At 60.0% G+C, this 57,671-nt stretch carries 42 protein-coding genes and 1 pseudogene (2 of these 43 cut by a window edge); 26 read left to right on the top strand and 17 right to left on the bottom strand.

Going from position 1 to position 57,671, the window contains the following annotated elements; all coding sequences use genetic code 11:
* Together ACP7E0_RS14705 and hglS are read right to left on the bottom strand one after the other, a co-directional pair.
* Positions 1-1,165 carry the 5' portion of an FAD-binding oxidoreductase gene (locus tag ACP7E0_RS14705; RefSeq protein ID WP_426125769.1) on the bottom strand. Its footprint begins 257 nt before the window's first position, so 1,165 of the gene's 1,422 nt are visible here — the first part of the coding sequence; the start codon lies at positions 1,163-1,165; its stop codon lies beyond the left edge, outside the window.
* Between the two features lie 10 nt (positions 1,166-1,175).
* Positions 1,176-2,576 carry a 2-oxoadipate dioxygenase/decarboxylase HglS gene (gene hglS / locus ACP7E0_RS14700; protein ID WP_426125768.1) on the bottom strand — a complete coding sequence of 467 codons (1,401 nt, stop codon included), beginning with the start codon at positions 2,574-2,576 and terminating at the stop codon, positions 1,176-1,178.
* A gap of 115 nt (positions 2,577-2,691) precedes the next feature.
* Here hglS and ACP7E0_RS14695 point away from each other — a divergent pair, with 115 nt between their 5' ends.
* From ACP7E0_RS14695 to ACP7E0_RS14685, 3 genes are all read left to right on the top strand, one after another.
* A complete protein-coding gene (locus ACP7E0_RS14695) occupies positions 2,692-3,585 on the top strand; it encodes a LysR family transcriptional regulator (RefSeq protein WP_426125767.1) in 894 nt (297 codons plus the stop codon).
* Between the two features lie 464 nt (positions 3,586-4,049).
* Positions 4,050-12,554 carry a GH36-type glycosyl hydrolase domain-containing protein gene (locus tag ACP7E0_RS14690; protein WP_426125766.1) on the top strand — a complete coding sequence of 2,835 codons (8,505 nt, stop codon included), beginning with the start codon at positions 4,050-4,052 and terminating at the stop codon, positions 12,552-12,554.
* A 130-nt stretch (positions 12,555-12,684) separates the two neighbouring features.
* The gene (locus ACP7E0_RS14685) at positions 12,685-13,848 is read left to right on the top strand and encodes an OpgC family protein (RefSeq protein ID WP_426125765.1); all 1,164 of its coding nucleotides are present in this window, start codon (positions 12,685-12,687) and stop codon (positions 13,846-13,848) included.
* Between the two features lie 48 nt (positions 13,849-13,896).
* Here the strand turns inward: ACP7E0_RS14685 and ACP7E0_RS14680 are convergent, their stop codons facing one another.
* Entirely contained in the window at positions 13,897-15,654 is a 1,758-nt protein-coding gene (locus ACP7E0_RS14680) for a glucan ABC transporter ATP-binding protein/ permease (protein ID WP_426125764.1), read from the bottom strand.
* Positions 15,655-16,111: 457 nt separating this feature from the next.
* Here ACP7E0_RS14680 and ACP7E0_RS14675 point away from each other — a divergent pair, with 457 nt between their 5' ends.
* From ACP7E0_RS14675 to ACP7E0_RS14665, 3 genes are all read left to right on the top strand, one after another.
* Positions 16,112-16,852, top strand: coding sequence for a LuxR family transcriptional regulator (locus ACP7E0_RS14675; RefSeq protein WP_426125763.1), 741 nt, complete (start codon positions 16,112-16,114; stop codon positions 16,850-16,852).
* Positions 16,853-16,966: 114 nt separating this feature from the next.
* Positions 16,967-20,425, top strand: coding sequence for a pyruvate carboxylase (gene pyc / locus ACP7E0_RS14670; RefSeq protein ID WP_426125762.1), 3,459 nt, complete (start codon positions 16,967-16,969; stop codon positions 20,423-20,425).
* 184 nt (positions 20,426-20,609) lie between these two features.
* Positions 20,610-21,179: an NADPH-dependent FMN reductase gene (locus ACP7E0_RS14665; RefSeq protein ID WP_426125760.1), complete on the top strand. Its 570-nt coding sequence runs from the start codon at positions 20,610-20,612 to the stop codon at positions 21,177-21,179.
* Positions 21,180-21,221: 42 nt separating this feature from the next.
* Here ACP7E0_RS14665 and ACP7E0_RS14660 read toward each other — a convergent pair whose 3' ends face one another.
* The 3 genes from ACP7E0_RS14660 to ACP7E0_RS14650 form a co-directional block, all read right to left on the bottom strand.
* Positions 21,222-21,983, bottom strand: a complete 762-nt coding sequence (locus ACP7E0_RS14660; protein WP_426125759.1) for an amino acid ABC transporter ATP-binding protein — start codon at positions 21,981-21,983, stop codon at positions 21,222-21,224.
* Positions 21,980-22,660, bottom strand: coding sequence for an amino acid ABC transporter permease (locus ACP7E0_RS14655; protein ID WP_426125758.1), 681 nt, complete (start codon positions 22,658-22,660; stop codon positions 21,980-21,982). Before ACP7E0_RS14655 ends, ACP7E0_RS14660 begins: the two co-directional genes overlap by 4 nt.
* A 109-nt stretch (positions 22,661-22,769) precedes the next feature.
* On the bottom strand, positions 22,770-23,546 hold the full coding sequence (locus ACP7E0_RS14650; protein ID WP_426125757.1) for an amino acid ABC transporter substrate-binding protein: 777 nt from the start codon (positions 23,544-23,546) through the stop codon (positions 22,770-22,772).
* A 304-nt stretch (positions 23,547-23,850) separates the two neighbouring features.
* Here ACP7E0_RS14650 and ACP7E0_RS14645 point away from each other — a divergent pair, with 304 nt between their 5' ends.
* From ACP7E0_RS14645 to ispG, 4 genes are all read left to right on the top strand, one after another.
* Entirely contained in the window at positions 23,851-24,633 is a 783-nt protein-coding gene (locus ACP7E0_RS14645) for a DeoR/GlpR family DNA-binding transcription regulator (protein WP_426125756.1), read from the top strand.
* Entirely contained in the window at positions 24,630-25,013 is a 384-nt protein-coding gene (locus ACP7E0_RS14640; RefSeq protein WP_426125755.1) for a VOC family protein, read from the top strand. Before ACP7E0_RS14645 ends, ACP7E0_RS14640 begins: the two co-directional genes overlap by 4 nt.
* Before the next feature lie 30 nt (positions 25,014-25,043).
* Entirely contained in the window at positions 25,044-26,237 is a 1,194-nt protein-coding gene (locus tag ACP7E0_RS14635; protein WP_426125754.1) for an MFS transporter, read from the top strand.
* A 271-nt stretch (positions 26,238-26,508) separates the two neighbouring features.
* Positions 26,509-27,762 (top strand): flavodoxin-dependent (E)-4-hydroxy-3-methylbut-2-enyl-diphosphate synthase, encoded by a 1,254-nt coding sequence (gene ispG, locus ACP7E0_RS14630; RefSeq protein ID WP_426125753.1) that lies wholly within the window; start codon positions 26,509-26,511, stop codon positions 27,760-27,762.
* A 1-nt stretch (position 27,763) separates the two neighbouring features.
* On the opposite strand, the pseudogene ACP7E0_RS14625 reads toward ispG, so the two are convergent.
* Positions 27,764-28,401: pseudogene (locus ACP7E0_RS14625) on the bottom strand (LysE family translocator).
* Between the two features lie 42 nt (positions 28,402-28,443).
* Between ACP7E0_RS14625 and ACP7E0_RS14620 the strand changes: the two are divergent.
* A complete protein-coding gene (locus ACP7E0_RS14620) occupies positions 28,444-28,653 on the top strand; it encodes a hypothetical protein (protein ID WP_426125752.1) in 210 nt (69 codons plus the stop codon).
* 25 nt (positions 28,654-28,678) lie between these two features.
* On the opposite strand, the gene ACP7E0_RS14615 is transcribed toward ACP7E0_RS14620, so the two are convergent.
* Positions 28,679-29,587 (bottom strand): polyprenyl synthetase family protein, encoded by a 909-nt coding sequence (locus ACP7E0_RS14615; protein ID WP_426125864.1) that lies wholly within the window; start codon positions 29,585-29,587, stop codon positions 28,679-28,681.
* 159 nt (positions 29,588-29,746) lie between these two features.
* Here ACP7E0_RS14615 and mtgA point away from each other — a divergent pair, with 159 nt between their 5' ends.
* From mtgA to ACP7E0_RS14590, 5 genes are all read left to right on the top strand, one after another.
* Positions 29,747-30,493: a monofunctional biosynthetic peptidoglycan transglycosylase gene (gene mtgA, locus ACP7E0_RS14610; RefSeq protein WP_426125863.1), complete on the top strand. Its 747-nt coding sequence runs from the start codon at positions 29,747-29,749 to the stop codon at positions 30,491-30,493.
* 106 nt (positions 30,494-30,599) lie between these two features.
* Positions 30,600-31,361 carry a DUF1868 domain-containing protein gene (locus ACP7E0_RS14605; protein WP_426125751.1) on the top strand — a complete coding sequence of 254 codons (762 nt, stop codon included), beginning with the start codon at positions 30,600-30,602 and terminating at the stop codon, positions 31,359-31,361.
* Entirely contained in the window at positions 31,333-31,980 is a 648-nt protein-coding gene (locus tag ACP7E0_RS14600) for a glutathione S-transferase family protein (RefSeq protein WP_426125750.1), read from the top strand. Before ACP7E0_RS14605 ends, ACP7E0_RS14600 begins: the two co-directional genes overlap by 29 nt.
* A 159-nt stretch (positions 31,981-32,139) precedes the next feature.
* On the top strand, positions 32,140-32,325 hold the full coding sequence (rpmF, locus tag ACP7E0_RS14595; RefSeq protein WP_037097119.1) for a 50S ribosomal protein L32: 186 nt from the start codon (positions 32,140-32,142) through the stop codon (positions 32,323-32,325).
* A gap of 229 nt (positions 32,326-32,554) precedes the next feature.
* Complete coding sequence (locus ACP7E0_RS14590) at positions 32,555-32,962, top strand: hypothetical protein (protein ID WP_113241725.1); 408 nt, start codon at positions 32,555-32,557, stop codon at positions 32,960-32,962.
* Between the two features lie 57 nt (positions 32,963-33,019).
* Here ACP7E0_RS14590 and phaR read toward each other — a convergent pair whose 3' ends face one another.
* A complete protein-coding gene (gene phaR, locus ACP7E0_RS14585) occupies positions 33,020-33,601 on the bottom strand; it encodes a polyhydroxyalkanoate synthesis repressor PhaR (protein ID WP_113312996.1) in 582 nt (193 codons plus the stop codon).
* Between the two features lie 203 nt (positions 33,602-33,804).
* Here phaR and ACP7E0_RS14580 point away from each other — a divergent pair, with 203 nt between their 5' ends.
* The 6 genes from ACP7E0_RS14580 to ACP7E0_RS14555 all read left to right on the top strand — a co-directional run bounded on the left by ACP7E0_RS14580 (position 33,805) and on the right by ACP7E0_RS14555 (position 41,825).
* Entirely contained in the window at positions 33,805-34,986 is a 1,182-nt protein-coding gene (locus ACP7E0_RS14580) for an acetyl-CoA C-acetyltransferase (RefSeq protein ID WP_426125748.1), read from the top strand.
* 121 nt (positions 34,987-35,107) lie between these two features.
* The gene (locus ACP7E0_RS14575; protein ID WP_426125747.1) at positions 35,108-35,833 is read left to right on the top strand and encodes a beta-ketoacyl-ACP reductase; all 726 of its coding nucleotides are present in this window, start codon (positions 35,108-35,110) and stop codon (positions 35,831-35,833) included.
* A 919-nt stretch (positions 35,834-36,752) separates the two neighbouring features.
* Positions 36,753-39,866 carry a helicase-related protein gene (locus ACP7E0_RS14570; RefSeq protein ID WP_426125862.1) on the top strand — a complete coding sequence of 1,038 codons (3,114 nt, stop codon included), beginning with the start codon at positions 36,753-36,755 and terminating at the stop codon, positions 39,864-39,866.
* Positions 39,867-39,882: 16 nt separating this feature from the next.
* Positions 39,883-40,296: an RNA-binding S4 domain-containing protein gene (locus tag ACP7E0_RS14565; protein ID WP_426125746.1), complete on the top strand. Its 414-nt coding sequence runs from the start codon at positions 39,883-39,885 to the stop codon at positions 40,294-40,296.
* Positions 40,297-40,513: 217 nt separating this feature from the next.
* On the top strand, positions 40,514-40,852 hold the full coding sequence (fdxA, locus tag ACP7E0_RS14560; RefSeq protein WP_113241731.1) for a ferredoxin FdxA: 339 nt from the start codon (positions 40,514-40,516) through the stop codon (positions 40,850-40,852).
* A 403-nt stretch (positions 40,853-41,255) separates the two neighbouring features.
* Positions 41,256-41,825, top strand: a complete 570-nt coding sequence (locus ACP7E0_RS14555; protein WP_113312991.1) for a CarD family transcriptional regulator — start codon at positions 41,256-41,258, stop codon at positions 41,823-41,825.
* Between the two features lie 151 nt (positions 41,826-41,976).
* Here ACP7E0_RS14555 and ACP7E0_RS14550 read toward each other — a convergent pair whose 3' ends face one another.
* The 5 genes from ACP7E0_RS14550 to ACP7E0_RS14530 all read right to left on the bottom strand — a co-directional run bounded on the left by ACP7E0_RS14550 (position 41,977) and on the right by ACP7E0_RS14530 (position 48,588).
* Positions 41,977-43,863, bottom strand: coding sequence for an MFS transporter (locus ACP7E0_RS14550; RefSeq protein WP_426125745.1), 1,887 nt, complete (start codon positions 43,861-43,863; stop codon positions 41,977-41,979).
* A gap of 161 nt (positions 43,864-44,024) precedes the next feature.
* Complete coding sequence (locus ACP7E0_RS14545; protein ID WP_426125744.1) at positions 44,025-45,320, bottom strand: ABC transporter permease; 1,296 nt, start codon at positions 45,318-45,320, stop codon at positions 44,025-44,027.
* Positions 45,317-46,009 (bottom strand): ABC transporter ATP-binding protein, encoded by a 693-nt coding sequence (locus ACP7E0_RS14540; RefSeq protein WP_426125743.1) that lies wholly within the window; start codon positions 46,007-46,009, stop codon positions 45,317-45,319. The genes ACP7E0_RS14545 and ACP7E0_RS14540 overlap by 4 nt, the downstream gene beginning before the upstream one ends.
* A 4-nt stretch (positions 46,010-46,013) precedes the next feature.
* On the bottom strand, positions 46,014-46,478 hold the full coding sequence (locus ACP7E0_RS14535) for a hypothetical protein (protein ID WP_426125742.1): 465 nt from the start codon (positions 46,476-46,478) through the stop codon (positions 46,014-46,016).
* Between the two features lie 352 nt (positions 46,479-46,830).
* The gene (locus tag ACP7E0_RS14530) at positions 46,831-48,588 is read right to left on the bottom strand and encodes an alkaline phosphatase (protein WP_426125741.1); all 1,758 of its coding nucleotides are present in this window, start codon (positions 48,586-48,588) and stop codon (positions 46,831-46,833) included.
* A gap of 415 nt (positions 48,589-49,003) precedes the next feature.
* On the opposite strand from ACP7E0_RS14530, the gene ACP7E0_RS14525 reads away from it, so the two are divergent.
* Both ACP7E0_RS14525 and ACP7E0_RS14520 read left to right on the top strand, forming a co-directional pair.
* Positions 49,004-50,038, top strand: coding sequence for an aspartate-semialdehyde dehydrogenase (locus ACP7E0_RS14525; protein WP_113247375.1), 1,035 nt, complete (start codon positions 49,004-49,006; stop codon positions 50,036-50,038).
* 274 nt (positions 50,039-50,312) lie between these two features.
* The gene (locus tag ACP7E0_RS14520; RefSeq protein ID WP_426125740.1) at positions 50,313-51,134 is read left to right on the top strand and encodes a lytic murein transglycosylase; all 822 of its coding nucleotides are present in this window, start codon (positions 50,313-50,315) and stop codon (positions 51,132-51,134) included.
* A gap of 87 nt (positions 51,135-51,221) precedes the next feature.
* Here ACP7E0_RS14520 and ACP7E0_RS14515 read toward each other — a convergent pair whose 3' ends face one another.
* Entirely contained in the window at positions 51,222-52,271 is a 1,050-nt protein-coding gene (locus ACP7E0_RS14515) for a saccharopine dehydrogenase family protein (RefSeq protein ID WP_426125739.1), read from the bottom strand.
* Between the two features lie 105 nt (positions 52,272-52,376).
* On the opposite strand from ACP7E0_RS14515, the gene ACP7E0_RS14510 reads away from it, so the two are divergent.
* Positions 52,377-52,985, top strand: coding sequence for a TetR/AcrR family transcriptional regulator (locus ACP7E0_RS14510; RefSeq protein ID WP_426125738.1), 609 nt, complete (start codon positions 52,377-52,379; stop codon positions 52,983-52,985).
* A gap of 36 nt (positions 52,986-53,021) precedes the next feature.
* Here the strand turns inward: ACP7E0_RS14510 and ACP7E0_RS14505 are convergent, their stop codons facing one another.
* Both ACP7E0_RS14505 and pdxY read right to left on the bottom strand, forming a co-directional pair.
* Positions 53,022-53,663, bottom strand: coding sequence for a carbonic anhydrase (locus ACP7E0_RS14505; RefSeq protein ID WP_426125737.1), 642 nt, complete (start codon positions 53,661-53,663; stop codon positions 53,022-53,024).
* A gap of 214 nt (positions 53,664-53,877) precedes the next feature.
* Complete coding sequence (gene pdxY, locus ACP7E0_RS14500; protein ID WP_426125736.1) at positions 53,878-54,753, bottom strand: pyridoxal kinase PdxY; 876 nt, start codon at positions 54,751-54,753, stop codon at positions 53,878-53,880.
* 285 nt (positions 54,754-55,038) lie between these two features.
* Between pdxY and ACP7E0_RS14495 the strand changes: the two genes are divergently transcribed.
* Positions 55,039-57,671, top strand: the 5' portion of a protein-coding gene (locus ACP7E0_RS14495) for an NAD-glutamate dehydrogenase (protein ID WP_426125735.1). The gene runs 2,155 nt beyond the window's last position; 2,633 of the gene's 4,788 nt are visible here — the first part of the coding sequence; the start codon lies at positions 55,039-55,041; its stop codon lies off the right edge, out of view.

Below are 57,671 nucleotides of genomic sequence, written 5' to 3'. Positions count from 1 at the left end.
CATCGCCGATATGGCCGAAATCGCAGATCGTCACCTCCGGAAAGGCTTGCGGCATATCGGCCTTCATGCGGTCGCAGAAGGCCATGATATCACCTCTGCGGAAGGAAAGATCGAAGGCGATCAGTTTTCCCGAGTGCTTGACGCCTTCCGATAGGGCATGACGCAGCGACCACATTTCATGGGCAGGACCGACGAAGGCATCGGCAAGCGGCGCTTCTTCCGTTTCCCAGATATCGGTAAGCACCGTTTCCAGCACCGCATCGAGCGACTGCTCACCCTCGCGCGATTCCCAGGTGCGGGAAATCTCGGCGAGGATCACATAGTCAGGCACGTTGCCGCCCTGAAACGGGTTTTTCAGCGATGGCACATGATCGAGCGCCGCAGTAACCGAATTCTTCGAGATACCTTCAAAGGCCGAGAGATAGGCGCCGAGCCGGTCTTCCATAGCCCGCAATAGCGGCATGACATGGGCGCCAGTGGTGGGCACCAGATAGGCGGTCGCCACCTGCTTTGGCATTGGTTCGATATTCAAGACGCATTCGGTGATAATGCCGAAGGCGCCGGATGTGCCGATGAAGACTTGCTTCCAGTCGATGCCGGTATTGTTCTTGCGGAGTTCAGACGTCAGGTCGAGGATCGTGCCCTCCTCGTCGGCCAGAACCACCTTGATGCCCAGCGTGTTGCGGCGCACGTCGCCATATTTCAGGAAGCGCGAACCGCCGGTATTGGTCGCCAGCATGCCGCCGAGCCGCGGATCGGCGCCAAGGTCGATCGGGAAGAACAGGCCGTGTTTTTCGAGCTTCTGGTTGATGTCGGAGAGCCGGAAACCGGCATCGGCGCGCAGCGATCGGTTGTCGAGATCGAGATCAAAGCGCTTTGTCATCCGGTCGAGGCTGAGGACCGCCTGCGAGCCTGTCGTATCCGGGGTCGAGCCAGAAACAAGACCGGTGTTTCCGGATTGCGGAATGACAACGATGCCGTTCTTCACGCAATAGGAAACCGCCGCCGACACCTCTTCGGTGGTCTGCGGACGCAGGACGATGGCGGCGCGGCCCTGGTCATAGCGCGCGCCGGTCTGGTAGGCCGCCACATCACTGCCGCCGGTGACAATGCCCTTGTCACCGAGGAGTGCGGTCAATGCTGCGACGTGGTTCTGGTCGATCATCGTTTCAGCTTTACTCCGCTGCCTGCGCAGACGAAAGCATCTGTCTGATATCGGCGATCGAAGCCTGTTCTATACCGGCATAGTGATCGAACTCGTTCAGCACCCTGGCACCGAGATCAAGCTCGAACCGCTGCTGGTTGGGGCTTGCAACGAATTCCTGGGCAGCGTCGTCGCCGAGATTGGACTGGAAGATGCCGGCGGCGCTGACGGGCAGGAAGTCCTCGTAGACGATCGGGTCGAACTGAACGAGGCCGTCAGCGATCAGGCTGTCGAGGCTCCGGGATGCCTCGGCCTTTGCCTTGCGGCCCCTGGCGGTCAGTGAATAGGCGAAATAACCAAGACCTTCGGCGCGAATGCCGGCCCATGTATCGGGGAAGGGGATGAAGGCATCCGAAAGCGCCTTTTCGTATTCCGCCGCATTCGAGCCGTCGGCCGCCGGGCGGACGATCTTGCGCGACGCGTTTAGCAGGTCGTCGTAGAGCGTCCGGCCCTTCGGGGTCAGGGCAATGCCGCGCTGTTCGATCTCGCCGAAACGGGCGGTATGCGAGCCCTCATGCCAGCTGCCATCGGCAGCCTGGAAGGAAACCGGTTCTTCCAGCGCCTTGAACGAGGTCTGGCGCAGAAGGATGGCGCATTTGCGGGTCGGCGGGCCTTCGATCGTCGCCTTCGGGGCGATCGCGTAATCGGGCATGCGGGCCTGGACGGCATCGATATCCAGCGTGCGCGGCGTCAGATGGTTGATATGCGGGCCCTTGAACGAGACGACATCAGCGATCAGCCGGTGAGCGTCATGCAGCCGGTGGTACATGTCGGGGCTGACATTGGCCTTGTCGTGCCAACGGAAGGTTTCCAAGGCCTCGGCTACGAAACGCTCGGCATCGGCCTTATCAAGGCCGCCCTGCTTTTCCGCCTTCTCCGTCAGCGCGATGGCGCCGTCGGTGAAAATCTGGCGCCGAGACAAAATCTGTTCGGCTTCATTGCGCAAAGCTGCATCGGCGATCAGATCAAGCCGCAGCAGCGATGTGAAGACGCGAAAAGGGTTTTTCTTCAAGGCGGCATCGCCGACCGGGCGGAAGGCCGTCGAATGGACCGGCACGCCGGCGGTCGACAGATCGTAATAGCCGACCGGCAGCATGCCCATGACGGCAAAGACGCGGCGCATCATCGACAGCTCGGCAGGCGTGCCGAGCCGGATTGCGCCGTGGCGCTCTTCGGAGATGCGTTCCAGCGAATCCGTGTCCTCGAGACGGGCCTGTAAATCCGGGTCGGCAGTCAGCGTTTCGGCGTTCACCTTGCCCACCAGTTCCATCAATGTGCCATAGGCCGGCACCTCTGTGCGGTACATGGCCGACATCGCCGCGGAAAAGGCCGAGCGGATAAGGTCGGTGGATACGAAACTATTCTCTTTCACGGCAACGCGCCTCGCAGTATGGAAGGGATAATGGTGATCATTCTCTTTTCGTATCATATATGGTGCGAAGGGGCATTGATTGCGACGGTTATGACTATGATCATGCGAGGCTGGAATGAAGTTGAGCAGAAGACTGGTCCCGGACGTCACCACGCTGCAAGCATTCGAGTGTGCTGCGCGTCACGGCAGTTTTACGCAGGCCGCCGCAGAGCTGAACCTGACCCAGAGCGCCGTCAGCCGCCAGATCAAGGACCTCGAAAGCCAGATCGGCGTGCTCCTGTTCGAGCGCATCCGCCAGCGGGTCATTCTCTCCGATGCCGGCCAGAAATTCCTGCCCGAGGTGCGCCGGCTGCTGACCCAGTCAGAAGAACTGATGGTGCGCGCCATGGCCTCTGCCCGCTCCGAATCCACCCTCTCCGTCGCATCGCTGCCAACCTTCGGCAGCCGCTGGCTGACACCGCGCCTGCCGGACTTTCTCAACCAGCATCCCGGCACGGTGATCAATATCGCCTCGCGATCGCAACCATTCGACTTCGAAGAACAAAACTTCGATCTCGCCATTCACTACGGCCAGCCGGTCTGGGCGCATGCCACCTGCAGCTATCTTTGCAGCGAGATCATCGTGCCGGTGGCAAGCCCGGCCCTTCTGGCCCTCAATCCGATGCAGGAGCCGGGCGAACTCGAACACAAGCCGCTGCTGCATCTCGCCACCCGGCCGAAGATGTGGGCGCAGTGGTTCGAGAGCAATGGCGGCGAGATGAAATCGGCCTATCGCGGCAATCGGTTCGATCAGTTTTCCATGGTCATCGAAGCGGCAGTCGTCGGTCTCGGTTTTGCGCTATTGCCGCGATACCTGATCGAGCAGGAGCTTGCGGCCGACCGGCTGCGCGTCGTGTTCGACCGGCCGATGCAGACGGAAAACAGCTATTATCTGGTGGTGCCGGAGGGCAAGCTGGAAAATCCGATCAGTCAGGCTTTCCGCGCATGGATCGTCAGCCAAGTTGGTTGAATGCCACGCCTTCGCTGCGCCGCAATATAAAAGGTGGAACCTTTTCGTGCTCCGCGCGTTGCCGACTGGATAAGCAATGCCGAAAAGATAAGCGTCAGGGGTTTCACATCATTTGCTGGGAAGGAGGACCGCGACAACGGCCGTTCTTTGGCGTTGCGGCATGGAATTCGTCTCCAGAATAGGCCCCACTGCTTGCAACGCATTGGCACTACGGCTAAAAAATGCCCAGTTCTTGCATCACGCAGCCCCTGACAACGAAGCGACCGCCGCCTTCACGACCTTAAAGGCCCTTCCGGGCCGCGCCAAAGTCAACGGTTTCCCGCCTGCGTGAGACCTTATGGCTGATGGCAGAACACGGATGAGTGTTTAGGGTCGTGGCGGCGCAAAGCCAAACATCAGGGCTACCGCCCATCCGGCATGACGGCCGGACCCTTCAACACCGCCTGGACCCAGAACCCGTACCCATGAACTTTCAAAATACGCCTTCCACGCCTCCGCGCGAAGCTGAGATCAAGCCGATCGATTACAACGATTCGATCCGCTCGACCTATTTCACTATCGATGAGCTTCGTGGATGCGGTGCCGCGCTCGCCCGTGACGGCGTTTCGAGCCTTCCGGGGTTTTTCCCCTTCGAGTTCCGTCCCCGCCATCGCGAAAATGAAGACGAGATTTTTCGCGTCTACAAGGTCACGGCCACCGACGTCGAAGCCGGTGCCTCGATCACGCCTGCTGCCGAATGGCTGCTCGACAATCATTATCTGGTGGAGGAATCGATCCAGGAAGTGCGGCGCGATTTTCCGCGCAAGTTCTATCGTCAGCTGCCCACCCTAGCGGTTGCCGGCACGACGATCCCGCGCACCATGGCGCTGGCCTGGCTCTATATCGCCCATACCCACAGCACGGTTTCGCGTGAAAGCCTGACGGCCATGGTCGCCGGCTTCCAGGAGCACGAGACCTTCAAGATCGGCGAATTGTGGGCGCTGCCGTCGATCGTCCGGTTCGTGCTGATCGAAAATCTGCGGCGCATCGCCATCCGGGTCGACCGGTCGCGCAACATGCGCAACAAAGCAAATGACGTCGCCGACCAGATCGTCCGTCTCGGGTCGCCTGAGAAATTCAAATCGGTGCTGGCGGAAGCCGAGCCGCTCTGTGCTGATAATACCTTCGCCGCCCAACTGCTCTACCGGCTGCGGGACGGTTCGCAGACCTCCGGCTTCGTCATCACCTGGCTGGAAGAACAGCTGGAAAAGCGCGGCAGCGATGTCGAGGAAGCTCTGGTCGCCGAGCAGAACCGGCTATCGTCGGGCAATGCGACGATGAGCAACATCATCCGCAGCCTGCGCGAAATCGATGACAATGACTGGGCAGTCTGGTTCGAAAGCGTCAGCAAGCTGGACGGCGCTTTACGCGAGGGGTCGGATTATTCCGCCCTGGATTTCGGATCGCGCAACAAGTACCGCAACACCATCGAACGGCTTGCCCGCCGTTCCGGCAGTTCCGAGCTTGAAGTCACGCAGATCGCGCTTGGAATGGTCAAGGCCGACGCTAGCACCATCGATATGCCGCATGAGCCGAATGTCGGCGGCTTCCTCGTCGGCAAGCAGCGTCGCCTGCTGGAAGAAAAGATCGGCTATCGTCCGTCGATCCTCCAGACCATCATTCGCCTTGGCCGGAAGCTAGACTGGTTTGCGATTGCCGGCCCGAACATCTTCCTGACCATCCTTGCGATGATTGCCGTCTACGTTTTCGTCAGCCCGATGGCAATTCCGACGGGCGCCAAGCTGATTATGCTGTTGCTGTTCGCCCTTCCGGCTTCCGAAGGTGCGGCCGGCCTCTTCAACACGCTGGTCACGCTCTTCGTCACGCCATCACGGCTGGTCGGATACGAGTTCCTTGAGGGTATTCCGGAGGATGCGCGAACTCTCGTCGTTGTTCCCTGCCTGATTTCCAAGCGGGATCATGTCGATGAACTGGTGCGCAATCTTGAAGTTCACTATCTCGCCAATCCGAAGGGCGAAATCTATTTCGCACTGGTCAGCGACTGGGTCGATAGCCTGGAGGAGGAAACCGCGGCCGATCTCGAAGTGCTGGAATATGCCAAGGCCGAGATCGAAACGCTGAGCGCCCGCTATGCCCATGATGGCCGCACCCGCTTCTATCTGCTGCATCGCCGCCGCCTTTACAACGAGGCCGAAGGTGCGTGGATGGGATGGGAGCGCAAGCGCGGCAAGCTGCATGAGCTGAACCTGCTTCTGCGCGGCGACAGTGATACCAGTTTCCTCTCCGGTGCCAACACCGTGCCGGAAAATGTCCAATACGTCATGACGCTTGATTCCGACACGCGCCTGATGCGCGATGCGGTGACCAAGCTGGTCGGCAAGCTCTACCACCCCATCAATCGTCCGGTCGTCGATCCGGTAACGCAGAAGGTCACGGCCGGCTACGGCATCCTGCAGCCGCGCGTCACTCCGTCCTTGACCACCGGTAGCGATGCTTCGGCATTCCAGCGCATCTTCTCGATCAACCGCGGTATCGACCCCTACGTCTTCACCGTATCCGACGTCTATCAGGACATCGCAGGCGAAGGCACGTTTACTGGCAAGGGCCTTTATCATGTCGATGCCTTCGAGGCTGCCCTGAAGGGCAAGATCGAGGAAAATGCGGTTCTCAGCCACGATCTGCTCGAAGGCTCGCTGGCGCATTGCGCGCTGGTCAGCGATGTCGAGCTGGTCGAGGATTTCCCGATCCGCTACGAAGTCGAGATGTCGCGCCAGCATCGCTGGGCACGCGGCGACTGGCAGCTTCTGCCGTATATGTTCAATCTGTCCAACGGCGTCAGCATGCTTGGCCGCTGGAAGATGTACGACAACCTGCGCCGTTCGCTCATCCCCTGCGCCTGGCTGATCGCCTCGGTCATGGGCTGGTACTACATGGAACCGACACAGGCGCTAGTCTGGCAGTTCGTGCTGATCTTCAGCCTGTTCGTCGCTCCCACCCTGTCGCTGATTTCAGGCATCATGCCGCGCCGCAACGACATCGTCGCGCGCGCCCATCTGCACGCCGTTCTCTCTGAAATTCAGGCCGCCAATGCGCAGGTCGCATTGCGTATCGTCTTCATCGCCCATTCGGCTGCGATGATGATGGACGCGATCGTGCGGTCGATCTACCGGACCTTCGTCAGCGGCAAGCTGATGCTGGAATGGCGCACGGCCGCACAGGTCCAAAGTTCGGCCGGCGGCAGCATCCTCGATTACTATCGGTCGATGTGGATAGCACCGGTCCTGTCGGTCCTTTCGCTGTTGCTGGCGGCAGTTTCCGATACCGGTCTTCCCTTCATCGGCATTCCGTTTGCCTTGCTCTGGGCCCTGTCGCCGGCCATCGCCTGGTTTGTCAGCCAATCGGCCGAGACCGAAGACCAACTGGTCGTACCGGACGAGGTCGTGGAAGAACTGCGCAAGATCGCGCGCCGCACCTGGCTCTATTTCGAGCAGTTCGTCACCGCCGAGCAGCATTTCCTGCCGCCGGACAACTTCCAGGAAATCCCGCATCCGATCCTCGCCGAGCGCACCTCGCCGACGAATATCGGCGTCTATCTGCTCTCCGTCATGTCTGCCCGTGATTTCGGCTGGATCGGTTTCGAGGAAACCATTCGCCGGCTAGAAGAAACGGTCGCCACGGTCGACCGCATGCCGAAATACCGCGGCCATCTGTTCAACTGGTACAAGACCGACACGCTGGAAACGATGGAGCCGAAATACGTCTCCGCCGTCGATAGCGGCAATCTCGCCGGCCATCTGATCGCAGTATCCTCGATGTGCCGTGACTGGGCGGAAGCCCCGTCCGCGCATGTGCAGGGTAATCTCGACGGTATCGGTGATGTCGCCTCGATCCTGTCCGAAGTGCTCGCCGATCTGCCGGATGACCGCAAGACCGTGCGGCCGCTGCGCCGCCTGATGGAAGAGCGGATTGCCGGCTTCCAAAATGCCCTTGCTGCCGTCAAGCGCGAGCATGAATTCGCCTCCATCCGGGTGATCAACCTGGCCGTTCTGGCACGCGACATTCACAAGCTTACCGTCAATCTCGACCATGAGGTGAAGAGCGCCCAGAGCGGCGAAGTGACGAAATGGGCGACCATGCTCGTCAACACCTGCGAAGCCCATATTGCCGACGGCGTGTTCGATCTCGGCGCCATCGAAGTGCTGCGTCAGCGCCTGATCGTCGTGCGCGACCGGGCCCGCGATATTGCGTTTACGATGGATTTCAGTTTCCTGTTCCGTCCGGAGCGGCGCCTGCTGTCGATCGGTTATCGCGTCAACGCCAACGAACTCGACGAAGCCTGCTACGACCTTCTGGCATCCGAAGCCCGGCTCACCAGCCTGTTTGCCATCGCCAAGGGCGATCTGCCGACGGAGCACTGGTATAAGCTTGGCCGCCCGATCGTGCCGATCGGCGCGCGCGGGGCGCTGATTTCGTGGTCGGGCTCGATGTTCGAATACCTGATGCCGCCGCTGGTCATGCAGGAGCGTCAGGGCGGCATTCTCAACCAGACCAACAACCTGATCGTTCAGGAACAGATGAACCACGGCCGCCGCCTCGGCACGCCGTGGGGCATTTCCGAAGCGGCCTTCAATGCCCGCGACCATGAACTGACCTATCAGTACACCAACTTCGGCGTGCCGACGCTGGGGCTGAAGCGTGGTCTCGGCCAGAACGCCGTCATCGCCCCTTATGCCTCGATCCTTGCCAGCATGTACGATCCGAAGGCTGCCATCGCCAATCTGGAGCGTCTGCGCGGCCTTGGCGCTCTCGGCGTCTATGGTTTCCACGATGCCGTCGATTTTACGCCGACCCGCGTGCCGGAAGGCAAGACCTGTGCCGTCGTGCGCAACTACTATGCTCACCATCACGGCATGTCGATCGCGGCCGTCGCCAACGTCGTCTTCAATGGACGTCTGCGCGAGTGGTTCCACGCCGACCCGGTCATCGAAGCCGCCGAACTGCTGCTGCAGGAAAAGGCACCGCGCGACATCCCGATCATCAACACCAAGAAGGAACCGGAATCGCTCGGCAAGAGCCAGGAAGATCTGCTGCGCCCCGAGGTCCGGGTCATCACCAATCCGCTGGCCAAGGACCGCGAGACGGTGTTCCTGTCGAACGGCCACTATGCGGTGATGCTGACGGCGACTGGGTCCGGCTATTCCCGCTGGAACGGCCAGACCGTTGCCCGCTGGAAGGCCGATCCAACTGAGGACCGTTCCGGTACGTTCATCTTCCTGCGCGACACAACCACCGGAGATTGGTGGTCGGCGACGGCTGAACCGCGTCGGGCCGAAGGTGAAAAAACCACGACCCGCTTCGGCGACGACAAGGCCGAGTTCATCAAGACCGTCGGCGATCTCACCAGCGAAGTCGAATGCATCGTCGCCACCGAGCATGATGCCGAAGGCCGCCGGGTGATCCTGCTCAACACCGGGACAGAGGATCGCTTCATCGAGGTGACCTCCTATGCGGAACCGGTGCTGACCACGGATGACACCGACAGCGCCCATCCGCTGTTTGCCAAGATGTTCCTGAAGACGGAAGTCGATCCGAAGGGCGACGTCATTCGCATCACGCGCAACAAACGCAGTCCCGGCGAGCCGGATATGCAGGTTGCGCATCTGATCGTGGATAATGCCGCCAGCACCCGCCATACCGAGGCAGAGACGGACCGCCGCCGCTTCATCGGTACGGGCCGCACGCTGGCTGAGGCGCAGGCTTTCGATACCGACGCCAAGCTTTCCGGCTCGGACGGCTATACGCTCGATCCGATCGTGTCGCTGCGCCGCGTCGTGCGCGTACCGGCCGGCAAGAAGGTCAGCGTGATCTTCTGGACCATCGCCGCGCCGAACCGTCAGGATATCGACAAGGCTGTTGATCGCTATCGCCATCCCGACAGCTTCAACCATGAGCTCATCCACGCCTGGACACGCTCGCAGGTGCAGATGCGCCATGTCGGCGTCACCTCGCAGGAAGCGGCAAGCTTCCAGATGCTCGGCCGCTACCTTGTCTACCCGGACATGCAGTTGCGCTCCGATACCGCTACGGTACAGGCCGGCCTCGCGCCGCAATCTGCACTCTGGCCACTATCGATCTCGGGCGATTTCCCGATCTTTGCCGTCCGCATCAACGACGACATCGATCTTGGTATCGCGCGGGAGGCCTTGAGGGCACAGGAATATCTGCGCTCGCGCGGCGTCACCGCAGACCTGGTGATCATCAACGAGCGTGCCTCCTCCTATGCGCAGGACATGCAGCACACACTCGACGCGATGGCGGAAAACCTGCGCCTGCGTGGCCTGTCCGACGGCCCGCGCCAGCACATCTTTGCGGTTCGCCGCGATATCATGGAACCGCAGACCTGGTCAGCGCTTCTGTCCGCATCCCGTGCCGTGTTCCATGCCCGCAACGGCAAGATCTCTGACCAGATTTCGCGCGCCGAAAATCTGCTGGCGAAACCGTCGCCTAAAAAGACGTCGCTTAAAGACACCGCTGCCGCAACTCCTCTGCTTGCTGTTATTACCGAGGAGAGCAGTGCTAAAAACGTTGAGATCAACGGCGATGGGCTGGACTTCTGGAACGGTTATGGCGGTTTCTCCGCCGATGGCCGCGAATATGTTACCCGTCTGCGCGGTGGCGAAGCGACGCCGCAGCCCTGGATCAACGTGATTTCCAATGAAGCTTTCGGTTTCCACGTTGCTGCCGAAGGCGGCGCCTTCACCTGGGGCCGCAACTCGCGCGACTATCAGCTGACGCCCTGGACCAACGATCCGGTCATCAACCGTCCCGGTGAAGCGATCTTCATCCGCGACATGGACAGCGGTGCGGTCCTGTCGCCCTATGCTGCCCTGTCCCGCCGCAAGTCGGTCCAGTTCGAAACACGGCATGGCCTCGGCTACTCCGTCTTCAAGAGCGTACAGGACGGTCTGGAGATCGAAGTCGGCCAGACCGTTCATCGCACCGCGCCCGTCAAATACCTGCGGCTGCTGTTGAACAACACCTCCAGTGAAGCCCGTAGCCTCAAGGTTTACGGCTATGCTGAATGGGTGCTCGGCAACAACCGGGCAAAGACGGCGCCGTTCATTATGTCGCATCAGGATGAGGCGAGCGGCGCGGTGCTCGCGACCAATCCTTACAGCATCGACTATTCCGGCCGTACCGCCTTCCTTGGGGCCACCGACATGCCTTCGGGATTCACCTCCAGCCGGCGCGAGTTCCTCGGCCAAGGGGGCAGCATTTATGCCCCGCAGGCTGTGCTTGATGGCGGCGTATTGTCGGGAGCCGTTGAGGCCGATGGCGATCCGTGTGCGGCGATCGTGGTCGATGTGACGCTGGAGCCGGGTGCCACCCGCGAACTGACGTTCTATATTGGCGATTCCGACAATGCCGGGCGGGCCCTCGAACATCTCGCCGAGGCCCGCAAGAGCACGTTTGACACGGTTCTTGAAGCGTCCAACAGCTACTGGCAGGACTTTACCGGTGTGCTGCAGATCGAAACGCCTGACAAGGCGTTCGACAACATGGTCAATGCCTGGCTCCCCTATCAGAGCCTTGGCTGCCGTATCCTTGCACGCTCCGCCTTCTATCAGGCCAGCGGCGCCTTCGGCTTCCGTGACCAACTGCAGGACACGCTGGCCTTCATCGTACACCGGCCGGAACTTGCCCGGGCACAGATCCTGAACGCTGCCGCACGGCAGTTTATCGAGGGCGATGTGCTGCATTGGTGGCTGCCGAACACCGGCGCCGGCGTGCGTACGCTGATCTCCGACGATGTCGTCTGGCTCGGCCATGCCGTGCAGCATTATTGCTCGGTCACCGGAAACAAGGACATTCTCGACGAGCAGATCGCCTTCATCGAAGGGGCTGCTCTCGAACCCGGCCAGCATGACAGCTTCTATCAGCCGGCCGTGTCGGAGCGTCGTGCCAGCCTCTATGAGCATTGCGCCATCGCGCTTGACCTCGCCATTGCCCGCAAGGGCGAAAATGACCTGCCGCTGATCCTCGGCGGCGACTGGAACGACGGCATGAACCGTGTCGGCATCGAGGGGCGCGGCACCAGCGTCTGGCTCGGCTGGTTCCTTGCATCGACGCTGCGCTCCTTCCTCGTGATTGCGCGTGAGCGCGGCGATACCAAGCGGGTTTTCGCCTGGGAGGCGCATCTGGAAAGCCTCAAGAAGGCCCTGGAAACGGCCGGCTGGGATGGCAATCACTATCGTCGCGGCTATTATGATGATGGGACGCCGCTCGGTTCGGCCGAAAGCAGCGAGTGCCGGATCGATTCGATTGCCCAGTCGTGGAGCGTGCTCTCCGGCGAAGGCGATGCGGTCCGCTCGGCGGAGGCCATGGATGCGGTGCTGGCGGAACTGGCTGATGGCGATCACCAGATCATCCGCCTGTTCACCCCGCCGCTATCGGGAACCGCGCAGGATCCCGGTTATATCAAGGCCTATCCGCCCGGCGTTCGCGAAAACGGCGGCCAGTATACCCATGCGGCAACCTGGGTGGTGCTGGCGCTGGCGGCACAGAACCGCACCGAAGACGCCTGGCGCGCCTTCGAGATGCTCAATCCGGTCAATCACTCGAAGGATCGCGAAAGCGCCGATCACTATAGGGTCGAGCCCTATGTGGTCGCCGCCGATATCTATGGCGACGGCGACCTGACGGGACGCGGCGGCTGGACCTGGTACACCGGTTCTGCGGCCTGGCTCTACCGGGCGGCGGTCGAGGGCATTCTCGGCATCCGCCGGCAGGGAGACAAGTTGGTCGTCCAGCCTGTCCTGCCGAAGGACTGGGATGGATTCTCCGCGACACTGACCATCGATGGCAAGCCGCATGTGATTTCCGTGACAAAAAATGCTGAAAACGGCGAGCCGATCGTCAGCGTCAATAATACTGTCACAAAAAACGCGCATGAAGGCGTTTTGCTGTAGCTGCCGGCGAATGATCACGACTGAGACCGGCTTTGCACCAGAAGGCGCAAAGCCGGTTTTGTTTTGATCGCCTGCATCAATATCGCGTCAATGGGGGCAGGGGCACTGAACTCGGACGAGACCATTCTGAATGCTTCAAAAGCTGCAATTCCAGGCGCCTGGCGGTGATGGACACGTGGGAGAAACCCAGACTGTCCCCTCCCAGCGCGACACCCGCCTCGACGTCTTTCGGGCGCTCTGTCTGCTGACCATCTTCGTCAATCACGTGCCGGGACAATATCTCGAATATCTGACCACCAAGAATTTCGGCTTTTCGGACTCGGCCGAGGCGTTCGTGCTGATCTCCGGACTATCGGCTGGGCTCGCCTATGGGCGGAAGTTCACGATCTGCAACCGCCTCGCGCTGAGCCTGAAAATCTGGCGGCGCGCGTTCACCCTCTACATCGCGCATATCATGACCAGTATCATCACGCTGGCGATCTTTGCGGGCGGAGCGCTCTATTTCGGCCGGCAGGACCTGATCAGCGAGATCAATATCCGCCCGCTGGTCGATCATACCGAACAGGGATTTGTCGCCATGGTGCTGCTCGGGCACCAGCTGGGCTATAACAACATCCTGTCGATGTATGCCGTCGTCTTCCTGCTTTTGCCCGGCATGCTCTGGCTGTACGGGCGCAGTCCGTTCCTGCTGTTCATGGCATCGGCGGCCCTCTGGCTTGCGGCCGGCATCTTCACGATCGTCCCCATCAACTTCCTCGATGAGGGCTACTGGTTCCTCAATCCCTGGTCCTGGCAGTTCCTGTTCGTCATCGGGATGATCTGTATGATGCGGTCGCGCGCCGGAAAGCCGATTGCGCGCCATCCGGTCTTGGTGGCGATCGCGGGCGGTTATGTGACGGTCTCGTTCTTCTGGGTGCTGCTGTCTTGGTGGAACCTTGATTTTTCTTACGGACTCCCGTCTGTGCTGACGGGGTTCGACAAGACCTTCCTGTCCCTGACGCGATTGGTCCACGTTCTGGCGCTCGCCTACCTGCTGACGGTCTTTCCTGTCTTCAGCCGGATGACGCGCCTGCGCATCGATCACCCGCTCGTCCTGATCGGCCGGCATTCGCTGCCGGTCTTCATCTTCGGAACGATCCTGGCGATGGTCGGGCAGGTGCTGCTGTTTGTAACCGGACGCGATCCCCTCTGGGGCACGCTGTTCGTTCTAGCCGGCATCGGTCTGCACTTCGCCTATGCCCGTTACCTCGATTGGATCGGCGGCCTGTCCCGGCCCGCTGTGGCGAAGGCATAAAAAAGGCCCCTGTGCGGGGCCTTTTCATGTTCCCTGGTTGGCCGGGTATCAGGCGGCCGCGTGGCTCTTGCGGACGTCTTCGTCCGTCAGGATGCCGCTGGCGCGCAGTAGCGAGGCAAACCGGCCATTGCTCTGGCTCAGTTCGTTGAAGCCACCCATCTCGACAATCCGGCCGTGATCCATGAAGATCACCAGATCGGCCTCGCGCACCGTCGACAGGCGGTGGGCGATGATGAAGGTGGTGCGATCCTTGCGCAGGTTGTCGATCGCAGCCTTCACCCGGTTCTCGGTTTCGACGTCGAGCGCGCTTGTCGCTTCGTCGAGCACGAGGATCGGCGCATTCTTCAGGATTGCCCTGGCAATGGCGATACGCTGGCGTTCGCCACCAGACAACCGGTTACCACGCTCGCCGACGCGGGTATCGTAACCGCCCTGACGGCCTTCAATGAAGTCGGCAGCAGCGGCGGCCTCGGCCGCAGCCATGACTTCGTCCAGCGACGCATCTTCACGGCCGAGACGGATGTTCTCGCAGATCGACCGGTTAAGCAGGCCCGCATCCTGGAACACGGTGGCGATCGAGCGGCGCAGTGACTTGCGGGTGACGGTCGAGATATCGACGCCATCGACAAGGATCTGGCCACCAGCCGGCTCATGGACACGCTGCAGGAGGTTGACCAGCGTCGTCTTGCCGGCGCCGGTCGGGCCGACGATGGCGATCGTCTGGCCGGCCTTGGCGGTGAACGACACGTTGCGCATGCCTTCGGTCGAATTGGCGAAGTTGAAGGAAACGTCGCGGAATTCGACTTCGCCGCGGACATTGTTCAATTCGCCGGCATCGGCAGGCTCTTCACGTTCACGCACCGAGTCTTCCAGCACGAAGAAGTCTTCAAGCTTGGCGCGGGCTTCGAAAATCTGCGTCACGAAGGCTTTCATCTGGTCGAGGCGGCCGATCAGCAGGCCGGCAAAGCCGATGAAGGCAATGACGTCGCCGATACCAAGTTCGCCCCTCTGCACCAGCACGGTGCCGATGACGAGGATGGCCATCATCGAGATGGTCGAGGCCATGCGGTTCAGCGCGCTGGCCAGCGCCCACCAGTCGAGGACCGGCAGCTGCGCAGAGATCAGCTTCTGGGTAAAGTTCTTCAGTTCGCGGGTCTCGGCCTCGATGCGGTTGTAGCTATGGACAACGGAGACGTTGCTGATCGAGTCGGAGACATGCGAGAAAACCGTGTGGTAGTGATCCTCGACCGAAGCCTGACCTTCCTTGGTGCGCGTCATGACGAACTTGCCGACGACGACATAGAGCACGCCGAGAACGACGAGAACGAGCGACAGGCGAACGTCCATGACAAAGGCTGTCGGGATGAGCAGCGTCAGCGCGACCGCGGTCGCCAGATGCTGGCGCATGAATTCAAGCCAGAGGCCGAACAGCGTTTCGCAGGCGCGCAACAGGGTGTGCAGGGCATTGGATGTGCCGCGCTGCGTGTGCCACGACAGCGGCATCGAGATGATCCGGCCGAAGGCTTCTGTAATCAACGTCGAGCGGCGCGTGTGCGCCAGCCGGTCGGCCTCGCGGGCGACCAGAACGAACGCGACCGTATTGAAGACGCCGAGGCTGGCCCACATCAACAGCATGGGCGTGACGGTCTGTTTGGAGGAGATCGCGTCGATGATACGGCCGAACAGAATGGGCTCCGCAATCGTGATGACCGCCAGGACGATGTTGGCGACAACAATGGCCGAAACACGGAGTTTATGGACGGCAAGATACTGAAGCGCTCTTGCATAGACCTGGAACAATGACACTGTCTTATCCCTCTTGGGCAGTTGGTTTGCGGTGCAATGAAAAAGCAACAGAGCATTTGCATCGCGGGGAATGCTCTTGGAAAGAAAAGAACTGCTTGGAAAAAATACTCATTCTCTCATCTTTGGCCGATGGAGTTCCCAACCTGATCTTCTCCGTCCTTCCGTCGTCATTCTCTTGAAACACAACATGCGGACATCAACTTTTGGCTTCGCCGAGCAAACCGGAATATGATAAACCCTTTGAGGTGACAGAACGCCCAGACACTCTAAGGTTCATCATTCATAGCTTGCTATTTTTCGCGCCTTGCAGTTCGTTGACGATGCGGTGTTAGGTGGTTCCAAGACTGACGTTGGGGATTATCGCGTTTGCAACATGAATGGGTGCTGAACGGCACATTCATGTTGCGGCGCGGCAGGTGCGGCCGAAAACTGAAAGTAATTTTTAAAAGGGGCATAAATGAATATCACGCTGCTGGTGCAATTTTTGGCACTGATGGACGAGATGCGGAGCAGGGATGAGATTGTTCAAGAATTCGAGCGGGTTCTGGATCGCTATGGATTCGACTTTTACGGGATTGTCCGTCAGCCCAAGCCCAGCGAAGACCCATTGAGCCTGCTACTCGCCGGACGCTGGCCGAATGGCTGGCCGCAGATCTACATCAAGAAGCGATATGTGATCATAGATCCGACGATACGCTATCTTGGCCATGCGCAACGCGGCTTCCGCTGGCGCGATACAGTCATCGCCTTTCGCTCCGACCCGCATCGCAAGCGCATGGAACGCATGATGGTCGATGCACGCGGCCATGGTCTCCATGACGGCTACATTTTTCCTGTTCACGGACGCCGCGGTCTGCTCGGCAATATGACATTGGGTGGTCGTATCGTCGATCTCGGTCCGGTCGAAATGAGCCTCTTCGACGCTATTTCCAAGAAGATATTCTGGCGCCTATTGGAGCTTTCCGACCCGACTGTACTTGCCGGTATGGTGTCCACCGTCGATGTGCAGATGACCCGGCGCGAGATGGAAGCCCTGCACTATCTAGCGGATGGGATGACCTCGAACGAGATCAGCAAGATTCTCGATATCTCAACCCACACTGTCGATTGGTACATGAATGGTATCCAGGACAAGCTGAGGGCGAAAAATCGCCATCACGCCGTGGCGCTGTCGTTCCGGCTGGGTCTGATCTCCTGATGGAAAATGAATCTTTCCCGGGCGTCACTCTGAAATTGAACTTCAAGTCATGAAACGCTAATAATTCTTTTCGCGGTGCAGCATTACCGTGTTTCAAGTCTTGAGGAGTCCGACTTGCCCATTTCGAAGATCCTTGTCGCCAACCGTTCTGAAATTGCCATTCGCGTTTTTCGCGCTGCAAACGAACTGGGAATAAAAACGGTTGCGATATGGGCGGAAGAGGACAAGCTGGCGCTTCACCGCTTCAAGGCGGATGAGAGTTATCAGGTCGGGCGCGGGCCGCATCTTGCCCGCGATCTCGGGCCGATCGAAAGCTATCTGTCGATCGAGGAAGTCATCCGGGTCGCCAAGCTCTCAGGCGCCGATGCCATCCATCCGGGTTACGGCCTTCTGTCCGAAAGCCCGGAATTCGTCGATGCCTGCAAGGCGGCCGGCATCATCTTCATCGGGCCGACCGGCGATACGATGCGGCGCCTCGGCAACAAGGTCGCTGCACGGAATCTCGCCATCGAAATCGGCGTTCCCGTCGTTCCGGCAACCGAACCGCTTCCAGATGACATGGTTGTGGTGGCAAAGATGGCCGAGGAGATCGGCTACCCCGTCATGCTCAAGGCCTCCTGGGGCGGCGGCGGCCGCGGCATGCGGGCGATCCGCGATCCAAAGGATCTCGCCCGTGAAGTGACGGAAGCCAAGCGTGAGGCGATGGCTGCCTTCGGCAAGGACGAGGTCTATCTCGAAAAGCTGGTGGAGCGTGCCCGTCATGTCGAAAGTCAGGTTCTGGGCGATACCCATGGCAATGTGGTGCATCTGTTCGAGCGCGACTGTTCGGTTCAGCGCCGCAACCAGAAGGTCGTCGAACGCGCGCCGGCACCCTATCTGACGGAAGACCAGCGTCAGGAACTTGCCAACTATTCGACGAGCATTGCCAAGGCGACGAACTATATCGGTGCCGGCACTGTCGAATATCTGATGGATATGGATAGCGGCAAATTCTACTTCATCGAAGTCAATCCGCGCATTCAGGTCGAGCACACGGTCACCGAAGTCGTTACCGGCATCGATATCGTCAAGGCGCAGATCCATATCCTCGACGGTTTTGCCATCGGCACGCCGGAATCTGGCGTGCCTAAGCAGGAAGATATTCGCCTCAACGGCCACGCGCTGCAGTGCCGCATTACCACGGAAGATCCGGAGCAGAACTTCATTCCCGACTATGGCCGCATCACCGGCTATCGTTCGGCATCGGGTTTCGGTATCCGTCTGGACGGCGGAACGGCCTATCCGGGCGCCGTCATCACCCGCTATTACGATCCGCTGCTGGTGAAGGTCACTGCCTGGTCGCCGAGCCCGCAGGAGACGATCGCCCGCATGGACCGCGCGCTGCGCGAATTCCGTATCCGTGGCGTCGCCACAAACCTGACCTTCCTTGAAGCGATCATCACGCATCCGAAATTCAAGGATAATACCTACACCACCCGGTTCATCGACACGACGCCGGAACTGTTCCAGCAGGTTAAGCGCCAGGACCGCGCCACCAAGCTTCTGACTTATCTTGCCGACGTTACGGTCAACGGCCACCCGGAAGCCAAGGGCCGCCCGAAGCCGAGCGCCGACGCGGCAAAGCCGGTCATTCCGCGTCTGCAGGGTGAGATCGTCGATGGTACCAAGCAGAAGCTCGATGCGCTCGGACCAAAGAAATTCGCCGAATGGGTGCGGGCCGAAAAGCGTGTGCTTCTGACCGATACGACCATGCGCGACGGTCACCAGTCGCTGCTGGCTACCCGCGTGCGCACCTATGATATCGCCCGCATCGCCGGCACCTATGCCCGCGCCCTGCCGAACCTGTTCTCGCTCGAATGCTGGGGCGGCGCGACATTCGACGTCTCGATGCGCTTCCTCACCGAAGACCCATGGGAGCGTCTTGCCAAGGTGCGCGAGGATGCGCCGAACCTGCTTTTGCAGATGCTTTTGCGCGGCGCCAACGGCGTCGGCTACAAGAACTATCCCGACAACGTCGTCAAATACTTCGTCCGCCAGGCGGCCAAGGGCGGCATCGACGTCTTCCGTGTGTTCGACTGCCTCAACTGGGTCGACAACATGCGTGTCTCGATGGACGCGGTGGCCGAAGAGAACAAGATCTGCGAAGCGGCGATCTGCTATACCGGCGATATCCTCAATTCCGCCCGCCCGAAATACGACCTGAAATACTATACCGCGCTGGCTGCCGAACTGGAGCGGGCCGGCGCTCACATGATCGCGCTAAAGGACATGGCCGGGCTGTTGAAGCCGGCCGCAGCCACCGTGCTATTCAAGGCGTTGCGTGAAGCGACCGACCTGCCGATCCATTTCCACACGCATGATACGTCGGGCATTTCCGCCGCGACCGTTCTTGCCGCCGTAGATGCCGGTGTCGATGTCGTCGATGCGGCGATGGATGCTTTCTCCGGCAATACCTCGCAGCCCTGCCTCGGTTCCATCGTCGAAGCCCTACGCGGTTCCGAACGCGATCCGGGCCTCGATCCCGAATGGATCCGCCGCATCTCGTTCTACTGGGAAGCCGTGCGCAACCAGTACGCTGCGTTCGAAAGCGATCTCAAGGGACCGGCGTCCGAAGTCTACCTGCATGAAATGCCGGGTGGCCAGTTTACCAACCTCAAGGAACAGGCCCGCTCGCTGGGTCTCGAAACCCGCTGGCACCAGGTGGCGCAGGCCTATGCCGATGCCAACCAGATGTTCGGCGATATCGTCAAGGTGACGCCGTCCTCCAAGGTGGTCGGTGACATGGCGCTGATGATGGTCTCCCAGGACCTGACGGTTGCCGATGTAAAGAACCCGGCCAAGGATGTGTCCTTCCCGGAATCGGTCGTGTCGATGCTGAAGGGCGATCTCGGCCAGCCCCCCGGCGGATGGCCAAAGGCGCTGCAGGAAAAAGCACTGAAGGGCGAAAAGGCCTATACGGAACGTCCGGGCTCGCTGCTTGCCGATGCCGATCTCGATGCCGAGCGCAAGGCGATCGAGGAAAAGCTGGAACGCACCGTCAGCGATTACGAGTTCGCCTCGTACATGATGTATCCGAAGGTCTTTACCGACTACGCGCTGGCCGCCGACACATACGGTCCCGTCAGCGTATTGCCGACGCCGGCCTATTTCTACGGGCTTTCGGCGGGCGAAGAGCTATTGCCGGAGCTCGAAAAGGGCGTCTCGCTGGTCGTCCAGCATCAGGCGATGAGCGAGCCCGACGAGCAGGCAATGGTCAAGGTATTCTTCGAGATCAACGGTCAACCGCGCCTGATCAAGGTTCCGGATCGCAACCGCGCAGCCTCCAGCACCGCCCGTCGCAAGGCGGATCTCGGCAATACCGCCCATCTCGGCGCACCGATGCCGGGCGTCATCTCGACGGTCACGGTATCGGCCGGTCAGACGGTGAAGTCCGGCGATGTGCTGCTCTCCATCGAAGCCATGAAGATGGAAACGGCGCTGCACGCGGAAAAGGACGGCACGATTGCCGAAGTCCTCGTCAAGACCGGCGACCAGATCGATACCAAGGATCTGCTGATCGTCTACGGGGTTTGAGGGTGCGGGAGCGGCAGTAACCCTGCCGCTTTACCCGCCCGGCCCCGTGGCGATCACCTAATCGTGTGAATGGCGCACGGTGGAAGATGCTTTATTCAGAAGCCTCGGCACCTGCAGGTCCGCACGTCCGTACTCAGTCCGAATTGCAGGATCTGTTCGAGGCATTATCAGAGGAACGCGACTCATGAGCCAACTGAAAATCGCAGTCATCGTCGGCAGCACGCGCATCGGGCGGTTCGCGGACCATCCGGCGAAATGGATCGCCGAGCTTGCCGGCAATCGCCCGGAAATCGATGTGGAAGTGCTGGATCTGCTGGACTATCCGATGCATTTCTTCGGCGAGGAACGCGCAACGACGGCCGAGAGCGAGACGGCAGAGCGATGGAAGAACAAGCTTCGCGAATTCGACGGCTACATTATCACAGTGGCGGAATACAATCATGGCCCCACGGCCGTGCTCAAGAACGCCATCGATCTTGGCGAGTTCATCCAAAAGCCTGTTGCCTTCGTCGGTTATGGCGGTGTCGGCGGTGCCCGCGCCGTCGAGCAGCTTCGCCTGATCTTTGTGGAAATGAGCGCAGCTTCAGTCAAGACCGGCGTGCATATCGCCCTTGCCGAATTCCTTGGCGTGCTCAAGGAAGGCAAAAGCTTGAACGACTATGCACATCTGGCCGAAGCCGCCAAGAACCAGCTCGATCAGCTCATCTGGTGGGGCCATGCGCTGAAGGCCGGACGCACGGTCGTCACCGGGTAAGGCCAGGCCCTATTCCAAGACTGCGCTTTGTGCCTTGCGCCGCTATATATCGTAGCTATTGCCCGCGCTCAGCGACGAAATAAACTTCTTCGTTCGCTCCCGCTCCGGCGTCTGGAAAATGTTTTTCGGGGCGCCGCTCTCGACAATGAGGCCGCCGTCGAGGAACAGGACCTGATCGGCGACCTTGGAGGCGAGGCGCAGATCATGGGTCGCCATGATCATCGTCGTGCCTTCGGCTGCAAGCCGGTTCAGCACTTCGACAACTTCCTCGGCCAGTTCCGGGTCGAGCGCCGAGGTCGGTTCATCACAAAGCAGCACGCGCGGGGAAGGGGCAAGCGCCCGGGCGATGGCGACGCGTTGCTGCTGGCCGCCCGAGAGCGTCGATGGCCAGGCGTCGGCCTTGTGCGACATGCCGACCTTTTCAAGCAATTCCTGCGCCCGGGTTTTCGCCTTCTCCTTCGGCCATTTCAGCACCGTGACCAGCCCTTCCATGACGTTTTCGATGGCCGTCTGGTGCGGGAAGAGCTGGAAATTCTGGAACACCATGCCGGTCTGGCGGCGCAGGCGCTGGATGGCGTCCCAGCCTGTCTTTTTATTGGGTTCGAAAGTAATCTCTTCCTCGCCCAGCCGGATCGTGCCGGCTGTCGGGATTTCCAAGAGGTTGACGCAGCGCAGCATCGTGCTCTTGCCGCCACCGGACGGCCCGACCAGTGCGGTCACCGTGCCTTCGGCGATCCGCACGCTGATATCCTTCAGGACGACATTGTCGCCGAAGCGCTTTTCGATGTGGGTGAGCTCGATCATGTCCGCGCCTCCAGGAAGCCGCCATAGCGGGCGAAGCGTTTTTCCAGCCGCACCTGCAGCGATGAGAGGACGGAACTCAGCGCCAGATAAAGCAGCGCCGCCTCGATATAGAGGATCAGTGGTTCATAGGTGGTGGCGACGATGCGCTGTGCCGTCTGGAACAGTTCGGGCACCGTGATGGCGGCGGCAAGCGAGGTATCCTTCACCAGCGAAATGAACGTGTTAGACAAAGGCGGCACGGCGACGCGGGCTGCCTGCGGCAGGATGGTGCGGCGCATCGCCTGGCTCCAGCTCATACCGATCGAGTAAGCGGCTTCCCACTGGCCGCGCGGCACCGAGGAGATAACAGCGCGGATGATCTCGGACGTATAGGCGCCGATGTTGAGCGTGAAGCCGATCAGAGCCGCCGGAAAGGCATCGAGCAGGATACCGAGGCTTGGCAGACCGTAGAAGATGACGAAAAGCTGGACGAGCAACGGTGTGCCCCGAATGACCCAGACATAGAATCGCGCCACGGCGACCAATGGCTTTGGCCCGAACAGCCGCGCCACGGCCGTCAGCAGGCCCAGCGCCAGCCCTAATGTGAAAGAGAGCAGCGTCAGCGGAATCGTGAAAATCAGCCCGGCCCGCAAGAGCGGCCAGAGCGAATCGAGCATCAGTTGAAGCCAAGGGGGCACGGGCGGGGCCTTTCAAACGACTTGATCCGCCCCGGATGCCGGAACGGATCATGACTTATAGTTCAGACGAGGGCGCGACGAAACATGTGCGGAAGCGCCGTTTCAAAGGTTACTTCGAAACGTCTGCGCCGAAATACTTCTGCGAGATGGCTTCATAGGTACCGTCCGACTTGATCTCGGTCAGCGCCTTGTTGATGGCTTCGAGAAGTTCCGGCTCGCCCTTGCGCACGATGATGCCGGAATAGTCGGCATTCGCCTGCTCGGCAGCGATCTTGACCGGCGCATCGGGCTTCTTCTTCTTGAAGTCGAGGAAGGACAGGCTGTCGTTGATCGTTGCATCGGCACGGCCGGTCAAAACCAGCTGGATCGACTGGTCGAAGCCGTCTGTGCCGATCAGTTCAGCGCCGGAAGCCTGGGCCAGCTTACCGAAATTGCTGGTCAGCGACTGGGCCGAATTCTTGCCCTTCAGGTCCGGGAAATCCTTGATGTCGGCATTGTCCGACTTGACGATCAAAACGGCCTTCGAGGCGATATAGGGCTCGGAGAAGTCGTACTTCTTCTTGCGCTCTTCGGTGATGCCGACCTGGTTGATGACGGCGTCGTAGCGGTTGGCGTCGAGGCCGGCGATCAGGCCGTCCCACTTGCCTTCGAGGAACTCGGCCTTGACGCCAAGCCTCTTGGCCACGGCTTCGCCGATTTCAACGTCGAAGCCGACGAGCTTGCCGCTTTCATCATGATAGGTGAACGGTGCGTAGGTGCCTTCCGTGCCGATCTTCAGCGCGCCAGCCGACTTGACGGCTTGAAGGTTTTCACCGGCAGAAGCCGAGCCGAACGATACCAGCTGGGCAAAAGCGGCAGCGGCGAGAAGTGTGGGAACCCATTTCATTTTGTTTTTCCATCTTTTGATCCGGCCGTCTGCCGGTGTGAGGGGACAATCGCATACCGCTCGATGCATGACAGCGCACAAAACTTCATTTGTGCGCTGCAACAGCGAAAGGTTTTTCTCAAATGCAGGCCGTTTCAACGCAAATTTGGCGCGCTGCGATTAAAATCAAGGCGAGCTGCCGATTTTTGCGGCAAAGCCCCGCGATTTTTCGCAGAACCCACATAAATCGATTGAAATTCTGTATGAAGAGCCCTATGCACGTTTATGCCGATTTACACTCATTCATGCGTGATTTGATTTTACCATGCAGACAGAACTGCTTTTAAGACAGAGACAGAGCCTGATTCAGGATCGCCTGCGGCTGTGCGGCCGCGTGCTGGCGGTTGATCTGGCGCAGGAATTCAATGTCTCTGAGGACACTATCCGCAGGGATTTGCGCGAACTGGCGGCGGCAGGTCTGTGCGAGCGGGTCTATGGTGGCGCCCTGCCGGTCGCGCCCGTTGGCACCACGCTCTCCCAACGTGTCGGCGAAGCGCCCGAGCGCAAGGCGGCGCTTGCTGCTGCTGCCGTTCCTTTCATCAAGGCCGGCATGACCGTCTTCTTCGATGCCAGCTCGACCAATCTCGCAATTGCACAGGCGCTTCCCGCCGGATTGGAGCTGACGGCGGTGACCAATGCGCCGCTGATTGCCTCCGCACTGATGGAAAAGCCGGGTATCGATCTCATCCTGATCGGCGGCAAGATCGACCGGCTGGTCGGGGCCGCCATTGGCGCCAAGGCACAACGTGATGTTTCGGTGCTGCGGCCGGATCTTTGTATTCTCGGGGTTTGCGGCGTCGATCTTGATGCCGGACTGACGGCCATTGAATATGAGGATGCGGAATTCAAGCGGCTTGTCGCCCGCAACAGCACCTCGGTTCTGGCGGCGGTGACCAAAGACAAGCTGGGCACATCGGCACCGCATGCGGTCATTACGGCACAGGAATGCACGACGCTGATCGTCGAGCATGATGCAGCCCGAAACAGCGCCGATCTCTACAGTAGCCAAGGCATTACCGTCGTTTACGCAGGAGGAACAAATGCATGAGGATCGCCCATGTCGCACTCTGGACCACGGACCTCGATCGCCTCTGCCGCTTCTGGGCGGACATCTTCGGCGCTACCGTCGGCGATCTTTATGAAAGTGCCCGGCGCCCCGGGTTCTCTTCACGGTTCCTGTATTTGAAGGACGGCCCCTCGATTGAGCTCATGCAGGGGCCGTGGATCGATGCGCAGGATGAGCAATCCGAGCGCCAAGGTTACGCCCATCTCGCCTTGTCTCTCGGCAGCCGCGAGGCCGTCGATGACCTGGCAACGAAAGCTGCGGCATCGGGCATCCTTTTGTCTCCGGCCCGCATGACGGGCGACGGCTTCTACGAGGCGGTCCTTAGCGATCCCGACGGCAACCCCATCGAAATCACGGCCTGACGCCGGCACCGAATTCTACAGGAAGAGACCATGGATCAACACACCATAACCCCGCCGCAGGCCGCCATCCGGCAAGGCTATATGCCCAAGAGCCGCCTTGCAGTCTCTCTGCTCTTCCTGATGAATGGCTTCGTTACCGGCAGCTGGGCGCCAAAGATCCCGGAATTCAAGGACAGGCTCGGCATCAGCGAAAGCGTGCTTGGTCTGCTGATCCTCGCCTTCGGCATCGGTTCGCTGATCCTAATGCCGATTGCCGGTGGTTTCATCGCCCGGATGGGGTCGCAGAAGGTGGTGAAGGTCACGGCGATCCTGTTGTCGCCGATGCTTCTGCTGTTGACGCTTCTTCCCAATGTCTGGACGGCGGTGATCGGCATGCTGCTGCTTGGCGGTTTCGTCGGCGCCATGGACGTGGCGATGAATGCCAATGCGGTCGAGGTCGAAAAATCGATGCGCCGGGCGATCATGTCGTCCTGCCATGCCTATTGGAGCCTCGGTGGTTTGATCGGTGCTGCGAGCGGCGGTCTGATCATGGCGCATTTCGGCGTCTATGTGCATGTCATCCTCGTCACGCTGGTCTGCCTTTCGGTGCTGGCCGTCGCCTGGCCGATGATCCTTGCCGATCAGCCGCATCCGGATACCGCCAAGCAGAAGCTGCGGCTGCCGTCCAATCCGCTGCCCTGGCTGATCGGCCTGGTGGCGTTGTTCTCGATGGTGCCGGAAGGCACGGTGCTTGATTGGGGCGCACTCTACCTGCGTAACGAACTCGGTGCTTCCGTGGCTATGTCCGGCTTCGGCTTTGCCGCCTTCTCGGCCACGATGGCGATCATGCGTTTTGCCGGCGACCATGTCCGCGACCGCTTCGGTGGCGTGAGAACCCTGCGGGTCTGCACGCTGACCGCATTGGTCGGCCTCGTGCTTGCCGGTATGGCGCCGAATGCGCCGCTCGCCATTCTCGGCTTTGCGCTTGCCGGTGTCGGCATTTCCAACATGGTGCCGATCGCCTTCTCCGCCGCCGGCAACATGCCTGGCCTAGCGCCGGGCATCGGGCTGTCGGTCGCCACGTTCATGGGCTATTCCGGCATGCTGTTTGCTCCCTCGCTGATCGGCTTTGTCGCGGAGCATACCGGTTTCTCCATCATCTTCACCTGCGTGCCGATCCTGTTCATCGTCGTTCTGGCACTGTCGCACCATGCCGTGCATGCCGATCCGAAGGGGCACGACTGACTTTCTTCTTCGCATGATACCCCGACGGCCCCTCACCCTAACCCTCTCCCCGCGGACGGGGAGAGGGGACGACGGAGCTTGCGGTACGATCCTCCTCCCCGTCAAAACGGGGAGAAGGTGGCCGACAGGCCGGATGAGGGGCCTTGTCGGATGAGCCGATCGGCGGCCTGTCATCAATTCGCCGTCAATCCATGAATGTTGCCGTTGACAAGGCGGCTTTCCTCATCCACCTCAGGGAAAGTCGCCGCAACAGCACGTGCAAGGGGCTTTCATGTCTTCCGCCTTCGATTACGAACCGCAACCCCGCAGGGCCTCCGTTGCCGTCGATGTTGGCGGGGTGATCGTCGGAGGATCGGCGCCCGTGGTCGTTCAGTCGATGACCAATACCGATACGGCCGACATCGATGCGACCGTCGCACAGGTTGCTGCCCTTCACCGGGCGGGCTCGGAGCTGGTGCGCATCACCGTCGATCGCGACGAAAGTGCGGCCGCCGTGCCGAAGATCCGCGAGCGCCTCGAGCGCCTCGGCCTCGACGTGCCGCTGATCGGCGATTTCCATTATATCGGCCACAAGCTGCTGGCCGACCACCCGGCCTGCGCCGAGGCGTTGGCGAAATACCGCATCAATCCCGGCAATGTCGGCTTCAAGGCCAAGAAGGACAAGCAGTTCGTCGAGATCATCGAGCGAGCCATCCAGTTCGACAAGCCGGTGCGTATTGGCGTCAACTGGGGCTCGCTGGATCAGGAGCTTCTGACCCGCCTGATGGATGACAACCAAGCCAAGGGCTTTCCGCTGACGGCGCAACAGGTGATGCGCGAAACCATCGTGCAGTCGGCACTGATTTCGGCTGAGCTTGCCGAGGAAGCCGGTCTACCACGCAACCGCATTATCCTGTCGGCTAAGGTTTCGAATGTGCAGGATCTGATCGCCTGCTATGCGATGCTGTCTGTCCGCTCCAACCATGCCCTGCATCTGGGTCTGACCGAAGCCGGCATGGGCTCGAAGGGTATCGTCTCGTCCGCCGCCTCGCTTGGAATCCTCATGCAGCAGGGCATCGGCGATACGATCCGTATTTCACTGACGCCCGAGCCCGGCGGCGACCGCACCCGCGAGGTACAGGTAGCGCAGGAACTGCTGCAGGTCATGGGTTTCCGCCAGTTCATCCCGGTTGTCGCCGCCTGTCCGGGCTGCGGGCGTACCACCTCGACGGTGTTCCAGGAACTGGCGCAGAAGATCGAGGCCGACATCCGCCGCAACATGCCGGTCTGGCGCGAGAAATATCCGGGCGTCGAAGGCCTGAAGGTCGCTGTCATGGGCTGCATCGTCAATGGCCCCGGCGAAAGCAAACATGCCGATATCGGCATTTCGCTACCGGGCACCGGCGAGCTTCCGGCCGCTCCCGTCTATATCGACGGCAAGAAGGCGCTGACGATCCGTGGCACCAATATCGCCGGCGATTTCGAGACGCTTGTCGGCGAGTATATCGAAAGACGCTTCGGGCAGGGGCAGGCGGCGGCCGAATAGGCTACAGCTTGACGGTCAGCAGCTTGAGGCCGGCAAAGGCGAAGAAGCCGGCCATGGCGCCTTCGATACAGCGGCGGGCCTTCCTGTAGCCACGGTGCACGGGCTCGATGGAGAACAGCAACGCAAAGCCCATGAAGATGATGACGCCAAGCACCATGCAGCCGCCGATCAGGATCGGCATGACATGCGGCGCACCCTGCGGCGTGCCGAGCGAAACCAGCGTCAGCCAGGAAAGATTGCCTTCGGGTTGGTCAGGTGGATGCCGAGACCCTTGAAGTAGAGACGGCGCAACGAGGGTGGCTGCTTGTCGAGCGGCAGCGCGGCCTCGGTCTCCTTCCGCATCGCCGATTTCAGCGCCTTGACCGCCAGCCAGAGCAGGTAGAGTCCGCCGGCAATCTTCAGAATGAACAAGGCGTTGCCATAGGTGCTGATCAGCGCCGAAAGTCCGGCAGCCGCCAGCATCGCCCAGGTATAGGATCCCGTCAGGACGCCAAAGGCCAGCGCCAGTCCGGCATTGCGGCCACGGCTGATGGCCGTGGAGATGATCGCGACGACAGCCGGTCCCGGCGAAGCGGTGGCGATGATATAGGCACCCCAGGCGACCATCAGCTGCGGCAGGTAGGGCAGAAGGGTTGACATGCGCAATCTCCGGTGCCGCGCATTCAAACGCGGTAGGGCGCCATGATGCCGACTGCGCCCGGAAAGAAAATGCGCTTTCTTGTTGCGGTGACAATTTTGCCTTTTGCGGCAGGCTGGGTGTCCGGCGCAGTTGCACCGCATCTGCCCTTCCTGCTTGCAAAGGTTGGCAGGACCGCTGCCGTGAACACGAAGAAGAGCGAGCGGAAAGTTCCGTCGTTCCACCTCATGCCTGCGGGGAGAGAGTTAGGGTGAGGGGGCCGGCATAGCCGTGCGGCTGCTAATGGCTGCGGTTGGCGATAAAGCGGGCGGCCTGGTTGAGAATATCAGCGCGTGAGCCAAATGGCTCCAGCAATGTGGCCGCATCTGCGACCAGCGCTGCCAGCCGGGTTTCCGCCCAGGCCTGCCCGTGCAGTGACACCAGCGTGCCTTTGCCTCGGGCTGCATCCTTGCCGGTTGCCTTGCCCATCGTCTCGGCGTCCGCCGTCAGGTCGAGCAGATCGTCGGCCAGCTGGAAGGCAAGGCCGATGGTTTCGCCATATTGGCGCATCAGCTGCCGGTCACCGGCACTGCCGCCGGCGATGATGGCGCCGGCTTCGCAGGCAAAGCGGATCAGCGCGCCGGTTTTCATTGCCTGTAGCGTGACGATTGCCGCCTCATTCGGTGCCGATGTTTCGGCAGCTAGATCCAGCGCCTGCCCGCCGGCCATGCCGCCGATGCCGGAGGCGCGCGCGAGAGCGACCACCAATTCGGTCTTTTGCCGGTCAGTGAGGTGCGTTTCCGGCGCTGCGATGACGTCGAAGGCGAGCGTCAGAAGGCTGTCGCCTGCAAGGATCGCATTGGCCTCGCCATGGGCGATATGGACCGTCGGCTGGCCGCGCCTGAGATCATCGTCGTCCATCGCCGGAAGGTCGTCATGCACCAGCGAGTAGCTGTGCACGCACTCAAGCGCTGCACCGACACGCAGGGCCGCTTGCCTGTTGCCGCCAAGGAGGGCGGTGCTTTCCATGACCAGAAAGGGGCGCAGGCGTTTGCCGCCGTTCAGGAGGCCGTGGCGCATCGCGGCGATGAGGGATGCCGGCCGTGCGATCTCGTCTGCCTGCGGTTCTTCGTGGAGGATACCGATGAGGCAGGCCTCGACCTCTGTGGCGCTGCTCTTCAGGCGAATTTCGAAGGGTGTCTCGCTCATGCGGCGTTGTTTGGCATGACTGCGCGCCCGCTGGCAACGGGATTTTACCATATCGGCGTCCGCTGGCGCGGCTTGCTGTGCGTTACCGAGAAAACCGTTCAATTTTAGCCGCGCTTGTTCTATGAAAATTGAATGGATCATCAGGCGGGCGTTTCAGGGGTGGACATTGTACCGGAAACTCGGGAGGAGCAGGACGTGTCTTCCAGCCGTTCGCGGGGATGGGGTCAGGCCCTGCGCCGGCGCTGGCGCAAGATTCTGCTGATCGCGGTGGCGATTGCCATCCTGCCTTACGTGCTGATCGTCCTTTATGCGCCAAGCTTCATCCATCCGATTTCGACGCTGATGCTGCGCGATCTGCTGCTTTTCCGTGGTTATGACCGCCAATGGGTCGCCTTCGAGGATATATCGCCCAATCTGGTGCGATCGGTGATGATGTCGGAGGATGGCCAGTTCTGCATTCACGACGGTGTCGACTGGGTGCAGATGCGTGGCGTCGTCACCGATGCACTGGAGGGTGAAGCGACCCGGGGCGCCTCGACGATCCCGATGCAGACAGCCAAGAACCTGTTTTTGTGGAACGGCCGCTCCTTCATTCGCAAGGGGATGGAATTGCCTTTGGCGCTGGCAGCCGATTTCGTCTGGAGCAAACAGCGGATGATGGAACTCTATCTCAACGTCGCGGAGTGGGGTCCCGGTATCTATGGTGCGGAAGCGGCGGCAAAACACCATTTCGGCGTTCCTGCTGCAAAGCTGACCCGGCGGCAGGCAGCCCTTCTTGCCGTATCCCTACCCAATCCGATCGAGCGCAATGCCGGCAAACCGGGCCGTGGCCTGCGCAGCCTGGCCTCGCTGATCGAGCGCCGTGCCAGCCGGTCGGGCGAATATATCAAATGCCTTTATGAGTGAGATCAGGCTTTTTCATTAGAGCCTCTCCGGGAACGGTGTCATTCTGGCGTTGTGAAACTCTGCCATCCGGGCCTCATTCCTATCCTTGAAAAGGCTCGATTGTCCCATGGTCCCGATTGATTCATCCCTTATCGCGTTTGCGCGAAGTGCCAACAATATCCCGCCACCGCATTTGGGAACCCGCTACGATGCCGAAGGCCGCTTTCTGCACGAGCCTGGCAACACCGTCGTTTCCCATGTTGCTGCAGGGTCGTCTTCGCATGATGCAATCCTGACGGTGCGCGACCGATTAATGGCGATGCCGGAAGCCGGTCAGTTCGCCTTCACGCATGCGTCCAGCCTGCACATGACCATCTTCCAGGGCATCATAGAAGATCGTCGCAATCCGCCATATTGGCCCACGGATATGCCCCTGGACACGCCGATCGATGTGATGACGGCCCACTTTCGCGACAAGCTGAAGAATTTTCCGCCGCTTTCGCCCTTCCGTGCGCGTATTACCGAGGTGACGCCGCTTGGGCTGACGCTTGAAGGTGACAGCGTTGATGACCGGCGATGCCTGCGGGAATGGCGTGATGCCTTGGCGGGGGTTTTTGGCTATCGTCATCCGGACCATAACGATTACGTGTTTCACATCACTTTCGCCTATATGATCGATTGGCTCGCTGACGCGGCGCTGCCGCGCTGGCAGGAGATGCTGGCAAAAACGCTGGCCTATCTCAAGGCGCGGTCGCCCGTCGTCGATCTCGATCCTCCAGCTTTCTGCTCGTTTGAAGACATGAACCATTTCGAAGAGCTGATTGTCTTCGGACGCTCACCAAAGACAGTAAGGATGCGCCATGACCCAGTTGACGCTCTATATCGGTAACAAAAACTATTCCTCCTGGTCGTTGCGGCCTTGGCTTGCGCTGGAGGCTTGTGGCATCCCGTTTGAGGAGGTGCTTATCCCCTTCGATTTTCCGGCCGGTAACTCGAAGTTCAAGGATATTTCCCCGACAGGACAGGTTCCCGTCCTGCATCACGGCGACGTGCGTGTCTGGCAGTCGCTGGCAATCATCGAATATGCCGCCGAACTTTTCCCCGATTCCGGGCTCTGGCCCAAGGATCCGGCCGAGCGGGCGGTGGCGCGGGCCTATTCGATGGAAATGCTGTCCGGTTTCCAGGCGCTGCGCAACGCCTGCCCGATGAACATCCGCCGGGAAAAGCGGGCGATCGATCTGCCGGATGGTGTGATGGACGACGTCGAGCGCATCGAGACGATCTGGCGCGAGGCGGTGGCCCGCTCCGGCGGTCCGTTCCTGTTCGGCAGTTTTACGGCTGCCGATGCGATGTTTGCCCCGGTGGTCAATCGTTTCGAGATTTACGACCTCACCCGCAATCCCGGCTCGCTGGAATATATGGATGCGGTCAAGACCCATCCGGCCTTCCGCAAGTGGCAGGAGGCAGCGCTTCAGGAAACCTGGATCGTGCCGGAGGACGAGGCCTGATGCTTTTCCTGGGCGGGCGTTGCGAAAAAATGCCTGCAGGGACTGGTCAAACGCCTGTTGGGCATGTATAAGCCCGGCAAATTCCGAGATTGACATCTGTTTTTCCCGGCCAACAGACTGGCTGCGAAACAGAGTTTTGCCCGATAAGTGGAGTATGAAATGGCTGTACCTAAAAGAAAAACAAGCCCGTCCAAGCGTGGCATGCGCCGCTCCGCCGATGCGCTGAAGACGCCGACCTACATCGAAGACAAGAACTCCGGCGAACTGCGCCGTCCGCACCACATCGACCTGAAGACAGGCATGTACCGCGGCCGTCAGGTTCTGACCCCGAAGGCTTCCGCTTAATCAGCGGGCCGTCAGGCTGTGATTGGAAGGGCTGGCTTTTGCCGGCCCTTTTGCGTTGTCCGCTTGCAAGTAGCGCGGTGCGTTTTCCTCTTCCTCCGTCATAGTTTTCCCAAATCCCTGCCCTATCTGCCAGCCGCGGCCGTTTTCTTGACGCTTGCCGCGCCGTAAGGCACATATCGATCAATACCCGGCCGGAGAGGCTGGTGCGAGAAACTGGGAGCTGTTGCTGATGATTGCCGCCATTCCATTGCTGATCCTGCCGTTCATTCTCTACAATCTTGGAATGATGGGCGTCTTGGGAAGCGGCGGTGTCGCAGTTTTCGAAAACACCGTTTTCTCGATGACCATGCTGTCCGGTGCCGTCTGGACGATGAGCATGGGCGACCTGATGATCGTCATCGCGCTGGTGCTGCTTTTCGTCGAAATCCTCAAGGCAACCCGTATCAGCTCGAAAGCGCTGATGGACCATCTCTTGTCGATGGTACTGTTCATCGTCTTCCTGGTGGAATTCCTGCTGGTCGCCAATGCCGCAACCCAGGTCTTCTTCATCTTGATGACGATCTGCTTCATCGACGTCATCGCCGGCTTCTCCGTGTCGATGCGCACGGCCGGGCGGGATGTTTCCATCGGGCTCTGATCAAGCCTTGAAGGGTGCCGCGGGCCGTTCGAGACGGCGGCGCGGCACGAAGGCTTGTCAGCCGAGATTTTCCAGCTTCGTCTGCAGGGCGCGCAACTGTTCTTTCAGTTCATCGATGTCCTTGGCTTCCGCCTTGCGCGGTTCCTTGGCTGCGGGCGTTGCCGCCATGAAGGGCGAAAACATCTGCATGGCCTGATGGAAGAGATCAGTATTGCGCTTGACCTGTTCTTCCACCAGTTGCAGCGGAACAGACAGGTTCTTGCCGAGCGGTGTATCACCGAAGGCCTTGTTGATCTGCTCGCGCATCGTCACCTGCTGGTCGGTGAAGGCCTGCATCGAATGCTCAAGATAGCTCGGAACCACCATCTGCATCTGGTCGCCGTAGAACGAGATCAATTGGCGCAGGAAGGAGATCGGCAAGAGCGTGTTGCCGGTCTTGGATTCCTGCTCGAAGATGATCTGTGTCAGCACCGAATGGGTGATGTCATCGCCTGACTTCGCGTCCTGTACGGTGAACTCTTCTCCCTTTTTCACCATCACCGCGAGATCGTCGAGCGTCACATAGGTGCTCGTTCCGGTATTATACAGCCTCCGGTTGGCGTATTTTTTGATTACGATCTGACCGTCGTGTTTAGCCATCTGGGTCTCCTCCCCATGGTCCCGTCTTTATTATGTTTTTCCAGAGTACCCGCAAAAAACGGGTTCTGACAATCTCTTTGTGCGTTGCGTGGACGCAGGTGCAAAATTTTGCATCGGGACGAGATTGCATCAAGGTGTTTGACTTGCGCGGTCACCTTTGCCAGTCTTCAGCAATTGCGAAAAAAAGAACGAGGAAATATCTGATGAGCACTCCCTCCATCGTTATCGCCAGCGCCGGCCGAACCGCCGTCGGGTCGTTCAACGGCTCCTTTGCCAACACCCTTGCCCATGAGCTTGGCGCCGCTGTCATCAAGGGCGTGCTTGAGCGCGCCGGTGTCGAGGCCGCCGAAGTCGATGAGGTCATCCTCGGTCAGGTCCTTTCAGCCGGCGAAGGACAGAACCCGGCCCGCCAGGCGGCGATGAAGGCGGGTATCCCGCAGGAAGCGACGGCCTGGGGCATGAACCAGCTCTGCGGCTCGGGCCTGCGCGCCGTCGCGCTTGGCATGCAGCAGATTGCAACCGGCGATGCCAAGATCATCGTTGCCGGCGGCATGGAATCCATGTCGATGGCGCCGCACTGCGCGCACCTGCGCGGCGGCGTCAAGATGGGCGATTTCAAGATGGTCGATACCATGATCAAGGATGGCCTGACCGACGCCTTCTACGGCTATCACATGGGAACGACGGCCGAGAATGTCGCCAAGAAGTGGCAGCTTTCGCGTGAGGATCAGGACGTGTTTGCGCTGGGGTCGCAGAACAAGGCCGAGGCAGCTCAGAAGGCCGGACGCTTTGCCGACGAGATCATTCCCTTCATCGTCAAGGGCCGCAAGGGCGACGTCACCGTCGATCAGGACGAATATATCCGCCACGGTGCAACGCTGGACTCCATGACGAAGCTTCGTCCGGCCTTCGACAAGGAAGGCACGGTCACGGCTGCCAACGCTTCGGGCCTGAATGATGGAGCCGCCGCAACGCTTTTGATGACCGAAGCGGAAGCCGGACGCCGGGGTATCCAGCCGCTTGCCCGTATCGTCTCCTGGGCAACGGCCGGTGTCGATCCGCAGATCATGGGTGCCGGGCCGATCCCGGCTTCGCGCAAGGCTCTCGAAAAGGCCGGCTGGTCGGTTGCCGATCTCGAGCTTGTCGAGGCAAACGAGGCTTTCGCTGCCCAGGCCTGCGCGGTCAACAAGGATCTCGGCTGGGATACCTCGATCGTCAACGTTAATGGCGGCGCGATTGCCATCGGCCACCCGATCGGCGCGTCCGGTGCACGCGTGCTTAATACGCTTCTGTTCGAAATGAAGCGCCGCGGCGTCTCCAAGGGGCTGGCAACGCTCTGCATCGGTGGCGGCATGGGTGTTGCCATGTGCGTCGAACGGTTGTGACAAGCGATCGCTCCGGCCCTCGGGGCCGGAGCAAACTTCACGGCAAGAGCCGGAAGAACTGTTCTGCGCCCTTGGGCGCCAGCGTCGAAACAAGAAAGATACAACAGGGGGAGCAAGTCGGATGAGCAGGGTAGCATTGGTCACAGGCGGATCGCGCGGCATCGGCGCGGCTATATCCATCGCGTTAAAGGGGGCTGGATACAAGGTCGCCGCGACCTACGCCGGCAATGACGAAAAGGCGCAGGCCTTCACCGCCGTCACCGGTATTCCGACCTATAAATGGGACGTATCCGACTACAAGGAATGCACCAAAGGCATCGCACGTGTCGTTGACGAACTCGGCCCGATCGAAATTCTGGTCAACAATGCCGGCATCACCCGCGATGCAATGTTTCACAAGATGACGCCCGAGCAGTGGGGCGAGGTGGTCGATACCAACCTTACCGGACTGTTCAATATGACACATCCGGTCTGGACGGGGATGCGCGACCGCAATTTCGGACGCGTGATCAACATTTCCTCGATCAATGGTCAAAAGGGCCAGATGGGCCAGGCGAACTATTCGGCCGCAAAGGCGGGCGACCTCGGCTTTACCAAGGCACTCGCCCAGGAAGGCGCTGCCAAGGGCATCACGGTCAATGCAGTCTGCCCCGGCTATATCGGCACGGAGATGGTCCGGGCGATCCCGGAGAAGGTGCTGAACGAACGCATCATCCCGCAAATCCCCGTCGGCCGCCTTGGTGAACCCGATGAAATTGCCCGGATCGTCGTGTTCCTGGCATCCGATGATGCCGGTTTCATCACCGGTTCGACAATTTCTGCCAATGGTGGCCAGTTCTTCGTCTGATTAGGACGACCCCTTTTTGCTGACGGCGCCCTCACGGGCGCCGTTTTGCGTTGCCGGAAAAGGTTAATGCGCCCCGATCGAGAGGATGGCAAAACCGAAGTTATCCGCCATTCTCTATGGTTAACAATTTGATTTTATACAATATATCGCAGTGAACAAACCGGGAAACAGGTTGTGTCCGTGATTCGTCTCCGATTCGTTCCTGCTTTGGCTGAAGTGTTAATGCTGGTCCGTGACATTGCTTAAAACCGCTGTTCGCGCCGCCTGTCTTCGCCACTGTGATTTTTCGGAAAGCGAGATTGCGCAGAGGGTGATCACCTGATTTTAAGCCTGATCGGAATCTGGCGAAAGGGATGTCATCTTGCCTCGATGCGTCCGTCTCTTTTCGTACCATATCTTGTGCGAAAGAGGCGGCGAAAGAGGCCAGATCACCCTTCGTATTTGTTTTGTTCTGGGGTTCATTTTAAAAGCTACTAATATTTAGGGGTGTTTTGTTTTCTCTAGGGGTCGGTCAATTTTTCCCGAAAATTCAGCTATTTGGATTCTGAATCTCAGACTCGCCGTACTTTTCGTCTGGCGGGCAATGTTCATTTTTCGGAGGAATTGGCATGGAAAATATCGATTCAGCATCTGGTGTGAATCCCGGCTAAGAAGTCAACATTTAGCGGTGAACAAACCCTGAATCTGAGCAAGTGTGCGATTCGTCGCTGATTCGTTCCACCGCTGTTCCGGATTCCGGCGATCGAGGGTGGAAGTTATAGGCCGGGCGCGCCATTTGCACGTTTCATGACCCCGCGCCCCTTGCGTTTGCGCTTTGGCGTGGGCATGTGTTGTCCGCCGGTTGAAACGGCTTTGAAACGCCGTGAATGGCCTTCACAGACTGAAAGTGCGCAGGATCCATATAGTGCCTGACCAACCGATGATCTTGAGCGGCCGCGGCGTGATCGCGGTGCTCGGCCCCACCAATACCGGCAAGACGCATTACGCGATCGAGCGCATGATTGCGCACGAAAGCGGCGTCATCGGCCTGCCGCTGCGCCTTTTGGCGCGAGAAGTCTATACGCGTGTCGTCGAAAAGGTCGGTGCCCACAATGTCGCTCTGATCACCGGTGAGGAAAAGATCACCCCGCATATGGCGCGTTTCTCGGTCTGTACCGTCGAAGCCATGCCGCGCGAGACCAAGGCCGCCTTCGTCGCGATCGATGAAGTGCAGCTGGCCGGCGATCTGGAGCGTGGTCATATCTTCACCGACCGGCTGATGCATCTGCGCGGCCGCGTCGAGACGCTGCTGCTGGGTGCCGCGACCATGCGGCCTATCCTCGAACATCTGCTCCCCGGCATCACCGTCGTTGAACGTCCCCGCCTGTCGCAGCTTCTCTACGCGGGCTCCAAGAAGATCACCCGCCTGCCGCAACGCACGGCGATCGTCGCGTTTTCGGCCGAAGAGGTCTATGCGATCGCCGAGCTGATCCGCCGTCAGCGCGGCGGTGCTGCAGTCGTGCTCGGCGCCTTGTCGCCACGGACGCGCAACGCCCAGGTGGCGCTCTATCAGGCCGGCGATGTCGAATATCTGGTTGCGACCGATGCGATCGGCATGGGGCTTAACCTTGATGTCGATCATGTCGCCTTTGCGCAGGACCGGAAATATGACGGCTACCAGTTCCGCAATCTCAATCCCGGCGAGCTGGCGCAGATTGCCGGACGCGCCGGACGTCACCTGCGTGACGGTACCTTTGGCGTCACCTCGCGGGTCGAGCCGTTCGACAATGAACTGGTCCACCGGATCGAATCGCATCAGTTCGATCCGGTTCGTGTCCTTCAATGGCGCTCCAAGTCGCTCAACTACGCTTCCATACAGGCTCTGAAGAAGAGCCTGGACGCTGCACCCGCTGTCCACGGGCTCACACGGGCCTTGCCGGCGGTCGATCAGCAGGCTTTGGACTATCTTTCGCGCTATCCGGAGGTTACCAGTGTCGCAACCACACCGGAGCGTGTAGAAAAACTTTGGGAGGCCTGTGCGCTTCCCGACTACCGGCGTATAACGCCGGCGCAACATGCCGATCTGATTTCGACGATCTATGCCGATCTCGTTCGGCGTGGCACAGTGAATGAAGATTTCATGGCCGAACAGGTTCGCCGCGCGGACCATACGGACGGTGAAATCGATACATTGTCCGCGAGAATTGCACAAATAAGGACATGGACCTATGTGTCCAACCGTCCGGGATGGCTTGCCGATCCGACACACTGGCAAGAAAAGACGCGGGAAATCGAAGATCGATTGTCTGACGCGTTACATGAAAGGTTGACGAAACGCTTTGTTGATCGCAGGACATCTGTGCTCATGAAGCGCCTGAGAGAGAATGCGATGTTGGAAGCTGAAATCAGTGTAAATGGCGATGTCTTCGTTGAAGGTCATCATGTGGGACAATTGGCCGGGTTCCGTTTCACGCTGGCGACAGTGGCCGATGGTCTTGATGCGCGTGCAGCGCAAGGGGCCGCGCAAAAAGCGTTGGCTCTCGAATTCGAGGCGCGGGCAGCACGGCTGCATGCGGCGGGCAATGCCGATCTGGCTTTGTCGTCGGATGGTCTCGTGCGCTGGCTCGGCGATCCCGTGGCCAAGCTGACAGCCAGCGATCACATCATGCGTCCGCGCGTGCTGTTGCTCGCCGACGAGCAGTTGCAGGGCAATGCCCGCGAGCATGTGCTCGCCCGCATCGAACGCTTCGTCAATCATCACATCTCGACGGTGCTGAAACCGCTCGACGATCTGTCGCGCGCCGAAGACCTAGAAGGTCTCGCCAAGGGTCTGGCTTTTCAGCTGGTGGAAAACCTCGGTGTGATGTTCCGTCGCGATGTCGCCGATGACGTCAAGTCGCTGGATCAGGAAGCGCGTGCCTCCATCCGCCGCCACGGCATCCGCTTCGGCGCATATCACATTTTCATGCCGGCCCTTTTGAAGCCTGCTCCGGCGGAACTCATCACGCTGCTCTGGGCGTTGAAGAACGACGGTCTCGACAAGCCGGGCTACGGCGATCTGATCCCTGTTCTGGCCGCTGGCCGCACCTCGGTAGTCACCGATCCGACCTATGAGCGCACCTTCTATAAGCTGGCCGGTTTCCGCTTCCTTGGAAAGCGTGCTGTCCGTATCGATATCCTTGAGCGCCTCGCCGACCTGATCCGTCCGCTGCTGCAGTGGAAGCCGGGCACGACGGCGCGTCCGGACGGTGCCTATGATGGCCGCCGCTTTACCGCGACGACGGCGATGCTCTCTATTCTGGGAGCGACGCCGGACGATATGGAAGAGATCCTCAAGGGTCTCGGTTACCGAGCCGATGCCGTGAAGGTCGAGGAAGCTGCGGCTTTCCTCGTTGCACAGTCTGGATCTGCTGCACCGGCAATCGACACTGCAGCGTCTGAAGCACCGGCTGAAACCGCCGATCACGACGACGCGGATGCAGCGGGCGAAGAGCCGCACGCTGCTGAAGCGGTACCGGAACAGGCAGCAGAAACTGCTGCCGTTGTTGCGGAAGCCGATGCTCCTGCAGAAGCCGATGCGCCGGCGACCGAGCAGGTCGTCATTGCCGAGCAGGTTGGCGAAATGGCCGAGCCGGTCGAAGCCAAGCCGGTTCTTCTGTGGCGCCCAGGCAGCCGCAACGACAATCAGCGCTCGGGTGGACGCCCGCAGGGTGATCGCCGTGGTGGCAACAATCGTGCACCGCAGGGTGAAGCCCGCCGCGAAGGCGGTGAGCCGCGCCGTGAGGGTGAAGGCCGTCGCGAAGGTCGCGATGACAATCGCAAGCCGGGTGGTGGCGGCAGGCCTGACCGTAATCGCGGCCGTGACGGTGGCAAACCCCAGGGCGGCCAGCGGCAGGAGAAGGGCGACCGCCAGGATCGTCCGGATCGCAACGACCGCGGCGCTAAGCCGCAGGCCGCCAAGTTCGAGGCCCGTCCGCCGCGCAAGGAAAAGCCGATGGATCCGGATTCGCCTTTCGCCAAGCTCGCTGCCCTGAAGGAGCAGATGAAGAAATAAGGCCCAAGGTAACAGTATGGGTAAAAAACAGCCTCAGTCCCTGCCGGTTCTCCGCCAGCGTCTCGACAAATGGCTGTTCTTCACGCGCCTGCAAAAGACCCGCTCGATCGCCCAGAAGGCGATCGAGTCCGGCGATATCAAGGTCAACGGCGACCGTATCACCCAGCCATCGCATGCTCTGAAAGCCGGCGATGTGGTCGTTGTTTCGCTTGACCGGCGCGACACCATCGTACGCGTTTTGCTTCCCGGCGTCCGCCGCGGCCCCTATGAGGAAGCCCGCCTTCTCTATGACGATCTGACGCCGGCGGTTGTCCCTGGCGAAAAGCCGAATGTCTTCGATCAGGCGACACGCGAGCGCGGCAGCGGCCGGCCGACCAAGAAGGAACGGCGCGGCATCGACAGATTGCGATCGGGCTGGCATGAGGAATAGAAAACAGGATTAGAAAACTGTCCCGCCAGGCAGCTGTTTGGCGCATGGATTATTCTTGCAAAGCCCCCGCAAAGCCTTTACCTCACGGGGTAAATGAGCAGCCGTGCCGCGTCACGAAAGACGTTGGCGGGCTGGTATCCCCGAACGGATGCGGACAAGCGGACCTCTCTTGTGGTTCCTGTCTGCCGTCAAACGTGAGAAATCGCTGGAGTACCTCATGACGTATGTCGTGACCGACAATTGCATACGCTGCAAATATACCGATTGCGTCGAAGTGTGCCCGGTGGACTGCTTCTACGAAGGCGAGAATTTTCTGGTCATTCATCCCGACGAGTGCATCGACTGTGGCGTCTGCGAGCCGGAATGTCCGGCAGGCGCCATCAAGCCGGATACCGAACCGGGTCTCGACATGTGGCTGAAGGTCAATGCAGACTTCGCCACACAATGGCCCAATCTCACCGTCAAGCGTGATGAGATGCCGGAAGCCAAAGAAATGGACGGCGAAGAAGGCAAGTACGAAAAATACTTTTCGCCGAAGCCCGGTCAGGGGGACTGACGCAGGCAAGCGTCTAGCGCCGGATGATTCCCGGTTGCAAAAGATGGCGAAATTTGGGGAATCATGGCTTAACCATGTCCGTGCAGGGCTGGTTGGCCTTGATGGCCGTTGTAAAGCAAATTATTGATTTCTGCAGTTTTTTATGATAGGGTCTAAAAACTGATCCACATCGTGGCACTTGCGTGTGCCCGAAAACCATCACGAAAGCAAAAAAATCCCCTGCGCGGCTGACCTCAAATACGCAACGGCAGTTGCTTGTGTGTGATCGCCCCACAGAAGATCGATTTGACGACCGTTGGAACGGATCAGCATGGAGTCACCCGACGGTGCCCCCGTCCATCCCGGGCCTGACTGACCCGGCCCCGGCTATCGCCGGGAGCGTAACAGGGAGTTTTTGAAACGAATGACGACCCAGCAGAAAAAATCTTCAACACGCCATGGATTCAAGACCGGTGAATCGATCGTTTACCCGGCCCACGGCGTTGGACAAATTGTAGCAATTGAAGACCAGGTGGTTGCGGGCATGTCGCTCGAACTGTTTGTCATCGATTTCGAAAAGGACAAGATGCGTCTCAAGGTGCCGGTAGCAAAGGCCGTCTCCATTGGCATGCGCAAGCTCTCTGAGACCGATTTCGTCGAACGTGCATTGAAGGTCGTTCAGGGCAGGGCACGCGTCAAGCGGACCATGTGGTCACGCCGTGCGCAGGAATATGATGCAAAGATCAATTCCGGTGACCTGATCTCGATCGCCGAGGTCGTTCGCGACCTGTATCGTGCTGAAAACCAGCCGGAGCAGTCCTATTCCGAACGTCAGCTTTACGAAGCTGCGCTTGACCGCATGGCGCGCGAAATCGCAGCCGTGAACAAAATGTCGGAAACCGAAGCTGTCCGCCTCGTCGAAGCCAACCTCAACAAGGGGCCGAAGCGCGGCAAGGCCATCGAAGAAGACGAAGCGCAGGAAGAAGCTGCGTAAGCACTTTCAAGCAGCGTCTACATCAAAAGCCCCGTCAACGATGACGGGGCTTTTTTGTTGCAACGGTGGATGTGTAGTAGCCTTCCCATCTTGCAAAAAGCCCGGCGCAGGGGGCTGCGCCGGGCTTTTCCGTATCGATATCCGGCCGGGATCAATCCATGGTGTGGATATCGCGATCCTTGGTTTCGGGCAGGAAGAGCATACCGATCACCAGGGTGATGCCGGCGAACACGATCGGGTACCAGAGGCCGTAGTAGATATCGCCCTGGGCGGCACTCATCGCGAAGGCCGTTGCCGGAAGCAGACCACCGAACCAGCCGTTACCGATATGGTAGGGCAGGGACATGCCGGTGTAGCGGATGCGGGTCGGGAAGAGTTCGACCAGAAGCGCTGCAATCGGGCCATAGACCATCGTCACATAGATGACGAGCACGGTGAGCACGGCGATGACGCCAAGCCAGTTGACCCTAGCCGGATCGGCGACCATGGTGAAGGAGCCACCCTTATCGATGGCGTAGACCGGCATTTCGGTCACGCCTGCAGCTTCTTCCGCCGTCAAGAGCTTGGCCGCAACCAGCTGTTCGCCGGTCATGCTTGCCTTGTCGCCGCCGCGAACGGCTGCAGCATCGAGCGTCAATTCCGGATTGGCGGCAACGAAGCCGTCAAGCTTGCTTTCCGGAACCTTTGCAGCGCCACGAACGAGCGGATAGCCGGCGTCATGGAGGGCAATGTTGATCTGCTTTTCGAAGGCTGCACCCGATGCCTTGGCCTTGTCGCCAGCAGCAATCGCGTCGTAGCCAGTGACCGTTTTTTCGCCGATCTTGACCGTTGCTGCCGAGCCGGCCGGGCCGGCGACGACATCATACGGAACCGAGTTGCGCGTCAGGAACGACGTTGCGATATCGCAGGAGGTCGTGAACTTCGCCGTGCCGGTTGGGTTGAACTGGAACTTGCAGTCGTCCGGAGCGGCCGTGACGGTTGCGCGGATGGTTTCCTGCGCTTCAGCGAGCGCCGGGTTGCCGGCCCAGGTCAAGGCCTTGAACAGCGGGAAGTAGGTGAGCATGGCAAGCACCAGTCCGGCCATGATGATCGGCTTGCGGCCGATTTTGTCCGACAGCGCGCCGAACAGCACGAAGAAGCCGGTGCCGATCAAAAGCGAGATGGCGACCATGATGTTCGCCGACTGGCCGTCGACCTTCAGGATATTCTGCAGGAAGAACAGCGCGTAGAATTGGCCCGTGTACCAGACAACGGCTTGGCCGACGACGGCGCCGAACAGCGCCAGAAGCGCGATCTTGGCGTTTCTCCACTGGCCGAACGCTTCCGTCAGCGGTGCCTTGGAACCCTTGCCTTCTTCCTTCATCTTCTTGAAGGCCGGCGATTCATTCATCTTCAGACGGATCCAGACGGAAACGCCGAGCAGGATGAAAGAGAGCAGGAACGGAATGCGCCAGCCCCAGGCAGCGAAGGCTTCCTTGCCCAGCATCATCTGCACGGCAACGATAACCACCAGCGACAGAAACAGACCGAGCGTCGCCGTCGTCTGGATCCAGGAGGTGAAATAACCGCGCCGGCCCTGCGGCGCATGTTCGGCCACATAGGTTGCAGCACCGCCATATTCGCCGCCGAGCGCCAGGCCCTGCAGCATGCGCAGCACGATCAGAAGGATCGGAGCAGCGATGCCGATCGAGGCAGCACCAGGCAGGATACCGACGAGGAACGTCGACAGGCCCATGATGACGATGGTGACGAGGAAGGTGTATTTGCGGCCGACGAGATCGCCGAGACGGCCAAACACCAGCGCGCCGAACGGACGCACGAGGAAGCCCGCAGCAAACGCCAGAAGGGCGAAGATGTTACGGGTGGTTTCCGGATATTGGGAAAAGAAGGTTGCGCCGATATAGACGGCCAGCGAACCGTAGAGATAGAAATCGTACCACTCGAAGATCGTGCCGAGCGAAGAGGCGAAAATCACCTTCTTCTGCTCGCCGGTCATCGGTGCAGCTTTTGCACCGGGCGCTACTGCGACATCTGCCATTTCGTTTGTCCTCCACTCAAAAACGGCTTTGTGCGCACCCTCAGTTGCTTCCGAATCCTCCCTGATTCAAAAGTGGAATGCGCCATGAGACCAAAATGGCAGAAAACCCCCTGGGGTGGCAGAGCGGCTTTGGGATTATGACTTTAGTCGAATGGGACCGATCAGGCCCGAAGGGCGGCCGCCGGGGACTGGCGGTAGGCGAGAAGCGCCGGAGCAAGTGCAAGGATCGCGGAAAACAGCACGATGGCGATTACGCTCTTCAGATCGTCGCGGATGAAACCGACCGGCAGGACGATGCCGCTGTCACCCGAAAACATCGCCGACAGCAGCATCGCGGCGCCGTAGCCGATGGCAAATCCTGAGAGAATGCCCAGCGCGATGAGGATGAACAACTCCAGCCAGACGATCACCAGTACGGCCGATTGCGGCGCGCCAAACGCCCTCAGAGCGCCGATCTGCCTACGGCGCTGGCCGATATGCATGACCGTGACCATGAGGACAGCTGCGGCAACCAGGATCTGCGCACCGACGGCGACCGCCGACAACACACGCTTGGCATCCCCGAGTGTCGCGTAGAGATTGGTCAGGACTTCGCCGGGAAAGACCGCGAGCGTCCCATTGCCGCGATAGTCCTGCCGCAACTTGTAGGCATCTGCGATAGTCTTCGGCTTGACGAGGATGGCTGGAAGGCCGGGCGTTTCCGCCGTCCAGTGTTCATCGAGCGGTGTATCAGGATCGATGGCGGCGTGTTCGCCATTGCCGTGATCGTCATCGTGATGAGCGGCCTCGTCGTGAGGCACTGCCGCTGCCGGATCGCCGGCCGTGCTTTCCGCATGCTCCTCATCCGCCTCATGACCACGGGCGTCCATTCCATGCAGGCCCCAGACGGCCTGGATGGGCACCAGGATGGCCCGGTCCCAGGATGTTCCCGTCGGCGCTAAGCGGCCGGTGATGCGGTAGGCAAGCTCCGTATGCGTCTCGCCGCCGGCAGTGCCGTGCATGGGTTTTACCGCATAGCCCAGCGGCAGCGTCACTGCGGCACCGATGACCGCTTCTCCGGCGGCAGCAAAGCTGCGCCCTTCGGAGAGAGCCGATAAATTGCCGACAAGCGTCTTGGACGTGCCGACAATCGGGTAGCCGGAGAAGGAATCGCCGAAACCGACGGGTGCGGCCCAGGAAACACGCGGATCGGCCGCAAGCTTGCCCAGGACATCACCGGACATCAGGGGCAGGGGAGAAGGCTGCAGGAAGACGGACGAAAGCAGCAGCTGTGTTTCACTTCCGGGGGCGCCAACGACAAGATCGAACCGGTCGGCGGCACGGGCGCTGCCGAGCCTGAGCGCCCGCTCTTGCAATGTGACGGCGACGCCCAGTGCGGTGGCAAAGGCGATTAGAAGCACGACGACCAGAGAGCCGGCCCAGAGACGGCGCAGATCCGAGAGGATGAAACGGGTCATGCCGCCTTCTCCCGGTGGGGGCGGTCCGTCTGGATCCGGCCGGCCGATAGAGTAATGCGGCGCTCGAGCCGGCCGGTCAGCCGCGGATCATGGGAAACGACAATGAGCGTACTCTCGTTGCTGACCGATAAATCGATCAGCAGGCGGGCAACAGCATCGCCGCTGTCACTATCGAGGCTTGCGGTCGGCTCGTCGGCGATTAGCACGCCTGGCTTTCGCAGCAGCGCCCGGGCAATCGCAACGCGCTGCATTTCGCCGCGCGACATGGTCTCGATTGTCTGGTTGGCGCGGCAAAGGCCGACGGCATAGAGCAACATCAGCGCACGATCCGGATCAGCCGGTTTCATCGCGCGCGACAGGCGGGCGGGCAGAAGGATGTTATCGACCGCACTCAAACCCGGGAAAAGGTGGAAATCCTGCATGACAAGGCCGATATGCGCCCCGCGCCAGCGATCACGGCCGCGCTCGGACATCCCGGCGATATCGGTGCCGCCCCATCGGATGGAGCCACCGGCCGCGCAGCGCTCAAGCCCGGTCAGGATATTGACCAGCGTGCTCTTGCCCGAACCCGACGCACCCGTGACCGCAACACGGCTGCCCGCCTCAATGGACAGCGAGGGGATATCGAGAACCGGTGTGGGAAGGCCTAGATAGGATACCGAAACAGAGTTGAGATCAAGCGACAGCATGGCGCTAGACCGACGCATATTCGGCGTTGCGCAGCCGCAGCAGGCTGACGAAACCGGTTTCGGGATCGGTCCATGACCCGAATTCGAGCACCCCGCGTGCCTCGATCGTCTGCGACGGCTGCACGAATGTCTGCTTTTCACCGAGATAGACGACGACGATATTGTCCGGCCAGTCGGCGTCCGAAGAGCAAAAGGGGCAGAGCGACATTGGAATTTCGGTGAGCACGAAGAAGGCGGCCTCGGCCTTCAGCGGCGGCGCCATGAAGCCCTTGATGGTTATCTCCTGACCGGCGAGCGACTTTACCTTTTCGGAGAACTCCAGCCCAAGAACGCCGAACTTGCTGTAGAGCTCATCGAACGACAAGGAGGGAATGGCGGCGGTGGCCGGGCGGACAGCCGCCAGCAAAGGCAGGCCCGCCAAGAGACGTAACGCATCGCGGCGCGTGGTTCCTGCAACAGAGCGGGTCATCGGGCGTCCACCTTAACTTATGACGTCAGGCCGGGAAAACGGAAACCGGCTAACGAAGTTCGTTTGTTATCGTTGGGTAATGGCGTCGTGAGAACTGCAAATTCCTCTGCGGGGGAATTTTGGCATGGGGCAAACCCACCACCCGTCATCCTCGCCCTTGTGGCGGGGATCCAGTGACCCGACGTCTGTCGGGTCAAAAGACTCTTTCAGCCCAAGGACTTGGGCTGACTGGATTCCTGTGACAAGCACAGGAATGACGGAGGTTGGTGTTGGTATTGCCTACTAAATAAGCTCATTAAAACCGTCACCTGACGGCGGGCTGCAGGCAGCCCGCCGGTATTATGCAAGTGAATCAGTTGGTCTGTTTTGCACCGAGCGCCAGGGTATCGGCGAGAACGCGGTAGATATCGCTCTCTTCCATGTACCCCTTGAAGCCCTCGGCACCCGGACCGGCTGCCTGCAGGACGACGTCGTCGACGGAATGGACACCACTATCGCCGCTCTTCGGGATATTGCCCTGCACGAAGACAGCGCCGGGAACATCCTTGTACGCTTCGTTGGCGATGTATTCCTTCTTTTCGTTCTGGATTGCCGGAACGAAAGGACCATCGAGCTTCGGACGGAAGGTCTCGTAGTGATCCGGGCCGTTGTTGGCGCTCAGGAACAGGCGGCGGGTGACGTCGACCTTGTCCGGATAACCGTCGTTGTTTTCGTCGGTATAGTTCGGGAATCCGGCCTCAGCGTAGGTGCCGACCTTTTCGCGCATGTCGGTGCCGGGCTTTTCATCATCGACCGTGCCAATGATCGAAACGCCGTGGGCATGGTCGCCGGTGACGACGATCAGCGTATCAGGATGGCTCGCGGCGAATTCACGGGCAACGCCGACCGCCTTGTCGAATTCGATGGTTTCGACGAGTGCGCGATCCCAATCCAGCGGATGGGACATCTTGTCGATATTGGCGCCTTCAACCATCAGGAAGAAGCCTTCCTCATTCTTCGACAGTTCGCCGAGAGCAGCTTTGGTCATGTCGACGAGGCCCGGCTGGTTCGGGAACTTCTCGACCGTGCCCTTTTTCAGGAACTCGCGATCCAGCGTCGTATCCATGTTGCCGGTGTGGAAGAGGCCGAGGATCTTGCCGGTGTTGGTGCCGGTTGCGGTCTGCAGCTCGGACTTATCGGTAGCAAGCGTATAGCCGGCTTCCTGGAACAGCTTGATGTAGTCCTTGTCGTCCTTGCGCTTGGAGCCGGGGATATCCTTGCCGAGGAAATAGGCCGAACCGCCGCCGAGGATGACATCGGGTTTGACGTCGAACATCATGCCGACGATCTGCTCCTTGTCGCCGCGCTTGCGGGTATGGGCAACGACGGCAGCAGGCGTCGCATCTTCGATTTCAGCCGTCGAGACGATGCCGATCGACTTCTTCGTCTGGCGGCGGATGGCTTCGGCGATGGTTTCGACCTTCGGGTCATCGAGGCTGTCCGGCGTACGGTCGCCATAGACGCCAAGCGCGTTGACGGCCGTCTTGTGGCCGGTCATGTAGGCCGACATGGTGTTGGCGCTGTCGGTGGCGATTGCTTCGGTCGACGAGGTGCCGACGAAGGCCATGTGGTCGAGGTCGTCCATGTTGAGGCGGCCATTGGCCTTACCTTCGGTCATGCCCTTCGACATGATACGGGCACCGGTGCGGTGGGCAACGGAAAGGCCATCACCGAGCAGGAAGATGATGTTCCTGGCCTTCTGGATTTCGCCGGTGTTGTAAACGTCCCAGGTCACCGACTTCGTTTCCGAACCGGCGGTCACTTCGATCTTGTAGGCGCCTTCGGTCGGCAGGATGAGGTCGCGGGCGATCAGGGCCGAGCCGAGGATCTTGTCTTCCTTGCCTTTTTCTTCGGCCACGAATTCGGCTTCCTTGCCGAGAACCGCCTTGTAGTCCTGACCGTTGATGGTGATCTTGACGTCTTCCGGCTTGACGACGGACTTGAACTCGACCTTGAAATCGAATGGCGAGCCGGCGAGGATGGTTGCACGATCAAGCGGATAAACGGTGGTGGCCTGTGCGGCCCCAGCGAGGAATGTCGTGGCGGCAAGCGCCGACAGAAGCATACGCATGGAAAACCCCCTTTTGGTTTCGTTTCGAGCTGACGGCCCGCAATAGTCACCGCGGATGACATCGGCATGACACTTCAGTAACGTTTTGACGGCAGGGGTGCGTCGCGCTTCCTGACAGGCGTTCTCAGCTTTCTGTTGACTCTACGTCAAAACCGCGTAAGAGCAGCAGCGGAAAAGGACCCACCATGCACCGTTTTGGTTACGCCATCGCTGCGCTGATCGCCCCGGCATTCGCTGCCGGGCGGGTTCGTTCTTTCTCGATATCTTCCAAAACAACGGCCAAAACGACGACGAAAACCGTCTGACGTCTCTGGCCACCGCTCTCTCCCCGGCACGGCCGGGGACCCGAAACCCGCGCCTTTGGCCGGCGGGTTTCCCCCAAAGCCCCGCGGAGAGACAGAAAGAGAGCAAGACAATGGGTTTCAAGATTGCTATTGCCGGCGCGACCGGAAATGTCGGCCGCGAAATGCTGAACATCCTCGAGGAACGGGGCTTTCCGGCTGATGAAGTCGTGGCGCTGGCCTCGGCCCGCAGCCAGGGCACCGAAGTTTCCTTCGGCGACAAGACGCTGAAGGTCAAGAACCTCGAAAACTACGATTTTTCCGACACCGATATCTGCCTGATGTCGGCCGGCGGCGCCGTGTCGCTGAAGTGGTCGCCGAAGATCGGCGCGCAGGGTTGCGTCGTCATCGACAACTCGTCGGCCTGGCGCTACGACCAGGACGTGCCGCTGGTGGTTCCGGAAGTAAACCCCGACGCTATCACCCAGTTCACCAAGCGCAACATCATTGCCAATCCGAATTGCTCGACCGCCCAGCTCGTCGTCGCGCTGAAGCCGCTGCATGACTTTGCCAAGATCAAGCGCGTCGTCGTCTCCACCTACCAGTCGGTATCCGGCGCCGGCAAGGACGGCATGGACGAGCTGTTCAACCAGACCCGCGCCGTCTTCGTCGCCGATCCGATGGAAAGCAAGAAGTTCACCAAGCGCATCGCCTTCAACGTCATCCCGCACATCGATGTGTTCATGGAAGACGGCTACACGAAGGAAGAGTGGAAGGTGATGGCCGAAACCAAGAAGATCCTCGATCCGAAGATCAAGCTGACCTGCACGGCCGTGCGCGTTCCGGTGTTCATCGGTCATTCGGAAGCGATCAACATCGAATTCGAAAACGAGATCACCGCCGACCAGGCCCGCGACATCCTGCGCGAAGCGCCCGGCTGCATCGTCATCGACAAGCATGAAAACGGCGGCTACATCACGCCTTACGAAAGCGCCGGCGAAGACGCGACCTATATCTCGCGCATCCGCGAAGACGCGACCGTCGAGAACGGCCTGAATATCTGGGTGGTTTCTGACAACCTGCGCAAGGGTGCCGCCCTCAACGCCATCCAGATTGCCGAGCTTCTCGTCAATCGCGGCCTCATCAAGGCGAAGAAACAGGCTGCCTGATCGGGAAATATAAAGTTTTAACCAATTGTACCAAATCGCGATGATACCAACCGTTGAGTTTCTATCATCGCGATTTGGTAGAAAGCCTCGCATGATCCGTTAAACGGGATGCGGGGCTTCTTTGTAAAAAGGCAACTGCGACGTTTTTTCATAGTCAAAAGGAGGATTCACGTGAAACACGCCCTCCTGATACTGTATCAACGTCGTGACAGAAACCGCAAAGACTGGCATTTTGCGGTCATAAATTTTGGATTCGGGCAATACGGGGTATTTCATGCGCAAGGCAAAGTGCGTACTGGCAGGTTTAACGGCGATGATCGCGGCAGCAATTCTGCCATCGGCGGCAGCGGCTGCACAATGCAGCAACACATCGGCAGGCTTCGACGCCTGGGTCGAGGACTTCAAGGGCGAAGCCGCAGGCCGCGGCATCAGCCCGGCCGTGCTGAACAAGGCCTTCGCCAACGTCACCTACAACAAGGCAACGATCCGTGCCGACCGGGGCCAGAAGAGTTTCAAGCTGTCGCTGAGCCAGTTCATGCAGAAGCGTGGCGGCCAGACGATCATTTCGCGCGGCAAGAAGATGAAGGCGCAGAACGCCGCTCTCTTCAGTTCCATCGAAAAGCGCTACGGTGTTCCGGCTGGCCCGATCATCGCGATCTGGGGCATGGAAACCGGCTTCGGCGGTTTCATGGGCAAGGAACACACGCTTTCAGCCGTCTCGACACTGTCGTTTGACTGCCGCCGTTCCGACTTTTTCACCGACCAGCTCTATGCGGCCCTGACGCTTGTGCAACGCGGCGACCTCAGCCCGGACGCACGCGGCGCAGCGCATGGCGAAATCGGCCAGACACAGTTTCTGCCGGCCAACGTGCTGAAATTCGGCGTCGACGGCGACGGCAACGGCCATATCGACATGGTCCGCTCCAAGGCGGACGCACTTGCCTCGACCGCCAACTTCCTGCGCGGCCACGGCTGGAGCGCCGGCGCCGGCTATCAGCAGGGTCAAGCCAATTTCGGCGCGATCCAGGGCTGGAACGCCGCCAGCGTCTACCAGCAGGCAATCGCCATCATCGGCGTTGAAATCGACGGCGGCTGATAGATAGCGCAGTTTTTAGAATGACGGCATCCGCAGCCCGGGAAACCAGGCTGCGGATTTTTTCGCACAGAAGTACAGACCAGACCGTCACGCGCGGATTGCAGGCTCATAGGCAAGGTGTTGCGGCGCAAGGCTCTGAAGAAACAGCTCTGCGTCGAAGAGTTCACCGGGCGCAAAGACACCGCCTGTTTCAACTGGAGCTTCAAGAAGCCGCTGAACGGCCTCGACGATCAGCGGCGCGGTGAATGCATAGATGTCACGTCCCGTAACGTAGGCGCGGCGAACCTCGCCTTCGCGTTGAGCAACGGTCTCCATCAGAAAAACCTGCGCCGATCGTCCAGTTTCATCGGCGGCTTCGGGCGGCGGGGTATTCACGTCGCGAAGATCGCGAAGCGGTGTCAGGTTCAGATAGTTGTGAAACGCACCTGCCTTCAAATGCCTTGAAATCAGGATCGTTTCCGAAAATGGCAGCTCGACCATTTCCTGACTGTCGAACGGCGCCGCAAATCGCCATGATGTCGTTGGTGCTGGGCTTGGCAAAGGATGCAGGTGTCCGCCGGCGAGGAAGAAGCGCTGTGCGGTATTGCGTTCGCCGGTGCGCCGCGTGCCCTGCGTCGGCAGCCAGCTGTCGAGCGCGATGGCGATGTGCAGATCATCGGCCGACATCCAGTCTCCCATCGCAGCCGTCGCCAGCAGATCACCCAGACCGCCGTAAAAACCCATGGCCGGAAGGATGGCGACCCCCGCCGCCTTGGCAGGCTCGGCGAAGCGCTCGAAGACCGACAGCGCCGTTGGCTGTTCCGCCGATACGTCGAGATAGAAAATGCGCGCTCTCAATGCCGCCGAAATCACCGGTTCGGCCGTATCGAGAAAGGGGCCTGCGCAATTGATCACCGCCGCTGCCCCTTCAAGGGCGCGATCGAGCGAGAAGGGGTCTTCGACAGCAGCCACTCTGGCTTCGGCTCCGTCATTTCCATTCGCAAGCTCCGCCAGCCTTTGGCGATCACGGCCAATTGCGATGACAGCGAACCCGCGCCGCAGCAATTCCGCGACGACGAAACGCCCCGTATGCCCGGCAGCGCCAAAGACGGCAACTTTTAGTGCCTGCGTATTTCCTGAAGAATGATGATCGAGCATATTCGCCTCCCATGCGATACAGACCTGTCTGTTTGATAACGCTACAAACAAGTCTGTAGCGTGTCAAGCTGGGATATGCCATACTGGCCGCAAGGAGACCGGTCGATGCCGCCAGCCCATAGGAACACCGCGCCTGACGAGAAGGCGCAGACCAATCCCGAGGTCAGATTACGGGTTCTGGAAACGGCTTCTGAGCTGTTCTATCGCCTCGGCGTCCGCGCCGTCGGGGTCGATATGATCGTGGCGGAAGCGGGGGTCGCGAAAACCAGCCTCTATCGCCATTTTCGTACCAAGGACGACCTAATTGCCGCATTCCTGCAGCGTGAGGACGAGGATTTCTGGAGGGTGTGGGACGAGGTCGCGCAGAGCCATGGGGACAATGCCGAAGCCGAACTTGAAGCACATATGTCCTGGATCGGCGACCGCGCCGGCCGCCCCGGCTATCGCGGCTGCCCGCAGATCAATGTCGCTGCCGAGTTTCCCGACCCCGCGCACCCGGCCCGCGCGGTCGCACGAACGCACAAGGAGGAACTACGGCGGCGTTTGACGGCAATCGCTGAGCGCCTCGGCGCCAGCCGCCCACAGGAGCTTGGTTTGCAACTGGCGGTGCTTGTTAACGGCGCCTTTGTCAGCACGACGCTGTTTTCACCGGAAAACGCGGTCCCGACCTTGCTGGCCATGTCACGGTCGCTTGTGACAACGGCGCGCATCTGAAGCGCGCCGTCCACGAAAGCATCAGCTTTTAGAAAATTACATGCCCGGCCGAGCAAAATCGCCGGTCTTGCTGTCCATGACCCAGAGTTCACCGGTTGAAATGTCGAACCAGGAGCCGTGCAGCTGCAGTTTGCCGCGCTGCTCGAGGATTTTGACGCACGGGAAGGTCCGCAGATTGGCGATCGAATTGCGGATGGAGACCCGCTCGAGCGCCCGCTGGCGTTCGGCGGCGGTCATCAATTCGTTGTTGTGGATCTGTTCGGCAGCGGGCTTCAGAAGGTTCATCCAGCGGCCGATGAAATCGCCGGGTGACAGCGGTTCGGCATCGAGATCGAGTGCTGCCTTGATGCCACCGCAGCGGCCGTGGCCCATGACGACGATATCGCTGACCTTCAACACCTGCACGGCAAACTCCAGAGCCGCCGATGTTGAGTGATACTGACCGTCCGGCTCATAGGGCGGCATCATGTTGGCGACGTTGCGCACCACAAACAATTCGCCCGGGCCACTATCGAAGATGGTTTCCGGCGCCGCACGGCTGTCACAACAGGCAATGACCATGGTCTTCGGCTGCTGACCGGTTTCGGCCAAGGCCTTGTAGCGCTGCTGCTGCTCGCTGAAGCGGCCGCTCATGAAATTGTTGTAGCCGTTCAGCAAATAGTCCGGGAAACGCTGCATGATGCTTGATCACTCCAATTATTTAGACAATTGAGATGTACATTCGCATGTCGGCTCTGCAGCACATACCATCTTTGTGCGCCGCACACAGGCAAATTACGGCAGCCCGCGCCGCCGGTGACATCCGTGAAATTCTCCGTTTGGTTTGCGTGGGTGAAAACGGTTTATTCGCTCAAGGCATGGGCTGGCAAGGGGGTAGATCGGCCGAACGATATCAGGAGCGCCGTTTCTGACCGGGATGCAGCAACCGGCGCATCTGAACCATCGCCATCGGCGTCGCAAGACTGGACGCGTCCCGCTCAAGCGTCAACTCATCGGCACCGCGCTTGCCCGTGCGCGCGATGATCTCGAAGACGCTGGCGGTTGCCAGTTGCAAGGCGCGCTCCTCGTTCAGGCCCTCCAGAAGCCGGGCAACGAACAAGGCCGCCAAAAGGTCGCCAGTCCCGTTCGGCGGATTGTCGATCAGCCGATGCTCGGCCAGCAGTGCATGATTGCCGGACAGATAGAGATTACCGGTGCCGCCCTTCATCATCGGGATGGCAGATGTCACCAGCATGCGCGACGGCCCGAGCGACAGGGCCGCTTCCAGAATGGCGGTGTTCGTCTCAAGCTCGGCGCCGCAGAGCCAGGCCAGCTCGAACCGGTTCGGCGTGGCAAGCGAGGCCAGCGGCAGCAACCGGTCGCGCATCGCGATCGCCGTGGCCTCCGGCACGTACAGCCCGCCGACATCGCCCATTACCGGGTCGCAGGCATAAAACAGGTCCGGATTCTTCGCCCGCAAAGCCTCGACCAGCCGCGCCACACTGTCCGCCTGATGGGCGGCACCGAGATAACCGGAGAGAACAGCCCGCACCTCTCCCGTCCACGGGGCGCGGATCAGATCGTCTATCAACCTGTCGAAATCATCAGGGCCGACCGTCACTCGCGTCGAGGGGCCATGGCCGGGATGCCAGGGCAGGATCACCGTCGGGAGGGCCCAGACCGGACAACCCAGCGTCTCTAGCGCGAAGACGGCGGCGCGATTACCAACGGATCCGCGAATCACATGGCTGGAAATGACGATGACGGCGCCGGGGGCAGGCTCAGACATTTGCGATTTTCCGCTGTTTCGAGCTGCCCAGATCGCCCGACAGTCATGCCGCTGTCAACTGCGACTGCCAAAAGATCGAAAGGACACATTTCCGGCTCGTTCATGAGAACAAAGAAATATGCAAATACAACCGATTGAATTCGAAAATCGGCCAAATCTTCCCGAAAATTTCATAAAACCATTCCGAATTGGATCAATCTGACCGAAAAATAGCCACAAAAACAATCGCCATGGACAATTCTTCTGTTAGGTTCGGCCAAAATGGTGATTGCGGGGAGATACGTCATGGGCACCAAATACAATCCGAAAAAAGACCGTCATTTCGAAGCGGTGAGCGAAGCCGGCAAGCTGCTGGGGGTGAAAATGCTCGCTCCGGAGATCCTGTTTCGCCGTGCCAGCCATGACGATCTCGACGCCTATACGCCCACCATGCTGGCTTTGACGGCAGCGCATGCGCTGACCGCCATCAATCGCAAGGAAAGCGACCGTCCGGTCATCTCCGTCGAATCGGTAGACGGCATTGCGCCGAATGCAGCCGACGTCTCGATCCTGTCCGTGACCGACCGCAACATGCCCTTCCTCTACGATTCGATCATGGGCGAGGTGACCAGCACCCACCGTGACATTCACCTTGCCGTACATCCCATTCTGGTTCTCGAGGCCGGAAAGCCGGCTAAAATCTTCGACCCGGAAGAAAAGAGCGATCCGGCCACCCGGATCAGCCATATCCAGATTCATATTAGCCGCGTCACCGACACCGAAGCCGAAGACCTGAAGGAGCGGATTGCCAACGTGCTCTCCCAGGTTCATCAGGCGGTCGGCGACTGGACCTCGATGTCAGGCCTGCTCGATCAGGCGATGAACGAATTGGAAAACCACGCCCCCAACAGCAAGAAGGGCGATCGCGACGAGGCGCTGGCCTTCCTGCGCTGGTTGCGCGGCAACAATTTCACCTTCCTCGGCATGCGCGAATACACCTATTCCGGCAAGGGCGAGAATGCCGTGGTCGAACGCGGCGAAGGGCGCGGCCTCGGTATTCTTTCCAATCCCGACGTGCGCGTGCTGCGCCAGGGAAAGGATGCCGTTCTGACGACGCCGGAAATCCTAGCCTTTCTCAACGGCCCGGATTTCCTCATCGTCACCAAGGCCAACGTCAAATCGGTGGTGCACCGCCGCGCCTATATGGATTATATCGGGGTCAAGCGCTTCGACAAGGCCGGCAATGTTGCCGGCGAACTGCGCATCGTCGGCCTGTTCACCTCCAGCGCCTATACACGGCCGGCCGCGGATATTCCGCTGTTGCGCTTCAAGGTCGAGAAGATCGTCGATCATTTCGGCTTCGATCCGCAGAGCCATTCAGGCAAGATGCTGACCAACACGCTGGAATCCTATCCGCGAGACGACCTTTTCCAGATCGACGTCAGCCTTTTGGCAAGCTTCTGCGAGCAGATCAACGAACTGGCCGACCGGCCGCGAATCCGCGTTCTGCCGCGCATCGATCACTTCGATCGTTTCGTATCCGTTATAGTATATGTGCCGCGCGAACAGTATGATTCCGATGTCCGCGAAAAGATCGGGCTCTATCTGAAGACTGTCTATGACGGCCGCGTTTCCGCCTATTACCCGGCTTTCCCGGAAGGCGGTCTTGCCCGCGTGCATTTCATCATTGGCCGCTCGAGCGGCAAGACACCGCGCGTGGCGCAAGCCAAGCTTGAAGATGCCGTTCGCGATATCGTTACCCGCTGGATTGACCGGTTCAACCTGCTGGCCCGCCACGACGGCGTGTCGATTTCCGTCAATGCGGCCTATCAGGCAGCCTTTACGCCAGCCGAAGCCCATGGTGATCTCGCTGATATCGCAGCCTGCTCCCCAAACGATCCGATCCGCATCGCTTTTTACCAGAAGCGCGGCAAGGGCCCGCAATCGCTAGAGCTGAAGATTTTCCATGCCGGTGAGCCGGTCTCGCTCTCGCACCGCGTTCCGCTGCTGGAAAACCTCGGCTTCCGGGTTATCAGCGAACAGACCCATGATATTACCGTCTCCTGCGCCAAGGGCGGCGATCGGCTCGTCGTTCTGCACGATATGGAACTGATCCATCGCGATGGGCATCTGCTCAACCTCGACAAGACCGGCCCGATGCTGGAGGAAGCCTATCTTTCCGCCTGGAACGGCGTGATCGAGGATGACAGCTTCAACCGGCTGATCCTGCTTGCCGGCCTCAGTGCCCGCGAGGTGACGGTGCTGCGCGCCTATGCGCGCTATCTGCGCCAGGCCGGCATCACCTATTCCCAAGGCTATCTCGCCGACACGCTGAACAAGTATCCAGCAATCGCTGCGGATATTTTCAAGCTTTTCGTCACCCGTATGGATCCCGTGCTGGAAGACAAGCCGAAGACCAAGCGCACTGCAGCGTTGAGAGCGGCGATCGAACAGGCCCTGGACGCCGTTCCAATCCTTGACGAGGACCAAATCCTGCGGCGCTACGTCAACGCCGTCGAGGCGACGCTGCGCACCAACTATTTCCAGCGCGATGCCGATGGCAATCCGAAGGTGATGCTGGCTTTCAAGCTCGATCCGAAGATCCTCGACGGCCTGCCGGAGCCGCGGCCTTTCCGCGAAATCTTCGTCTATGGCACGCAGGTCGAAGGCGTGCACCTGCGCTTCGGCAAGGTGGCCCGCGGCGGGCTGCGCTGGTCGGACCGGTCGCAGGATTACCGCACCGAAGTGCTCGGCCTGGTCAAGGCGCAGCAAGTCAAGAATGCCGTGATTGTGCCTGTCGGCGCCAAGGGCGGCTTCTATCCGAAGCAGCTGCCGGTGGGTGGCACCCGCGACGACATCTTCAAGGCGGGAACCGAGGCCTACAAGACCTATATCCGCACCATGCTGTCCATCACCGACAACATTGTCGGCCAGGACAT

It is taken from the genome of Pararhizobium sp. PWRC1-1, from assembly GCF_049897905.1.
Taxonomy (GTDB): domain Bacteria; phylum Pseudomonadota; class Alphaproteobacteria; order Rhizobiales; family Rhizobiaceae; genus Pararhizobium.
This window is presented reverse-complemented; position numbering and strand designations above follow the sequence as displayed.

What these genes read in the sequence shown, in the direction of transcription:
- ACP7E0_RS14695 (WP_426125767.1), top strand. Translation starts at nt 2,692, where the DNA reads ATGAAGTTGAGCAGAAGACTGGTCCCGGACGTCACCACGCTGCAAGCA.
- ACP7E0_RS14690 (WP_426125766.1), top strand. Translation starts at nt 4,050, where the DNA reads ATGAACTTTCAAAATACGCCTTCCACGCCTCCGCGCGAAGCTGAGATC.
- ACP7E0_RS14685 (WP_426125765.1), top strand. Translation starts at nt 12,685, where the DNA reads ATGCTTCAAAAGCTGCAATTCCAGGCGCCTGGCGGTGATGGACACGTG.
- ACP7E0_RS14675 (WP_426125763.1), top strand. Translation starts at nt 16,112, where the DNA reads ATGAATATCACGCTGCTGGTGCAATTTTTGGCACTGATGGACGAGATG.
- ACP7E0_RS14665 (WP_426125760.1), top strand. Translation starts at nt 20,610, where the DNA reads ATGAGCCAACTGAAAATCGCAGTCATCGTCGGCAGCACGCGCATCGGG.
- ACP7E0_RS14660 (WP_426125759.1), bottom strand. Translation starts at nt 21,983, where the DNA reads ATGATCGAGCTCACCCACATCGAAAAGCGCTTCGGCGACAATGTCGTC.
- ACP7E0_RS14650 (WP_426125757.1), bottom strand. Translation starts at nt 23,546, where the DNA reads ATGAAATGGGTTCCCACACTTCTCGCCGCTGCCGCTTTTGCCCAGCTG.
- ACP7E0_RS14645 (WP_426125756.1), top strand. Translation starts at nt 23,851, where the DNA reads ATGCAGACAGAACTGCTTTTAAGACAGAGACAGAGCCTGATTCAGGAT.
- ACP7E0_RS14640 (WP_426125755.1), top strand. Translation starts at nt 24,630, where the DNA reads ATGAGGATCGCCCATGTCGCACTCTGGACCACGGACCTCGATCGCCTC.
- ACP7E0_RS14635 (WP_426125754.1), top strand. Translation starts at nt 25,044, where the DNA reads ATGGATCAACACACCATAACCCCGCCGCAGGCCGCCATCCGGCAAGGC.
- ispG (WP_426125753.1), top strand. Translation starts at nt 26,509, where the DNA reads ATGTCTTCCGCCTTCGATTACGAACCGCAACCCCGCAGGGCCTCCGTT.
- ACP7E0_RS14620 (WP_426125752.1), top strand. Translation starts at nt 28,444, where the DNA reads ATGATGCCGACTGCGCCCGGAAAGAAAATGCGCTTTCTTGTTGCGGTG.
- ACP7E0_RS14615 (WP_426125864.1), bottom strand. Translation starts at nt 29,587, where the DNA reads ATGAGCGAGACACCCTTCGAAATTCGCCTGAAGAGCAGCGCCACAGAG.
- ACP7E0_RS14605 (WP_426125751.1), top strand. Translation starts at nt 30,600, where the DNA reads ATGGTCCCGATTGATTCATCCCTTATCGCGTTTGCGCGAAGTGCCAAC.
- ACP7E0_RS14600 (WP_426125750.1), top strand. Translation starts at nt 31,333, where the DNA reads ATGACCCAGTTGACGCTCTATATCGGTAACAAAAACTATTCCTCCTGG.
- rpmF (WP_037097119.1), top strand. Translation starts at nt 32,140, where the DNA reads ATGGCTGTACCTAAAAGAAAAACAAGCCCGTCCAAGCGTGGCATGCGC.
- ACP7E0_RS14590 (WP_113241725.1), top strand. Translation starts at nt 32,555, where the DNA reads ATGATTGCCGCCATTCCATTGCTGATCCTGCCGTTCATTCTCTACAAT.
- phaR (WP_113312996.1), bottom strand. Translation starts at nt 33,601, where the DNA reads ATGGCTAAACACGACGGTCAGATCGTAATCAAAAAATACGCCAACCGG.
- ACP7E0_RS14580 (WP_426125748.1), top strand. Translation starts at nt 33,805, where the DNA reads ATGAGCACTCCCTCCATCGTTATCGCCAGCGCCGGCCGAACCGCCGTC.
- ACP7E0_RS14575 (WP_426125747.1), top strand. Translation starts at nt 35,108, where the DNA reads ATGAGCAGGGTAGCATTGGTCACAGGCGGATCGCGCGGCATCGGCGCG.
- ACP7E0_RS14570 (WP_426125862.1), top strand. Translation starts at nt 36,753, where the DNA reads ATGATCTTGAGCGGCCGCGGCGTGATCGCGGTGCTCGGCCCCACCAAT.
- ACP7E0_RS14565 (WP_426125746.1), top strand. Translation starts at nt 39,883, where the DNA reads ATGGGTAAAAAACAGCCTCAGTCCCTGCCGGTTCTCCGCCAGCGTCTC.
- fdxA (WP_113241731.1), top strand. Translation starts at nt 40,514, where the DNA reads ATGACGTATGTCGTGACCGACAATTGCATACGCTGCAAATATACCGAT.
- ACP7E0_RS14555 (WP_113312991.1), top strand. Translation starts at nt 41,256, where the DNA reads ATGACGACCCAGCAGAAAAAATCTTCAACACGCCATGGATTCAAGACC.
- ACP7E0_RS14550 (WP_426125745.1), bottom strand. Translation starts at nt 43,863, where the DNA reads ATGGCAGATGTCGCAGTAGCGCCCGGTGCAAAAGCTGCACCGATGACC.
- ACP7E0_RS14545 (WP_426125744.1), bottom strand. Translation starts at nt 45,320, where the DNA reads ATGACCCGTTTCATCCTCTCGGATCTGCGCCGTCTCTGGGCCGGCTCT.
- ACP7E0_RS14540 (WP_426125743.1), bottom strand. Translation starts at nt 46,009, where the DNA reads ATGCTGTCGCTTGATCTCAACTCTGTTTCGGTATCCTATCTAGGCCTT.
- ACP7E0_RS14535 (WP_426125742.1), bottom strand. Translation starts at nt 46,478, where the DNA reads ATGACCCGCTCTGTTGCAGGAACCACGCGCCGCGATGCGTTACGTCTC.
- ACP7E0_RS14530 (WP_426125741.1), bottom strand. Translation starts at nt 48,588, where the DNA reads ATGCGTATGCTTCTGTCGGCGCTTGCCGCCACGACATTCCTCGCTGGG.
- ACP7E0_RS14525 (WP_113247375.1), top strand. Translation starts at nt 49,004, where the DNA reads ATGGGTTTCAAGATTGCTATTGCCGGCGCGACCGGAAATGTCGGCCGC.
- ACP7E0_RS14520 (WP_426125740.1), top strand. Translation starts at nt 50,313, where the DNA reads ATGCGCAAGGCAAAGTGCGTACTGGCAGGTTTAACGGCGATGATCGCG.
- ACP7E0_RS14515 (WP_426125739.1), bottom strand. Translation starts at nt 52,271, where the DNA reads ATGCTCGATCATCATTCTTCAGGAAATACGCAGGCACTAAAAGTTGCC.
- ACP7E0_RS14510 (WP_426125738.1), top strand. Translation starts at nt 52,377, where the DNA reads ATGCCGCCAGCCCATAGGAACACCGCGCCTGACGAGAAGGCGCAGACC.
- ACP7E0_RS14505 (WP_426125737.1), bottom strand. Translation starts at nt 53,663, where the DNA reads ATGCAGCGTTTCCCGGACTATTTGCTGAACGGCTACAACAATTTCATG.
- pdxY (WP_426125736.1), bottom strand. Translation starts at nt 54,753, where the DNA reads ATGTCTGAGCCTGCCCCCGGCGCCGTCATCGTCATTTCCAGCCATGTG.